This window comes from Aeribacillus sp. FSL K6-3256 (genome assembly GCF_037965805.1).
GTDB classification, from domain to species: domain Bacteria; phylum Bacillota; class Bacilli; order Bacillales; family Aeribacillaceae; genus Aeribacillus; species Aeribacillus composti.
In genome coordinates, this window is sequence record NZ_CP150188.1 from 736,028 (window position 1) to 793,698 (window position 57,671).

Here is a 57,671-nt window from a genome sequence, read left to right on the forward strand (position 1 = left end):
TGGCGGAACAGATCAAGCTGAGAATACTGCATCTGCAGAAGATCTGATAAAACAAAATTGTACAAGCTGCCATGGACAAAATCTTGAAGGTGCTTCCGGTCCGAGTTTACAGAAAGTTGGAAGCAAATATAGCAAAGATGAAATAAAAGATATTATTTTAAACGGCAAAGGCGCTATGCCAAAAGGTTTATTGAACGATAGTGAAGCAGATGTTGTTGCTGAGTGGCTTGCAGGACAAAAGTAACATAAGAAGCGAGGGGACATGATCACCCTCGCTTTTTTATGCTATAGAAAAAAATAGCAGATAATAGAAAATTTTGTAGTTTTTTTTACAAGAATTTTAAAAATTTTCCCTCGAAATATGATATTGAAACAAAAATGTAATATGAAAAAGTCTATTTTTGACGAAAAATGATGTTATAATGTTTTTTGTGGGAAGGATGTTAGATTTGTTTTCTGCTTCATAATTAATAGACGAATAGAAAATAACATTAGTTTCAAGTTATAAAAATTTTTTTGACTAAGTACTGAAATAATTCAATGACTTCAGGTGATAGCATGATCGAAATGAAGGATGTTTATAAAACCTATTCGAATGGTGTTTTGGCCATTAACGGTATTTCAATAAAAATCAATCAAGGCGAATTTGTATACATCGTAGGTCCTAGCGGTGCTGGAAAATCGACATTTATCAAATTGATGTATCGGGAAGAAAAGCCTACAAAAGGCAGTATTGTCATAAACGGTATACAACTAGAAAACCTAAAAGAAAAAGAAGTGCCGTATTTGCGGAGAAATATCGGGGTTGTCTTTCAAGATTTTAAATTATTGCCGAAATTGACTGTTTATGAGAATGTTGCCTTCGCTTTGGAAGTGATCGGGGAAAATCCGAAGAACATTAAAAAGAAAGTATTAAATGTGCTTGATCTTGTGCAATTGAAGCATAAGGCCCGTTCCTTCCCTGACGAATTGTCTGGCGGTGAACAGCAGCGCGTATCAATTGCTAGATCCATAGTAAACAATCCGCCTGTTATAATAGCAGACGAGCCGACAGGGAATTTGGACCCTGAAACCTCTTGGGAGATTATGAGATTGCTAGAGGAAATCAACAATCGGGGCACAACGGTGTTAATGGCCACCCACAATAAAGTGATCGTGAACACGATTCGAAAGCGGGTTATCACGATTGAGGACGGCAAAATTGTACGCGATGAGGCGAGAGGGGAGTATGGTCTTTATGAATAAAACTCTCGGTCGTCATTTGCGGGAGGCGGTAAAAAGTCTTGGGCGAAACGCTTGGATGTCCGTAGCCTCTATATCAGCCGTAACAGTGACCCTTCTTTTGGTCGGCACGTTTTTGGTTATTATGATGAATTTAAATAATATTGCCAGCAATATTGAAGAAGATGTTGAAATAACCGTGCTAATTGACAGGACAGCAGATCAAAACGCTCAAAACCAACTTGAATCGAAATTGAAAAATCTAGAAAAAGTAGAGAATGTCCAATTTTCTTCCAAAGACCAGGAGCTGGAAAAATTAATTAAAAGCTTCGGTGAAAAAGGAGAGTCATTCAAGCTATTTGAACAGGATAATCCTTTAAACGATGTTTTCATCGTCAAAACGAAAGTTCCCGAAGATACTCCAGTGGTAGCGGAAGAAATTAAAAAAATGCGCTATGTCGAAAATGTTCAATATGCAGAAGAAACTGTGAAAAAATTGTTTGAAGTTGTCAACGTTTCAAGAAATATCGGTATAGTCTTGATTATCGGACTTGTGTTTACTGCGATGTTTTTAATCTCAAACACTATAAAAATCACTATATTTGCCCGCAGACGAGAAATAGAAATTATGAAACTTGTTGGTGCAACAAACTGGTTTATACGCTGGCCGTTCTTTTTAGAAGGTTTGTTTTTAGGAGCGCTGGGAGCTGTCATACCAATTACAGTTTTAGTTGTCAGCTACAATAGCTTAGTAAATATTGCCGTTCCTTATATTCAAGGTTCTTTTGTTGAGTTGTTGCCATTTTCTCCTTTTGTTTTTCAAATATCGGCTATCTTATTGTTAATCGGCGTCTTAATCGGCATATGGGGAAGCTTAATGTCTGTTCGAAAGTTTTTGAAAGTGTAGTTTATCTTAGGCAGCTCTTGCCATACCAGATCGAATTGATTGAAAACATGAATTAAGAGGAGGAACCGGATTGTGAAAAAGAGAATAGTGACATTAAGTCTTACAGCTATATTGGGGACAAGCGGGGTATTTGTACCGCTGAGCAAAAGCGCTTATGCGTCATCCTTTGAGGAGAAAAAAGCAAGAATTCAAAATGAGCGGTCCAATGTTCAGTCGAATATAGAAAGCAAGAAAAGTGAAGTAAAAGAATTAGAGACAAAACAAAATCAACTTAATCAAGAGATTAAAAAGTTAGATGAAAAATTGCTGGATACTGGTGAAAAAATCGAAGAGAAAGAGAATGAAATCAAGAAAACTAAAGCTGAAATTGAACAGTTGAAAAAACAAATTGCTGAAGTAAAAAAACGGATTGAAAAGCGGAATGAACTGTTAAAAGAACGGGCAAAATCCTTGCAGGAAGCCGGAGGTACAATCAGCTATCTCGACGTTATCTTAGGTGCGAAAAGCTTCAATGATTTTGTAACTCGTATAAGCGCTGTTACAACGATCGTTGATGCGGATCAAAAAATTATTGAAGAGCATGAAAGAGATATGAAACTGAAAGAGGAAGCGGAGGCTAAATTAAACAAGCAGCTGTCCTCTTTGGAAGAAGCTTTATCTGAATTGGCTTCATTGAAACAAGAGCTAGATAAGCAAATTGATGAAAAAGATAAATTGTTGGCGCAATTGGAAGCGGAACATGGCCAGGCAATGGATCAATTAGAAGATTTGGTACATCAAGATGCTATGCTGGCAAAGCAGCAAAAAATGATTGAACAACAGCAGCAAGAATATTTAAAAAGACTAGAAGAAGAAAAGGCTAGACAGGCTCAAGCTTCACAATCTGCTTCTAAATCAAGTGATAAAACTGTTGCTTCAAGCGATAAAGCTGCTGCTTCAAGCGATGGCGGATCTTCACCAGAACCATCTGTATCATCAGCTGCAGGAAGCGGATCTTTTATCTGGCCGGCTTCAGGTGTTCTTACCTCTAAAATGGGTATGAGATGGGGCAGATTCCATGCAGGAATTGATATTGCAAAACGGGGAACGGTTCCAGTTTACGCTTCTGCTGGCGGCACGGTTAGTTATGCTGGACAAATGAGCGGCTACGGCAATGTTATTATGATCATCCATAATATTAACGGTAAAACGTATACTACACTTTACGGGCATTTGAGAAGCATTAACGTTTCAAGTGGTCAAAAAGTGAGCCAAGGTCAGTTTATTGGATATATGGGAAATACAGGAAGATCAACAGGGCAGCACTTGCATTTTGAAGTACATAACGGAACATGGCGAGGCAAATCCAGCGCGATCAATCCTTTAAGCGTTCTTCCATAAAAATTTATTAACAATGCACAATAAGCTCTTAAGGGAAGAAGAGTTTGTTGTGCATTGTTATTTTTTTTATAAATTGCAAAACAGTTTTCTTCTGATCGTGTTTCATCGATGCAAAAAATAGAGGAAACGGGAGATTACATCAAGCTTCAATGGATTGATTTTCACAATAATTCTTTTTCATGTAGTGATAGATAATTACAAAAAATATAGTTACTCCTCCCGTATGATTATGCCGGTGTAGGCAGTTTGCTTGACTAAAAGAAAAGGAAAGCGTTTCATGAGAACAAAACACCTTACCCATTTTCAAAGCAAAGATGATCGTTGGATGATTTTTCTATTTTCTTGATGGAACCTGGCTAGAAGCGGTCAAATTCTTGTCAAAGGGCGGTATATTAAGTTTTTTTGAATTGCTTTTCCTTTTCCTGTAATCCGCACATGATTTGTACAAGCTTTGCATACGCTATAAATAATTCGGATTGTTGGAAAGGAAGGCAAAAACATATGAAACAAATAATAAAATTGATTACAGTGTTTTGGATAGTGACCAGTTCCATCGTCGTTTTGGATGTGCACGGTCATGCTGAAAATAATGAATCGCTGGAAAATAAAACAATTGCTGCATCTGCGCAAAGTGCAGATGAAACCATTCCAGGATTGGAGAAATTTATAAAAACGTATGAATTAATTTCTAAAAAATATGTCCATCCAGTCGACAAAAAACGTCTCCTAGAAGGTGCCATTCAAGGGATGTTATCTTCTTTAGGCGATCCATACTCAGTCTATATGGATAAAGAAACTGTTAGACAATTTACAGAGTCCCTTGATTCTTCATTTGAAGGAATCGGTGCCGAAATCGGGATGAACAACGGCAAAATAACCATTATTTCACCATTTAAAAATTCGCCGGCGGAAAAAGCGGGCTTAAAGCCAAATGATGAAATTGTGAAAATTGATGGTAAAACAGTTTCCAGTTCAGATCTTCATGATGCAGTACTGAAAATCAGAGGAGAAAAAGGAACAACCGTCAAACTTACGATACGCCGCCCTGGAAGTAAAGATTTATTGTTTTTTGAAGTAAAGCGGGATGAGATTCCGATTGAAACAGTGTTCAGCTCCGAAATCAATAAAAATGGCAAGCGGTTAGGCGTCTTGCATATTACTTCATTTTCTGAAAGGACAGCTGATGACTTTAAACAAAAACTAAAAATGTTAGAAAAAAAGAAAATTAACGGTCTAGTCATCGATGTTCGCGGCAATCCGGGGGGATATTTGCAGGCTGTAGAGCAAATTTTGCAGCAGCTCGTCCCTAATCATGCACCATATATTCAAATAGAAAAGAGAGACGGAAAAAGGGAGATGTATTATTCAACATTAAAAGAAAAGAAGCATTATCCTATTGCAGTCTTAATTGACAACGGCAGCGCATCTGCTTCGGAAATTTTGGCAGCTGCGTTGAAAGAAGCAGGAGGGTATGCCATTGTCGGCGAAAAATCCTTTGGAAAGGGAACAGTTCAGCAAACAATACCGCTGGATGATGGAAGCAACATAAAGCTGACGTTATACAAATGGTTGACTCCTAAAGGAAATTGGATTCATGAAAAAGGTGTGGAACCAACGGTAAAAATATCGCAGCCGGATTATTTTAAAGCTGGACCGCTCGATATTTTACAGCCACTAAAGAAAGAGATGAATAATGAACAAGTTCGCATTGCACAAATATTATTATCAGGACTAGGTTATGATCCTGGGAGAAAAGACGGTTATTTCAGTTTAGAAACCGAGCTGGCTGTAAAGGCTTTTCAAAAAATGAACGGTTTATCCGTGACGGGGAAAGTGGATCAAAAAACAGCTATAAAAATGAATGAATTGATCACAAAAGAAACTCGTTCAAAACAAAATGACTTGCAGCTGCAAACTGCCATTTCACTATTAGCACGATCTTCTTAAGTATTGAAAAAATACGGCAGCTTTTCTTTTGCATTTTGTTTAAGGGGCTGTCTATTAAGTCGTTTTTACGGCTTATTGACGCCCCCTTTAATGTTTTAGAAACGTTGATATATCGATGTTTATGATTTTTTGTTTTCAATAGGGATTTCACTTTATGGACAGCCTCTAAATGAGATTTCGCTTCCTTGTGCAGGCTTTTCAGTTGAGAAAATTTCTGCTTTCATATCGTAGTGAAATTTACAATTATACAGAGGATGGACGCAGCTTTATGACAATATGGCTGCGTTTTCTTTTAAATCATCGGGAAGTGACAGAGCGGCATTGTTAAGTGGCTGTTTCCTTACTCAATTTTTTGATCAATTTGCTGCAAGTCTGATTCATTCAGCTTTTTAGAAAAAAGCGGTATGAAGCCAAAAAAGCCGCTGCTCCATGAATTTGGTCAATCGGCCTTTTTACCTATTTCCAGTTTTTTATATGACGTTCTAGCTTCTTTTTTAAAAGATTTGATAAAATAGAGGAAAGTCTCATATGATTCGTAAAAGGGGTGGGCCGTTTGGTTGGACAATGGCTTTTAGAATTGCTTTTCAGCATAGGCCGTTTTTTCTTGCATCCGCTTTTGTATTTCTTTCTCATTTTTTCCTTTTTAAATGGATATTGGCGGGTTAGAAGAGAACGAAAATCTTTTCATGTGCGCGTATATGATGTGTTTGACGATATTCGTTTTACTTATACGAAGGGAATTATCGCTGGCCTTATCCTTTCTGTTCTTTTCATGCTTCTAGGACTGTGGATTCCATTCGGAACACTCGTTTTATTGACTATTTGGCTGCTGGCTGTTAGTTTAACTTTTCAGCCGCGTTTTTTGTCATCAAGTATCTCATTGGGCGGAACGATTTTTTTAACAGCTTTATTAAATGGAGTGGCAGATCAATCTCCTTGGATCGATGAATTTTTTGTGAGCCTTGATAAAACAAACTACAGCGTCTTGTCGCTATTTTTGAGCTTTTTGCTTATTTGTGAAGGGATTCTCATCTATCGAACAGCACATTACCATACATCCCCATTTATCATAAAAAGCAAGAGAGGAATGCCGATTGGGAATCATGTAGCGAACAGAACATGGATGATTCCGTTAATGCTTTTAGTTCCAGGCGGTTCATTGGAATCTCCTTTTTCTTGGTGGCCAATTATTTCTTTAAATGGTGAACCATTTATGCTCGTGATGATTCCGTATTTTGTCGGTTTTTATCAAAGAATTCAAGGGTCTTTGCCAAAGGAAAGCATTCAAGTAACAGGCCGGCGCATTTCGATTCTTGGAATTATTTCTCTTGTTGTTGCTGCTGCTTCGTTGTGGGCTCCATTTCTGTCGTTTGTTGCCGCGGCTCTAGCATTGATAGGAAAGGGATTAATAACTGTAAAACAAAGGATGAATGATAATTCGGCCGCTTTTTATTTCTCGAAACAAGATTATGGACTGGTCGTATTAGGCACGCTTCCTCAATCCCCGGGAGAGAAAATGGGAATAAAAGCGGGAGAAGTTATAACAAAGGTGAATGGAAAAAATGTAAAAACAACGTACGAATTTTACGAAGCGCTGCAGATAAGCAGGACGCATTGTAAGTTGGAGGTACTAGGACATAACAAAGAAATCCGTTTCGTCCAACGCGCCTTATACGAAGGGGAGCATCATGAACTCGGCTTGCTCTTTGTGCAAGATGAGAAGTGGAAGTCAGAAGCCTCTTAACCGGTATGAATGGTTCATAATCAACCGGAATAGCGACATAATTTTTAGGAATAGGCCATAATTCTTCGGAATGAGTTTTATTTTTTTTCCGGAACGATAAAGGTATATTTTCTCTATCACATCAAACCACTTAGTCAATGATTGGCTAAGTGGTTTTTTACGTCAAAAAATGTTATAGCTAGCAGAATTAGGCTCGAGAAATTATTGTACAAAGGAACTGACATTGTTCAATAATATTTGAAGCCTTTCAGTAAATATGTCTAATCATGAAAATAGCCGCGGCTAGAAAAACTTTAGCTAAACATTGCAAGCACCTTCAATGGTTTAAAATATCATTTATCAAGTACTCTGCATCGGCGCCCACCCCTCCGATAAGAGCGGAGCCTCTCCGATATTGCCAAGGCAATCCTAAGAAGTACAATCCTTTCACAGGAGTAACCCCTCGTTGGTGAACGGGCTTTCCTCTATGATCTAAAACATTAGGAATTTGTATCCAGCTGTAATCAAAATAAAATCCGGTTGCCCAAATGACATTTTGAACTTGAATTTGACTGTTATCTGCAAAAGAGATAACATCTCCTGAAACACTCTCTGTTTTAGGCTTCATTTTTATTTTGCCTTCTTGTAATAAATGTTTCAGCTCTTTACCGAAAATAGGATCGCTTTGTTTACTGATCAACCTGCCTAACGGGCTGTTGATATGGACGTCTAATAAACCTATTTTTTGAAACCACCAGAAAATACTTTTCCCCATAATTTCAAGTGGGAGAAATCTCATTTTATGACCTACTGATAAATAAACTTCTCTGTCTTCGGACAATTCAACTGCAATTTGCGCTCCAGAATTTCCTGCACCGACTACTAAAACAGAGCCATCTTGCAATTGAGATGGATTCAAATAGCCGGATGTATGCACTTGATACACTTGATCGTATAAGCTTTCGGCAAATGGTGGAAGATAAGGCTTTTGAAAAGGCCCTGTTGCTATAACCACTTTATTTGCCATATATCTCCTATGGTTGGTTGTCACTTTAAAAATCTCATTTTCTTTTTGAAGAGAAATGACTTCTGTATTCAGATGAATAGGCAATTCGAATTTTTGAGCATAATCCTCTAAATAATCGGCTATTTCATCCTTAGTTGGATATCCGTTCGGGTCACCCATTAAGACCATTCCTGGCAAGGAGCTAAACGATCGAGGGGTAAAAAGCACTAAAGAATCGTAACGATTTCTCCAAACATCTCCGATTCGATTTTCCTTGCCGACAATGGCAAATAATATATCGTGTTGCTTTAGATAATACCCCATCGCTAATCCTGCTTGGCCAGCACCGATTACAAGAACATCAACATTTTGTCTCATTTCAATCAACTCCGAAAAAAGCTAGACTTTCATTTTTCCATGATGGATTTGAGAGGTTTCAATTTGAATGGTTGTATGCAAAATCTTAAATTTTTCTTCAATCATGTGAATGGCAGCTTGTAACACCTTTTGACTGTCTTGATGATCTTCAATTAAAATATGGCAGCTTAGTGAGTCTAAACCTGATGTAATCGTCCAAATATGCAGGTCGTGAACATCCTTCACACCTTCAATACTTTTTAAGGCTTTCTTCACTTCATTTTGATCAATGGTAACGGGCGTTCCTTCCATCAAAATGTGTATGCTATGCTTCAAAACTCCCCAAGCGCCTTTTAATATTAATAAAGCAACTAAAATGGAAATAATAGGGTCTGCTATATACCAGTCAAAGAGCCACATGATGAATCCTGCAGCAATGGCTCCGACAGAGCCTAATGCATCGCCGATAACGTGAAGATAAGCGCTGCGAACATTGACATTATGTTTCACATCACCTTTTCTCATTAACACCCAGGCACTTAAAAGATTAGCAAAAAGACCAATAGACGCAATCAACATCATCGAGCCGCTTGCTACAGTCGGCGGATTGAAAAAACGCTGAACAGCTTCCCAAATGATAAATCCAGCGATAACAAACAAGGTAACTCCATTAAACAAAGCGGCTAAAATTTCAAAACGATAAAAGCCATACGTTTTATTTGGGGAGGCTGGTTTGGCCGCAAACCATATAGCAATTAGGCTAAGAGCAAGCGAACTGGCGTCACTAAGCATATGTCCAGAGTCAGAAAGAAGGGCCAGACTGTTTGTAATTAACCCCCCGAAAAACTCTAACAGCAAAATTCCAACAGTAATGAGCAATGCAATTATAAGTCCTTTTTTATTGTTTTCCCTGTTAAAGTCGTGATGGTCGTGAGAGTGGTGATGGCTGTTCATGGCCAAATGCCTCCTTACTGATGTTCAGAATGATCAATGGCTTGTTTTAATAATGAAAAAACGTGTTCGTCATTACAGGAGTAAATCAGTGTTTTTCCTTCACGGCGATACTTAATAAGTCTAAGATTTCGCAATATACTAAGCTGATGGGAAACTGCTGATTGAGACATTTCCAACACTTCGGCAATATGATTTACGCTGCACTCTTCTTGTGATAACAAATAAAGAATTTTAATTCGAGTAGGATCGGCTAACACCTTAAATATTTGCGATATATGTTCAATTGTTTCAGGTTTTAAGAAAGAATGATCTTCCGTCTTCATTCATAATTCCCTCGTTCTTTTATTATATATGAGCATATGTTCATATTTTATTGTATTTTGCATTCTGTCTTTTGTCAAGTTTAGGAAATCTGTTTAACAGTACATAATGAGGAGGGAACCTTTCAGATTGGAAATACGGTCAACTAGTTCTGAGGCATTTTCAGTGGGCTTAAGAAATCTAAGAGCTCTTTAAAAGTGACATTAGCAATGAGATAAATGAAGCAGTTTTTAAAAGATGATTGCTTCAAAGTAGATTGCAGCTGGAGAGAATGTTCTAAATTGATCGTATAAAGACATTTCAGGGTACTTGCGAGCAATCATTGAGAAGTCGATTCAGTTATCTTTTTGAGAAGCTGCCAAGCATGGAAATTGAGCATTTCAATATGTTTATTTTAATCATTGACTAGCAGAAGATAACCTCTCGTTCTTGAACAGCCTTGCCTAAACGTTAACTTGGTTAATTCACGCTGTCGGCTAGCCTTCATACAGGAACAGGTGAAGCCGGGCATGAATAGCAGCTTCTGCCAGATCAAAAAATGTCGGAAAAGGGCATACTTTGTCCGGTTTAGCCGTAAAGGAATCCCTCTTATGGTAGACAGGTCTACATAAGAGGGATCATATCAAATGAAACCTGAAGGATCTTTGTGTCAGCAGATCTAATTTTACAAGAACAAGCCGCCAATGGCGCCCGTTAAGACGATGATCCATGGAGCTATCTTCCAATAAGCGAGCATACTGAATAAAATTGCAGCAAAAGCAAAATCAATCGGACGATTAATGGAGCTTATCCAGATCGGATCATAAAAAGCGGCAATTAAAATTCCGACGACAGCAGCTTGTATGCCCATTAACGCACCATTAATCTTTGAATTGCTTCGAAGCTTTCCCCAAAACGGTAATGTACCAAAAATGAGCAGAATTGCCGGAAGAAAGATGGCGCAAGTTGCAACGAATCCCCCAGCCCATCCATTCATGACCGCTCCAATATAAGAAGCAAATGTAAACAAAGGACCAGGAACTGCCTGTGCTGCTCCGTAACCAGCCAAAAATTCTTTTTCTGTTAACATTCCTGTTGGAACAAATTCCTGTTCAAGCAGCGGGAGCACCACATGTCCTCCCCCAAATACGAGAGATCCAGAGCGGTAAAAGCTGTCGAACAAGCCGATCCAGTAAGAAGAAGTCCACACTTTTAATAAAGGAAGGAAAAGGAGAAGCCCGAAAAATAAAAATAAACAGCTTGCGGCAAATCGTGTTGAAATCGGCACCTGCAACGAAGTCTGGGTGTCTTCTTCTACTTTTTTATATAATAAAAATCCAATAAAAGCCGCTAGCAACATGACGACAACTTGGGAAAAAGCATGTTGCCATAATAAAGTAACGACTAGCGCGCCTAATGCGATGGCTTTTCTCCCTAGGTCAGGGGCAAGTTTTTGTGCCATTCCAATAACAGCATGGGCGACTACAACAGCAGCAACAATCTTTAAGCCGTGAATCCAGCCGGCATCGACAATATGTAACTCTTTAAGAATAAGAGCAAAGATCATCAGTGCGATTGCAGACGGAAACGTAAAGCCGATAAAGGCGCAAAGTCCGCCTAATATTCCTCCCCGCATGAGACCGATGCCGATCCCGGCTTGGCTGCTGGCAGGTCCGGGTAAAAAATGGCATAAAGCAACCAAATCTGCATAGCTCTTTTCATCCAACCATTTTCTTCTCCGAATATATTCTTCATGAAAATATCCTAAATGGGCGATTGGCCCCCCAAATGAGGTCAATCCAAGCTTTGTGGAAATGGCAAATATCTCGAACAGCGTTTTCCATTTTGATTCCTTCATGTTATCCCCCACCTTCATTATGTATTTCTTTAAAAAGCTCGTACGCTTTCGTCCGGGCTTCTTTCAGAACGGCTTTCCCTTTCTGTGTAGTTGTATAATATTTTCGTATTTTTCCTTCTACATTTTGTTCTGTTTTTTCTAACAGTCCGTCCTTTTCCATTGCGTGGAGAATCGGATAAAGAGTCCCTGCACTTATGTTGTAGCCATGACTTTTCAGTTCCTCAAGCATCCACAAGCCGAATATAGGATGTTCGCTTGCATGATGTAAAATATGAATATGTATAAAACCGAGAAAAAGCTTGCGCAACACTTTATCTTCCATTTTTACCCCCCATTTTGAGAATCGATATCGAATTTCGATAACATTAATATTGTAAGGTTATTCATATGTACATGTCAAAATTATATTTACGAAAATATTTGACAATTGAATTGCCTTTTCATAAAATGGACATATAAAATATGAACACTTATTCATATAAACACATATACTGTATACTGCAATGTGTACTCTATTTCATTGGAGGATTAGAGAATGATTCAGTATCGGGTAAAGGGATTGTCTTGTGCAAATTGCGCAAAGAATCTGGAAGAGGAAATCCAAAAGCTTGAATATGGGGAAAATGCAAAATTAAATTTTCAATCTAGCAAACTGTATGTCAATGAAGAAATTAATATTGCTAAAGTCAAAAAAATTTTAGCATCGGATGGGGCCTATATTGAGGAAGAAAATAAACATGAAGATACACATTCTTATTTATTGTGGCTCGTTTTGCTCTCGGTTTTAGCTTTTATAGCTGCTGTTGTGTTCGAAAAAACATTATCACCATCCGCCTCTGTTACAATGTATATAATTGCTACGGTGATCAGCGGATATAAAACATTTTTGAAAGGGGCCAAAAACCTCGTTCGATTGAAATTTAACATTGACACCCTTATGACAATTGCTTTGATTGGGGCTTTTGGCATTGGAGAGTGGAAGGAAGGTGCTGTTGTTGCCATTTTATTTGGAGTGAACGAATATTTAGAGGGCTTGGGAATGGAAAAGGCCCGTCGTTCTATCGAATCGCTTTTAGAAGTTGCGCCGAATGAAGCTACGATTGTTATAAATGGCCAGGAAAAGAAAGTTTCCATTCATGACATCAAGGCAGGGGATATTGTTCTTGTCAAAGCCGGTGAAAAAATTCCATCGGATGGGATAGTGGTGGAAGGGAAAAGCTCAGTTAATGAAGCGGCCATTACTGGAGAATCTCTCCCTGTTGAAAAGGAAGCAAAAGATGAAGTGTTTGGCGGAAGCATTAATAATGAAGGAATTTTGAAAGTTCGGATAACAAAGCCTTATGAAGAATCGTCTCTAGCGAAAATTTTGCATTTAGTTGAAGAAGCGCAGGAAACAAAAACGCCGACTGAGCAATTCATTAATAAGTTTGCGAAATATTATACTCCTTTGATCATGCTTATCTCTCTTGTCGTTATTTTTATTCCGCCGCTTTTCTTAGGAGTTGATTGGAGAACATCTTTATATCAAGGATTGGCAGTGTTAATTGTAGGCTGTCCATGTGCATTAGTTTTATCCTCTCCCATTGCTATCGTTTCAGGAATCACGAGAAATGCACGCAAAGGCATTCTTGTAAAAGGCGGGGTTTATTTAGAGCAATTAGGGAAAATTGGAATAATAGCTTTTGATAAAACAGGAACACTGACAAAAGGGGAGCCTTATGTAGAGAAGTTTGTAGAATATGATCCTTCTTTTTGGAGCATCATCGGATCAATTGAAAAATCCTCTACTCATCCGATCGCTAAAGCCATTATGAAAAAAATAGATGAGTTAAACGTTTCCCTTTTGGAGGCTCGCTCCGTTGTTGTATCATCAGGTGAGGGAATAAAAGCGGAGATAGACGGGAAGGAATACCGTGTCGGCAATGAAAAAACGATTCAACATCTTTCGCTCAGCGAAAATGTAAAGGAAGATATAAAGGCCTTTAAACAGGAAGGACTAACAATCGTTTTGGTTTCAGATGACAAAAACGTTCTCGGTATGGTCGGTATAGCGGATGAAATTCGACAGGAAAGCAGCCAGGTGATCCGCATGCTTCACCGAACAGGTGTGAAGAGGACTGTCATGTTGACAGGAGACCACGAAAAAACTGCTGAAAAAGTGGCGAAAAAGGTTGGTTTAAGCGAATATTTTGCAAACCTTCTGCCGGAAGAAAAGGTGGAAAAGGTAAAAGAACTGTCTCTCTCAGGAAAAACGGCAATGATCGGAGATGGTATCAATGATGCGCCTGCGCTCGCAGCTGCTGATTTAGGCATTGCAATGGGAAAAGGAACAGACAGCGCAATTGAAACGGCTGATATCGTTTTATTGCAAGATCATTTAGGAAAGCTGCCTGAAGCTATTTCAACCGCCAAAAAGGTGAACAGAATCATCAAGTTAAACATCGGGATTGCTCTAGGTTTAAAAGCCGCTGCACTGCTGCTGACGATTCCAGGCTGGCTTACGCTTTGGATAGCCATTCTGTCTGATATGGGGGCGACTGTTTTAGTGACCCTCATTAGTTTAACGATTTTATGGGAACGAAATAAAAAACTTCTAAATATGAGGCTTTCAGCTAATGGCTGATCGCCTTTTTTTCTTGTATTTTTTAATATTTCTCTTCCATAAACATATGACATTTATTATAATCTTATTAATTTGACAACCTGCCGCTAATGAAAAATTGGACATAACATTTTGGACAAAATCATGGGAGGAATTGTGCATGCTTTTAGGTGCAATTGAAGCGGGCGGAACAAAATTTGTCTGTGGAATTGGAGATGAAAACGGAAATATCATCGAGCGGACTTCTTTTCCGACGACAACGCCTGATGAAGTGCTTGAACAAGTGGTCAAATTTTTTCGGGATAAAGATATTAAAGCGCTTGGAATTGGCTCATTCGGTCCGATTGATTTAGATCGCACAAGCGAAACATTCGGATACATAACATCTACTCCGAAGCTACAGTGGGCGAATATAAATCTTGTCGGAGCGATAAAAAAAGAATTTCCTATTCCAATTGGCTTTGATACCGACGTCAATGCAGCAGCGCTGGGGGAAATGAAATGGGGGGCTGCGAAAGGTCTGAATAGCTGCATTTATATGACGATCGGTACCGGGATCGGAGTCGGTGCCATCTCTGAAGGACATCTAGTACACGGGCTAATCCATCCGGAAATGGGGCATATGCTTGTTCGGCGCCATCCTGAAGATTCGTTTGCCGGCAATTGTCCGTATCACAAAGATTGTTTGGAAGGAATGGCATCCGGTCCTGCTATAGAAAAACGCTGGGGAAAAAAGGGGCAAGAGTTAGAAAAAAATGAGAAAGTATGGGATTTGGAAGCGTACTATATTGCACAAGGAATTGCCAATCTTATACTCGTTTTATCGCCTAAAAAAATAATAATTGGCGGCGGAGTCGCCAAACAAAAGCAATTGTTCCCCCTTATACATCAAAATGTTCAAGCTTTATTAAACGGTTATGTTCGCCATGAAGTGGTGCTAGAAAACATTGCAGATTATATTGTTCCGCCCGGATTAGGGGATAATGCGGGACTTTGCGGAGCAATCGGTTTAGCATATGAGGCGTTTTTGGAGCATAATCAAAAATAAAGCTCAAGAACATTTATCGGCAAATAATCGTTACAGATAACCCAAGCCATAAAATAAAATCAGGCATACAAAAATGTGTACAAGAAAAGGAAACTTTCAAGAATGCAGTTAAGAACCAAAAAGAATTAGATAAAGCTAAAACTAATGCTAAAGAGAATTGATCCAAGATATTGCTCGGTGACCTAACAGCTCTTTATGTTACAGCTGAGCTGATTAAGTTTAGGTGGCTGGAATCATTCATTTTTTGATAAGTGGAGTTCAGGAGTATTGCAATGTATATGCTGAAACAAAACGAATATTGAAAAATATTTTTTAATCTTTAAACAATTATTAAACATCTCTACATTTAGAGGAAGAATCAATTAAATTATATATCTTAAAAAAGACAAATTAGACTCAGGGATTTAGAAATTTATTTATTATTTAAAAACAGTATGTCTATGGGATATCTTATTATCGGGGATTAAGAAGACCTTTATGAATACATGAATGAAGAAGATATTCAACAATTTCAAAATGTAATAAAAATCTATGTATTGTCAGATGAACAGTTAAATGAAGAAGATGCAGATATTTTTAGAGAGTTTGCAATGGATTTAGTTGATGGTAAAGATTTTTGTGCATTAATACTGGATTTTCATGTAAATGGAGAATTGTTTGAAAATCTACCACTAGATCTTAAGGTGGAAGATTATCAAAAAATATTACATGCAGTAAATTCTGAATACGATATTTCATATGTAAATTTAGATCATTGGTTTTATCTATCTCAAGATTAAGAAAGAGTATCCAATAGTGAAAAAAGGCGACTATTGGATGCTTTTTTATATGCTTAGGGGGTGACCGTAAGAAAAAAGTAAATATAGTATAAAAGTTGCTTTCATAAAGGCGAATTTTTTAGCCTATGAGCTTCATTATTGCATTTAAATATAATCATAAAGCTATTTCTATTCGTTTATTTTGACTTCATCGATTTCAACTATTTCCCCTGTATCCTAGGTTTTCTGACCGCTCTGCATCGCATCATTTTTTATTCTTTGCATTGGCTTATTTTTCCCTTCTCTTTTGTGGTTTTGCTTGAAAGCTTTTTGAGGGCTTCAATATAATAAATGTATAACCGTTGACGAAAAGAGGTTTTTTTATGATCAAGCTTGTGTTTGCCGCATTCGCCCCTTTTTTGCTTGTCTTATTTTTCACAAGAGTTACATATAGTCATGTCGTTGGGACATTGTTGACGGCTGGTTTATTAATTGCCTCTTATTTTGCAGGTCATATGGATACTATTTATATCGCCATTTTGGATGTAGCCAGCTTAGCAGCTGGTTTTATCGCTGCCAGAAGCATGAAAAAGGATAAGAAAACATCTACTTAAACCTGTTCAACACGATTGACAGGTTTTTATTGTCTATGAAAATCAAACGTCAGTTCGTATTTTTGGTGATTCAGCCTGATTATATGTTAAAATAAAATATAAGTTTCTGAATTGGAGGATGTTCCATGGATCGGTTTGAATTAGTTTCAAATTACCAGCCTCAAGGAGATCAGCCGAAAGCTATCAAAGAGCTGGTGGAGGGAATCAGGCAAGGAAAAAAACATCAGACATTGTTAGGTGCAACTGGAACTGGCAAAACGTTTACGATATCCAATGTGATTAAAGAAGTGAACAAACCGACGCTGGTCATTGCCCATAATAAAACGCTTGCCGGACAGCTGTATAGCGAGTTTAAAGAATTTTTCCCGAACAATGCAGTTGAATATTTTGTCAGCTATTATGACTATTATCAGCCGGAAGCGTATGTTCCGCAAACAGATACGTATATTGAAAAAGATGCGAGCATTAATGATGAAATTGATAAATTAAGACATTCGGCCACCTCTGCATTGTTTGAACGGAAAGATGTTATTATTATCGCAAGCGTTTCTTGCATATATGGTTTAGGTTCGCCAGAAGAATATCGTGAGCTGGTCGTAAGTCTTCGTACAGGAATGGAAATCGAGCGCAATGACTTGCTGCGCCGTTTAGTGGATGTGCAGTATGAAAGAAATGATGTAGATTTTCGCAGGGGAACTTTTCGCGTGCGCGGGGATGTAGTGGAAATTTTCCCTGCTTCGCGCGATGAACATTGTATCCGCGTGGAATTTTTCGGAGATGAAATCGACCGCATCCGTGAAGTTGATGCGCTGACAGGCGAAATTATTGGAGAGCGGGAGCATGTAGCGATTTTCCCGGCATCACACTTTGTGACAAGAGAAGAAAAAATGAAAATTGCCATTGCTAATATTGAAAAGGAGCTTGAGGAACGGCTGCATGAACTGCGGGAGAATGGAAAGCTTTTGGAAGCGCAACGGCTCGAGCAACGGACAAGATATGATTTAGAAATGATGCGGGAGATGGGCTTTTGCTCTGGGATTGAAAACTACTCCCGTCATCTTACATTAAGACCGCCCGGTTCGACTCCTTATACGCTTTTAGATTATTTTGGAGATGATTTTTTGATCGTCATTGACGAGTCGCATGTGACGATTCCGCAAATCCGCGGGATGTACAACGGCGACCAGGCGAGAAAACAAGTGCTTGTCGATCATGGATTCCGTTTGCCTTCAGCACTTGACAACCGTCCGTTAAAATTTGAGGAATTTGAAAAGCATATGAAACATGTCATTTATGTTTCTGCCACCCCTGGGCCGTATGAGCTGGAGCATACGCCGGTTGTTGTTGAACAGATTATCCGCCCGACTGGACTTTTAGATCCAACCATTGACGTCCGACCTGTTGAAGGGCAAATAGACGATTTAATCGGCGAAATTCAAAAGCGGGTTAAACGGAATGAGCGGGTGCTTGTGACCACATTAACGAAAAAAATGGCGGAAGATTTAACGGATTATTTGCGGGAAATCGGGATTAAGGTGACATATCTCCATTCCGAAATTAAAACGCTCGAGCGCATTGAAATTATCCGCGACCTGCGCCTTGGCAAACATGAAGTGTTGGTCGGGATCAATTTGCTCAGGGAAGGGCTTGATATTCCGGAGGTCTCTCTCGTTGCAATTTTGGATGCAGATAAAGAAGGATTTCTCCGTTCGGAACGTTCTCTTATTCAAACAATCGGACGGGCGGCTCGGAACGCAAACGGGCATGTCATTATGTATGCTGATACAATCACAAAATCGATGGAAATCGCCATAAACGAAACAAAACGGCGTCGTGCGATTCAAGAGGAATATAACCGTCAACATGGCATTACGCCAAAAACGATTCAAAAAGATATTCGCGATGTAATTAGGGCGACATATGCAGCGGAAGATGAAGCAGAATATAAAACGGAAAAGGCTGTGAAGCTGAACAAAATGTCGAAAAAAGATCGAGAACAACTGATAGCCCGTATGGAAAAAGAAATGAAAGAAGCTGCAAAAGCATTAGATTTCGAAAGAGCTGCTGAATTGCGCGATCTAATTTTGGAGCTGAAAGCGGAAGGATGATTGGATATGGCAATGGATAAAATTGTTGTAAAAGGTGCACGCGCTCATAATTTAAAAAACATTGATGTCACGATTCCAAGAGACAAGCTTGTCGTTGTAACAGGTTTATCGGGATCGGGTAAATCTTCTTTAGCATTTGATACAATTTATGCAGAGGGACAGCGGCGATATGTGGAGTCTTTATCTGCCTATGCCCGCCAATTTTTAGGACAAATGGATAAACCTGATGTCGATGCGATCGAAGGCTTATCGCCGGCCATTTCGATTGATCAAAAAACGACAAGCAGAAATCCGCGTTCAACGGTCGGAACGGTGACAGAAATTTATGACTACCTACGGCTTCTTTTTGCCCGTGTCGGGCGGCCGACATGTCCGGTGCATGGGATAGAAATTTCTTCGCAAACAATCGAACAGATGGTTGACCGGATTATGGAATATCCGGAACGGACAAGACTGCAGGTTCTTGCGCCTGTTGTGTCTGGAAAAAAAGGAATGCATGTGAAAACATTGGAGGAAATAAAAAAGCAAGGGTTTGTCCGCGTGCGGATTGACGGAGAAATGATGGAGCTTACCGATGATATTTCTCTTGAAAAAAATAAAAAACATTCCATCGATGTCGTTGTGGATCGGCTGATCGTGAAAGAGGGGATTATAAGCCGGTTGACCGATTCAATTGAAACAGCTTTAAAATTAGGTGATGGAAAAGTCATAATTGACATCATCGATGGCGAAGAGCTGCTTTTCAGTGAACATCATGCCTGCCCGATTTGCGGTTTTTCGATTGGAGAGCTTGAACCGCGGATGTTTTCCTTTAACAGCCCGTACGGAGCTTGTCATGCTTGTGACGGCTTAGGTTCAAAACTAGAGGTGGATTTGGATCTCGTTATTCCAAATAAAAACTTGACATTAAAGGAACACGCAATTGCACCGTGGGAGCCGACAAGCTCTCAATATTATCCGCAGCTTCTTCAAGCGGTTTGCAACCATTACGGTATTGATATGGACATTCCAGTTAAAGATATACCGAAACATCTGCTCGATAAAATTTTATTTGGAAGCGGCGGGGAAAAAATTTATTTTCGCTATGAGAACGATTTCGGACAAATCCGGGAAGGCTATGTAGAATTTGAAGGTGTGGTCCGCAATATAGAACGGCGCTATAAAGAAACGACATCTGATTTCATACGTGAACAAATGGAAAAATATATGACGAATCAGCCGTGTCCGACATGCAAAGGGCATCGACTGAAAAAGGAAAGTCTGGCTGTTCTTATTAACGGACGCCATATCGGACAAGTCACTCAATTATCTATTCGTGAAGCCTATCAGTTTTTTGACCAATTGGCATTGACAGAAAAAGAAATGAAAATTGCCAATTTGATTTTAAGAGAAATAAAAGAACGGCTGAATTTTTTAATTGAGGTAGGTCTTGATTATTTAACATTAAGCAGATCAGCTGGTACGCTCTCTGGTGGAGAAGCGCAAAGAATCCGTCTTGCCACGCAAATCGGATCAAGACTGACAGGAGTACTTTATATATTGGACGAGCCGTCTATCGGTTTGCATCAACGGGACAATGACAGGCTGATCCGTGCTCTTCAAAATATGCGGGATATCGGCAATACGTTGATTGTAGTTGAACATGATGAAGATACGATGCTTGCAGCTGATTATTTGATCGATATTGGGCCGGGAGCTGGCGTGCACGGCGGTCAAGTTGTAGCTGCGGGTACACCAAAAGAAGTGATGAATGATGACCGTTCGCTTACAGGACAATATTTGTCAGGGAAAAAGTTCATTCCATTGCCGGTCGAAAGAAGAAAACCGGATGGTCGGTATATTGAAATAAAAGGAGCAAGCGAGAACAATTTAAAAAATGTAAATGTCAAATTTCCTTTAGGTGTATTTTTGGCAGTAACAGGTGTATCTGGTTCGGGGAAAAGTACGTTAGTCAATGAAATATTGCAAAAAGGCTTGGCGCAAAAGCTGAATAACAGTAAAACAAAACCTGGTGCCTATAAAGAAATGAAAGGGATTGAACATCTCGATAAGGTCATCAGCATTGACCAATCTCCGATTGGAAGAACGCCGCGTTCAAATCCAGCTACGTATACCGGCGTATTTGACGATATTCGTGATGTGTTTGCAGCAACGAATGAAGCGAAAGTAAGAGGCTATAAAAAAGGACGCTTCAGTTTTAATGTGAAGGGCGGCCGCTGTGAAGCATGCCGAGGCGATGGAATCATTAAAATTGAAATGCATTTTCTTCCAGATGTATATGTTCCGTGTGAAGTATGCCACGGAAAAAGATATAACCGGGAAACTCTTGAAGTCACATATAAAGGAAAAAATATTGCGGATATTTTAGAAATGACTGTGGAAGACGCACTTCAGTTCTTTGAAAATATTCCAAAAATCAAACGGAAGCTGCAAACCATTTACGATGTAGGACTTGGTTATATGAAACTTGGTCAGCCGGCTACGACAATGTCCGGTGGGGAAGCACAACGGATAAAGCTTGCTTCAGAGCTGCATCGCAGATCTACTGGAAGATCGCTGTATATTTTAGATGAACCGACAACAGGGCTGCATGTTGACGATATTGCTAGACTCTTGAAGGTTTTGCATCGGCTTGTTGAAAACGGAGATACAGTTCTTGTAATTGAGCATAACTTAGATGTGATTAAATCAGCTGACTATATCATCGACCTTGGACCAGAAGGCGGGGACGGCGGAGGAACAATCATTGCAACGGGTACCCCTGAAGAAGTGGCAGAAGCGAAACAGTCTTATACAGGAAAATATTTAAAACCGATTTTGGATCGGGATCGGGAGAGAATGAAAAATTTCATTTTGAAAAAAGAGGCAGCGGCAAACAGTTAAATAGGCTGTTGCCAGTCTCTTTTAAATGACGAAGAATGTTCCTGAAATTCCTGAAACGGATGGTTTTATTCCATCGGTTTTCAGGAGATGAGTTGTAGATTTTTACTAGCCCTTTCAGCGAAAAATCGAGGAAATACTGATTTTCTTTGATATATGAACATTTCGCATAAAAACAGAGCTTGGGGCTGTCCGATAAGTCCCTAAAATGAAGCAAGTGGAGAAAAACAATGCGTTTCTCTCCACTTGCTTTTATATTTTTTCGATTTTTATCTGAAAGTAGCTGGCGGATGCCGGCTACTTTCAGGAAGTTGTGGGCTAATGCCACAATCCCAAACTCAACATGTACTTTGTCGAGCCCCCGTAAAGAAAATCTGCGGAACGACCGATTGCCCTTGATGTGACCGAACACACTTTCTGCCTCGACTTTGCGTCGAGCGTAGATGGCGGCTTTCTCTTCACATTCAAGGGCTGTTTTGGCCTTTGCTTTCATTTCTTCGAAGATGGGATTCCAGTGAACTTGACGATTTCCCTTCGCTTTTGTGCATTTCGCTTTCAATGGGCAATCGGTACAATCTTCACATTCGTATATTTTGAAGCTTTGTTCATAGCCAGATGGATTCTTTTTGTTTTGGTATTTTTTAAACGTTACTCTCCTTCCATTCGGGCAAATAAAACAATCATCCTCTTCACAATAGGTCCAGTTTTTGGCATTTTTAATGTCTTTTTTGTATGTACGTGTTTGTTCTTTTACATAGCTCCCATAAGGAATTAGAAACTCAAACCGGGGCTCTTTCTCATCACCAACTGCATATACATAGTTTTCTTCACTACCATAGCCTGCATCCGCAATAACTGTTTGGGGCATCGGTAATGAAGTGGAGGCTAGCTTCTCCATATGTGGGATAAAGCAACGTGTATCGGTTGGTCGTTGATGAATGGTATAAAACAAGATAAACTGATTCTCTGTCCCGATTTGCACATTATACCCTGGCTTCAGTTGACCATTTTTCATATGATCTTCTTTCATTCGCATAAAAGTTGCGTCTTTATCCGTTTTTGAATAGCTGTTACGATCGCCAAAGATTTCATTCTGTTCCTTGTATTTGGCTAGTCGAGGTAAAAAATTTTCTCGAATCCGTTTTAAAGGTTTTTTCCATTTCTTGCGTTCTGTTCGTTTTTCCTTCCGAACTTTTGTATCAGATTCCTGTTCGATTTCCTCTGTTAGGATTTCGACTTTTTCTTCTAATTTTTGAGCGATGGCTTCCAAGTTCTGTTCCGTGATTTCTGGATCTTCTTTCGCCTCTTTTTGTGCTGTTCCTGCTTCTAATTGGGTTAATTCTTGAATGTACTGAAGTGTTTCTTGAATTTTTTCTCTTACCTTCGCTTCAAATTTCAAGGTTGATTTTTTCCACACGAAAGAATACTTATTGGCATTGGCTTCAATTTTAGTACCATCCAAAAAGTAGTTTTCCATCGTGATGTAATTTTCTTCAATCAGCTTCAGAATCATCGCTTCAAATAACTCATCCATTAGGACCTTCATCCGTCCGCCTCGGAATTCGTTGATTGTCCGGAAATCTGGTTGTTGCATCGCTGAAAGCCACATGGCAGGAATATTTTCTTTAACGAGTTTTTCGATTCCTCGACAAGAATAAACCTTTTGAGAATAAGCATACAGAATGATTTTCAGCATCATTTTGGGATGATAGGAGCTTCTGCCGCCGCCTTTATAATGAGAAAACAATTGTTCATCTGGTATCGCCTCCACCATTTCGTCCACGACACGTGCCACGTGATGTTCGGGTATGAGCGATTCAATATCATAAATCATTTGAACTTGACGGTTGTCATATGGTTTGAAAGTAGGGGCTAAATTTCTTTTAGCAGGAGTTTTTTCTTCTTTTCCATCTAGAGGAAGTGTCATTTGTGTGTTATAATTTTCAGGAGTAATCATTTGATTGCTCATAAAAAATCGTCCTTTCTGTAATGTTGTGTCGCAACTTCATTTTACTAGAAAGGACGATTTTTTTGTGCATTTTTTTTAAAAGTGAAAAAATGAGGGGCTCCAAAAAGTCAGTTACCCTGACTTTTTGGACAGCCCCTTTTTTTATAAACTGATGTTTCTCCTATCATTCATTCAAATTCATAATTTTGAAGACTCGATGAATCGGATTCTCCGGCGTCTTAGTTATTGTGCTCACGATGTCTACAATTACCGAATGTATTGAATATCTTTGATGCATTGCTAATTCATAAAAAAGCTGACCCAAAAAAAATATTTGACGGCCTTGGATCAGCTTTTTTAAAATCAGTCCCTGTGAAAAGAAGGCATTATATAAATTATTTATTTTCCATTTCTTGAATGGCTGTTTGAGCCAATTTAGAAATCGTCATATCATCCATTGGCGGATTGTGAAGCCCTGCTCTCACATCACGATAATACCGCTGCAGCGGATTTGACAGTTGAAGGCTTTTTGCTCCAACTAGTCTCATCGCCTTATCGACAATGTTGATGGCTGAGTTCGTCACAATATGCTTCGCAACACTAAGCTCGTTTGTAATGTATGGACGGCGTGCTTCATCATCATAAATTTCTGCTACGCTATACAAGAAATGTCTAGCTTTCATTAATTCTAAGTCAATCTGACCGATTAAATTTTGTACATTTGGCAATTGGCTAATGGTTCCATTTATACTATTTGGAGAATATTCTGTCGCAAATTTCACTGCATAATCACGCGCCGCCTGTGCAATACCTAAATAACAAGCGGGAATATGCAGAATCCAACCATTTATTGTATTTCCTCTCGGTCCATGGTTTAGCTCTACAAAATTTTCTTCTGCTACTTCAACGTTATCTAACACAAGATCGTGACTTTCTGTTCCTCTCATGGCGATAACGTCCCAATTTTTTTCAATTGATAATCCCTTTGCTTCTCGTTCAATTAAGAAAAATCCAATTCCTTCCTTTTCTTCAACCCATGCAGATACAAGAAAATGTGTCAGCACAGGTGACATAGTAGTATATGTCTTTCTGCCCGAAATAATCCACTTGCCATCTCTTTTCACTGCTTCCGTTTCAGGGCGCCCGCCGCGGGTTGGACTGCCTGTTTTTGCTTCACTAACTGCTCTGTTCACCAAAGCGCCGTTTAAAATTTCTTTTGCAAAAGAGGCAAGCTTTTCTTCCCTCCAAAGTTTTTTCTCATACAACTCCCCAACGACGCCCAGATGCCAACCGATGGCTAGGCCTGTAGCACCATCAAAGCTAGCAATGGTTTCTTGGAATAGAACTAGATCTGTAACACCAATGCCGCCGCCTCCATATTCTTTTGGCAGCGAGAGCTTCGTATACCCCATATTGACAAGCGCTTGGATATTTTCTTTTGGAAACTTTGTCTTTTCATCGCTTTCCCTAGAATGACTTTTAAACGACTCTTCATGCTTTAACAGCTTTTCGATCCACAATCTTTGCGCATCCGTTTTCACAAATAATTTTTTTGACACGTTCCACACTTCCTTAAGCAAACTCTGTTCAGATTAATATTTTAATAGGTTCAATGAACTATTAAATTTACGAACATTTTCCATTATAACAATTTAATTCATACTTTACAACTAGGAATAGTTGTGTTATAGTTTAGATTATTCAATTAACCCAATGTTTTGATATTTTTGATAATAAAGAGAGGTGATTCGTATAATCGAATTAAAGGACATTCAAAAAAGCTTTAAAAAAATTCAATTCTTAAAGGAATTGATTTAAAAGTAAACAAAGGGGATGTCCTAGTTATTATCGATTCAAGCGGATCTGGGAGAATCACCCTTCTTCGATGTATGAATGATTTAGAAAGACCTGACGGAGGTACTATTACTATTGATGTGTTTTCCGTGGAAGGAAAACATGCGTCAAAAAAAGTCATTTTAACGCTAAGACGAAAGACCGCAATGGTTTTTCAGCATAATAATTTATTTAAAAAATAAGACGGTGCTGGAAAACGTAATGGAAAGTCTTATCGTTGCAAAGAAAATGAAAGCTGCCAAAGCGCGTAAAATTGGCATTGATTTACTTAAAAAAGTTGGCCTGAAAGAGAAAATGAATGACTATCTTGGCCAGCTGTCCGGCGGTCAACAGCAGCGTGTTGGTATAGCGCGAGCACTTGCTTTAAACCCTTCCGTCATTTTATTTGATGAACCTACTTCCGCGCTCGATCCTGAGATGGTTGGAGAGGTTTTGTCGATTATTAAAAAAATTGCTGATGAAGGCAAAACAATGGTGATCGTAACTCATGAGATTCACTTTGCAAGAGAAGTAGTGAATCGTGCTGTGTTCATGGCAGACGGCGCCATTATTGAACAGGGACCGCCTGAAGAAATATTAGTTCATCCAAAGCATGAGCGAACAAAACAAATTTAAAAAAGGCTTCTAATAGAGCCTGAATATACTATTTTAAAATTTACATGGGGGGAAAATTACTGCATGAATCGTAAACGTATTTGGACAAAATTCTTTTTATTCATTTTATCTATTTTCGTCATCGCTGGTTGTTCGAACAGTGAAAGTAAAGAAACTGATGACGGCAAAAAAGTGATTAAAGTGGCATTAAGTGATGAAGTAAATCCACCATTTTTATATACGGATGATCAAAATAAACCTATCGGTTATGATATGGATTATTTAGCGGAAATTGAAAAGAAATTGCCAGAATACAAGTTTGAGTATACGTTTGGAGAAGAAGAATCGAATTTAATCGGGGTTGACACAGGAAAATTCGATTTTGCGATTAACTGGTTTTTCAAAAATCCGGAAAGAGAACAGAAATTCCTTTATCCAGAACATGAGTATGGATACTCTTTAACTGTATTAGTGACGAAATCAGATCGAAATGATATTAAATCGTTAGATGATATGGTTGATAAAAAACTCGCTCCAATGGCGCCAAGCGGTGGACTTCGTGCTATTTTAAACGGGTACAACGAAAAGAATCCAGATAATCCGATCGAGATTGAAAGTATGGAAAATCCGTCAGCAGCAGATAACTTAAAACGTGTTGCTGAAGGAAAAGCAGATGCTGTCTTTTTGAACAAAACTACATTTGATGCTCTTCAAAAAGAGCTTAAATTGGATTTGAAAATAGGTGGTATCGTTTCGAAAGAGCCAGTTTATATTGTTTATAACAAAAAACATAAAGAACTAGCTGAGAAAATTGACAAAGCAACTGCTGAATTAATTGAAGACGGTACGCTTCCGAAACTTGCTGAGAAATGGTTTGGTGTAGACTTTTTCAAAGACCTTGACTATATTAAAAAAGAAGGATTCCAATACGAGAAATAATCAAAAACCGTATTGAATGATTAATTAATCATTCAATACGGTATATTTAAATTCGTATATATTTCTTAATGAAGGTGGTGAGCAAAATTAACACGAGTTTACAAGATTGGGCAGATTTATTTTTGAAAGTGTTAGATAAGCTCCCTCTAACATTGTTCATGCTGGTCACATCTTTATTTTTCGCTTTAATTTTAGGTGTTATTATCGCGATTATTCGAATCCAAAAACCGCCTATCCTTTATGGAATTGCAACATTTTACTTGTCATTCACACGTTGTACTCCGTTATTAGTTCAGCTGTTTCTTGTCTATTTCGGACTGCCTCAATTATTGCTAGTTTTTAATATTGATATTAATAGTTGGAACAGACTTGTTTTTGTTATTATTACATTCTCATTTCATACAGCAGCTTATTTATCAGAAGTTATCCGTTCAGCTTACTTAGCTGTCGGCACGGAGCAATTAGAAGCAGCATACAGCGTTGGCATGACGTATACACAAGCTCTAAGGAGAATTATTTTGCCTCAAGCTTTTGTCATTTCATTGCCTAATTTAGGCAATAATATTATTGAATTGTTAAAAGATACATCACTTGCCTTTTCGATCGGTATTATTGATATTATGGGGCAAGTTCGAATTATTTTAGGGAATAATCATGGTATGGGAATGTTTGAGATTTATGTCGTGATCTCTCTTGTATATTGGGGTACTTGTATCCTCATTGAAGGTATTATCGGCTATGCCGAAAAAGTGTTTAAAAAAGGTCGAGTTAGTTTATCTAAGTAATTTTTTGCTAAGGATCGTGATAACTCGTGGCAACAACTATTGATTTTAAATTTGCTTTAGAGCAAGTGCCTGAAGTGTTAAAAGGTGTGCCAGTGACATTGTCGATTGCCATTGTTGCGATGGTGCTTGGACTTGTATTCGGGCTGCTTATTGCTCTTTGCAGAATATATAAAGTTCCTGTACTAAATCAATTGTCCATCGTTTATATTTCTTTTATTCGGGGAACACCGTTAGTTGTCCAATTGTACGTCTTTTTCTACGGTGTTCCGGTATTGTTTGATTTTCTTAATCATCATTTCGGATTGAATTTAAATGCGGATGAAGTTCCGACGATGATTTATGCATTAATTGCTTATACAATCAATACAGCTGCTTATGAGGCAGAAATATTCCGCGCATCGATCAATGCAGTAAACGCTGGACAAATGGAAGCTGCGTACTCAGTCGGCATGACAACTGCACAAGGATTATATCGAATCGTCCTGCCTCAAGCATTCGTTGTGGCTTTTCCGAATTTAGGCAATACGTTTATTGGACTGATCAAAGCAACATCTTTAGCTTTTGCTGTAAAAGTCGTAGAAATTTTAGCCATTACAAGAATTATAGCAAATAATGGATATAAATTTTTAGAAATGTATTTAGTTGCATCGATCATCTACTGGATTATTTGTTGGGTATGTGAAGTCATATTTGCCAAACTCGAAAAGAAAATGAGCCGTTATGAAAAACGGATGGATCTAAAAACAACTGCATAATCGGATGAAATTTTCCTAATTTACGGAAATATTAAAAAAACACCAAATGACATTGAACCAATTGAAAAAAAGAAGCCCCACATGTGTAAACATTGCACGTTGTGGGGTCTTTTTACAAAAAAATTAGGTCGAGATAATTAATTGTTTTAAATTTATCCCTTGATCGCTTCATGGCTTTTCGGACTAGTTGCTGCACTATTTAAATTTTCGGTTGTCCTTCAGTTTCTTTTATAGATGAAGATACGATTTGGTGAAATTTTTCCTATATAAAGTATGAATTGTGCTGCGAACAAAGTGTGGACTAATATGATACCGCAGTGCGCGTTTCGTGATAATTGCTTGGTGGACAAATGAAAAATTCGCAGCTTTTGTACAAAAGCTGCGTTCATTGTAAATGCCAGTTTCCAACTAATTGCACACAATTTGTGCTAATAAATAAATGAAAACATATTTCTCTAGCAAAAAATTAAATTTATTTAGCATGAAAAAATGCCCTGACATCGTTCGAGAAAGGAGAACGGCCTTTTTCTTACATTGTGTCATAACGTATGCAGGGCTGTCCATAAGTCAGTTTTCTGCTTATGTAACAACCCCTTTCAGAAAAAATTATATAAACGATCATGAAACATCCATTCCAATTCAAGAAAAATTCATTTTACAAAATAACGAAAAAATGGTATAATTTTCTCCGTGAGTTTAATTTTATTGTACATTTATGTTAGGAGAGGAAAGGACAATTCCTCTTCTAACAATTTCTTCTTCTAATAAAACGATAAACTCTTCACTAGCCTCGATTTGAATGGCTTCATAATAGGCTTTCATTAACAGGTAATCAGATAAAAGATACAATGAGTTCATTTGAACTGCTGCCCCTCCTTTCTGTTAAAATAAACAAACGTTTACGTCAGGACAGAAAGACGAGTCGTCTAGGGCGAGCAAAATATGAAAATTCAGAAAATATAAAGCCTATCAACTCCTTTCCCATTTGTGTAAAGAATGTTACCAAAATAGTGAAAAAATGTCAATCTGTTTCATACTTTCACATAGAAAGTGTTATAATAATTTGTAAATAGAAAGTGAAAAGGACGAATTTCGATGTTTATTAGATGGTTGACAAGCATTTTATTAAATGCACTGATTTTGATTGTTGTAGCTGGGTTCTTTGATTCGTTTTATTTAAGCGGAGTTGGAGCGGCTATTGTAGCCAGTATGATTTTGTCAGTGTTAAATGTTTTTGTGAAGCCGTTTCTAATATTATTGACATTGCCGATTACGGTTTTTACTCTCGGAACATTTTTATTTGTCATCAATGCAGTTACGTTGATGATTGCCCAGGCAATAATGGGAGATGCCTTTAATATTGATGGCTTTGGAACTGCCCTCCTCGCCTCCATCTTCATTTCGTTTTTGAATCTGCTCATTCAATTGGTGTTTATGAACCGTTTTAAAGACTAATGAAAAAGATTTTTTCATTCATATCTCCTATCGTTTCGGGAATGATACGAATAGGTGATATAAATGAAAAAAATCTTTCCTCTTATTATTTTTGTTTTCATGATTTTATCTCCCGCATTTCCTAACTTTGAGCTTGCAGCTTCGCCAAATGATTCAAACGTCTACACGATCGTATGGCTTTCAGACACTCAATACTATTCGGAAAAATACCCTCATATTTTTCGTAATCAAATGGACTGGATTGTGCAAAATCGCGATAATTGGAATATAAAATATGTTGTTCATACCGGTGATATTGTCAACCGTGCGGAAAAGAAACAGCAGTGGGTTCAAGCAGACCGCATGTTCCGAAAACTGGAACAGGTGTCTATTCCTTATGGAGTGCTTGCGGGCAATCACGATTTAGTAAACGGAAAATCATATAAAATGTTTCATCAATATTTTGGTAAAGATCGTTTTTTCACAAAGCCTTATTATGGTGGGGGATATCGGAATAATCGAGGGCATTACGATTTAATTACGCTCGGACATCAACATTTTCTTTTTTTGTATATCGGCTGGCATGTTGACAAAGACAGCATCAGCTGGATGAACGAAGTCTTAAAACGTCATTCAGACCGAACAGCAATCATAGCTGTCCATAAATATTTGCATAAAAATGGAAAACGAACGCTGGTTGGAAATCGTATATTTCGCAATATCGTCAAAAAGAATCCGAATGTAAAAATCGTTTTGAGCGGCCATTATGATGACAGTGAGTTATTAAAAACAAAAATTGATGATGATCATGATGGGACTCCTGATCGGATTGTTTATGAATTATTGGCGGACTATCAGGGGGCTCCTGAAGGAGGAGAAGGCTTTTTACGCTTGCTCCATTATTTTCCGAGTCGCTCCAAATTTTATGTCCGTGCATATTCACCTTATTCCAACAAGCATTTTTTTTTCTCTCCTAAAAAAGAAGAGTTTTGGATTGAATAGCCTTTATCTTTCGCTCCGATGCCCTTGTCTCTGCTTTTAAGCAATGAATGTCCTTGATGAAAGATGTTTGTTGCCAAAAAGAAAAGTGCTACAATAAAAAGATGAAAAAAGTTTTTTAAGTCTAAGGAGGAAAGACTTCGTGTCGAAAGTACGTACAAAAGATATTATCGAAAAATTCCAACTTGAATTGATCAGCGGAGAAGAGGGAATCAGCCGGCCCATTATTACAAGTGATCTTTCCAGACCTGGTCTTGAAATGGCTGGTTATTTTACATATTATCCAAAAGAGCGTATACAGCTGCTGGGAAGAACGGAGCTTACGTTTTTTGCCAAATTGACGCCTGAAGAAAAGAAAAGCCGGATGGAGCAGCTATGTACAGATGTAACACCGGCAATCATTGTGTCAAGAGAGATGGAGGCTCCGCCGGAATTAATTGAGGCATCTGAAAAATCAAATGTTCCAGTGCTGCGCTCACCATTGAAAACGACCCGCTTGTCAAGCCGCTTAACCAATTTTTTGGAAAGCAAGCTTGCTCCAACGACAGCTGTACATGGAGTGCTTGTTGATATTTACGGGGTGGGTGTTTTAATTACAGGAAAAAGCGGGGTAGGCAAAAGTGAAACTGCTCTTGAACTGGTGAAAAGAGGGCATCGCTTGATTGCAGATGATTGTGTTGAAATTCGTCAGGAGGATCGGGATACATTAGTCGGCAGTGCGCCGGAATTGATCCGCCATCTTTTAGAGATCCGCGGTCTTGGAATCATTGATGTGATGACATTGTTTGGTGCAGGAGCCGTCCGCAGTCATAAGCGAATTTCCCTTGTCATCGATTTGGAATTATGGGATCCGAACAAACAATACGACCGTTTAGGACTCGATGAAGAGAAAATGAAAATTTTGGATGCAGAACTGACAAAATTAACAATTCCTGTACGTCCTGGAAGAAACTTGGCTGTTATTATTGAAGTTGCGGCAATGAATTTCCGGTTAAAAAGAATGGGATTCAATGCGGCGGAACAATTTACAAATAAATTGGCGGATGTTATCGAAGATGGAGATCACGAAGATTTTTAATTGATGAAATAGGAGAGATGAGAGAATGAAAGAGGCAATTCAGCCCATTGATCCAATCGCATTTCAGCTAGGACCATTACAAGTTCATTGGTACGGGATCATTATAGGAATCGGCGCATTGCTCGGCCTATATTTGGCGATGCGTGAAGGGGAGAGAAGAGGTCTTCATAAAGATATATTTATCGATCTTGCATTGTTTGCTATTCCTATTGCGATTATATGTGCCAGAACTTATTATGTCATTTTTCAATGGGAATATTATTCTGAAAATCTTTCGGAAATCCCTAAAATTTGGCATGGTGGCCTTGCCATTCACGGCGGGTTAATCGGTGCTGTGGCAACCGGGATTGTGTATGCAAAAGTAAAAAAACTATCTTTCTGGCAACTGGCTGATATAGCTGCGCCGAGTATTATTTTAGGGCAGGCGATCGGCAGATGGGGGAATTTTATTAACCAGGAAGCTCATGGAGGACCTGTTTCAAGAGAATTTTTGGAAAATCTCCACTTGCCTGAATTTATCATTAATCAAATGTATATAAATGGACAATATTATCACCCGACTTTTTTATATGAATCCATTTGGAATCTCGCTGGGTTCGTCATCTTAATTTTGCTAAGAAGGTTTAATTTGCGGCGTGGAGAGCTGTTTTTATCATATGTTATTTGGTATTCGATCGGGCGATTTTTTATCGAGGGCATGAGAACTGATAGTTTGATGCTGACGGAAACGGTAAAAATGGCACAGGTCATTTCGATTTTACTTATTCTTAGTGCAATTGCTCTTATAATTTACCGGAGACTAAAAAAAGTAGAAAGATATTTAGATGAATATTGATAAATTGCTGGAATGAAGGTGAAACTTTGAAACAAACATTGAAAAAAGGATTACAAACAGGATTGGAAACAACGTGGACTCTCGGTAAAGTCATTTTCCCTGTAACGTTGATTGTTTCATTTTTACAACATACTCCTTTGATTGATTGGATGGTTCATTTTATAACGCCGGTCATGAAGGTGATCGGGTTGAATGGAGATGCTGCAATCCCCCTTGTGATTGGGAATTTTCTTAACTTGTATGCGGCGATTGGAGCCATTTTGTCCATTGATTTTACGGTAAAAGAAGTCTTTATTTTGGCAGTCATGCTGTCATTTTCCCACAACTTATTAATCGAAACGACTGTAGCAAGCAAAGTCGGTGTGAAACTGTGGATCATCTTGTCCGTCCGGCTCGGACTGGCATTTTTTTCGGCTTTTATCATCAATCTTTTTTGGGACGGTGGTGGAGAAAAAGCTCAATACGGATTTATATCTCAACAAGATGCCGTGCCTTCAGACTGGGGAATGATCTTACTTGAAGGGCTTGAAAAAGCGGCAATGGGAGTCATTCAGCTTGCGACCATCGTCATCCCGCTAATGATTGCCATTCAATTTATGAAAGATTTAGGCTGGGTCGACGCTTTCTCAAAAAAGATGGAGCCGGTAACCGAAATGCTGGGAATGAAGAGGAACACTTCAACAACGCTTGCGGCAGGATTAATTTTCGGGCTTGCCTACGGGGCTGGCGTGATGCTGCAAGCAGTAAAAGAAGATGGAGTGGAGCATCGCGATTTAACGTTGGCGTTTATATTCCTCGTTGCCTGCCATGCTGTGATAGAAGACACATTGATTTTTGTTCCGATCGTCGGTTCAGTTTGGCCGCTTTTACTCATCCGGCTGTTCGCAGCCATTCTTTTAACGATGATTATCGGTTTTGTCTGGAAAAAACAAGCACATATCGGGAAAAGGGGAACGGTTTATGAACATTGACACCGTATTGTTTGACTTGGACGGCACGTTAATAAACACAAATGAATTAATTATTGAATCGTTTTTACATACGCTGAACTATTATTATCCGGGCAAATATCAACGGGAAGATATACTTCCTTTCATCGGGCCTCCGCTTATTGACACATTTCAACGTATTAACCCTGAAAAAGCGGAGGAAATGGTCCGAAGATATCGGGAGTTTAATCATGCCCAGCATGATCTGCTTGTGAAGGAATATGATCATGTGCACGAAACGGTTCGAGCTTTAAAAGAAAAGGGATTGAAACTGGGCATTGTGACAACGAAAATTCGCGACACTGTTATGATGGGGCTGAAATTAACGGAAATGGATTCATTTTTTGACGCAATTATCACACTGGATGATGTACAGCATGCGAAGCCTCATCCTGAGCCTGTCTTGTCCGCTCTTAAATTGCTCGGTTCCGAGCCGTCTAATGCATTAATGGTGGGAGATAACCTTCATGATATAGAGGCGGGAAAAAATGCAGGAACATTAACGGCAGGAGTTGCTTGGAGCATAAAAGGGAGAGAGTATATAGAATCGTTAAAGCCAGATTTTGTGCTGGACAAAATGAGTGATTTATTGAACATTGTGATGGAGTGAAGATTGTGAGAAGAACGGATAAATTTCCTGTTGAAGGAGCAAACTCCCTTTGGCAGGTGTACAAGACGGTTTCTTTTTGGAAAGTTGTCAAAAATGTCATCGTGATTCTTATCGCGCGCTACACTCCATTTATGCCTATCAAAAACTGGCTTTACCGCACATTTCTTGGCATGAAAATCGGACAGCAAACATCGTTTGCATTTATGGTTATGGTGGATATTTTGTTCCCGGAAAAAATTAAAGTTGGGCGCAATTCTATTATCGGATACAACACGACGATTTTAGCACATGAATATTTAATCGATGAATATCGCATCGGCGAAGTGGAAATTGGAGATGAAGTCATGATCGGAGCAAACACGACTATTTTGCCTGGTGTGAAAATTGGAAATCGAGCTATCGTTTCTGCCGGCACTGTAGTTCATAAAGATGTTCCGGAAGGCTCTTTTGCAGGAGGAAATCCAATGCAAATCATCTACACAAAAGAAGAAATGGAAAAAAGAAAGCGGTAAGCGTCATCAATTTTTGTCGCTTACCGCTTTTTGATTAAGCAGGATTGAGAGAAAGTGAAATAAAGGCGCTTTGTGAAAGAAGTTTACATCAAAAACTTATTGATTATAAATCTTTATTTTGGTAGTATGGTAACATATTAGCGGATTAAAGTAAATGCGCCATGGAGGTGTCAGTGAGTGTTTATGTTTGAAAAGCCCTTGGGAATGCGGGATACATTGCCAGGCTTATATGTCATAAAAGAAAGCGTTCGTAAAAAAATGATGAATGTGATTGAAAGCTGGGGTTATCAATTTTTGGAGACTCCAACGTTGGAATTTTATGAAACAGTAGGAGTTCAGTCGGCGATACAAGAGCAGCAATTATTTAAACTTCTTGACAGGCAGGGGCATACGCTCGTTTTAAGACCAGATATGACAGCTCCCATTGCACGAATTGCGGCTTCCAAGCTGATGAAAGAAAGCTTGCCGTTAAGGCTCGCTTATTCTGCAAATGTGTTTCGTGCACAGCAGCATGAAGGCGGCAGACCGGCAGAATTTGAACAAATTGGCATTGAGCTGATTGGTGATGGAACGATTAGCGCTGATGCGGAAGCGATCGCTCTAATGATATATGCCTTAAAAAATACTGGCCTTAAAGATTTTAAAATTTCCATTGGGCATATCGGATTTATCAATGCTTTGTTCGGAGAAATTTTAGGGAAGGAAGAACGGGCGGAGAAGCTGCGCCGCTATTTATATGAAAAGAACTTTGTCGGATACCGCGAGCATGTGAAAAGATTATCTCTCTCTACCATTGACAAAGAACGCCTTTTAAGAGTCATTGATTTAAAAGGAGGAATTGAGAAGGCTGATGAAGCTTCAAGCCTTGTTGCTTGTGACAGCGGGAAGAAAGCGCTGGAAGATTTAAAACAGCTCCTTATCCAATTAAGAGCTTATGAAGTGGATCAATATATCAAATTGGAACTGAATATCGTCAGCCACATGAGTTATTACACAAGCGTGATTTTTGAATTATATGCGAACGGTGTTGGACTTCCGATTGGAAACGGCGGGCGCTATGACCATCTTTTAGAAAAATTTGAACGTCCTGCCCCGGCGACAGGCTTTGGCATACGGTTAGATAATTTGCTGGAAGCTCTGGGGGATTTAAAATTGAATAAAGATCGCTATTGCATCATATTCAGCAGAGAGAATCGACAAGAAGCTTTTCGGTATGCCAATAAGCTGCGAAAAGAAGGAAAACAGGTTGTCATGCAAGATATTTCCGGTATCGATCAAATCGACAGGTTTACTGGTCAATTTACAGATATTTATTATTTCCTCGGAAAACCAGGAAAGGTGAGAGAGTGATGAGCATGTTAACGATTGCGATGCCGAAAGGACGAATTTTTTCAGAAGCTGTCGAACTATTAAGAAAATCAGGCTACAAGCTGCCAGACGAATTTGATGAATCAAGAAAACTAATTTTGACCGTGCCGGAAGAAAATATTCGCTTTATTTTAGCGAAGCCGATGGATGTCGGAACATATGTAGAGCATGGTGTTGCAGATGTTGGGATCGCCGGAAAGGATGTCATGATGGAAGAAGAGCGGGATGTTTTTGAAGTGCTTGATTTGAAAATTAGCAAATGTCATCTGGCTGTAGCCGGACTGCCTGATACGAAAATGAATGACATCGCTCCAAAGGTGGCGACAAAATATCCAAATGTGGCTTCTAAATATTTTCGAGAGCAAGGGGAGCAGGTCGAAATCATTCATTTGAATGGATCGATCGAGCTGGCGCCATTGATTGGACTGGCTGACAGAATTGTCGATATTGTTTCGACGGGAAGAACGTTAAAAGAAAACGGATTAGTAGAATTTGAACATATTGCTGATATCACTTCAAGACTCATTGTCAATCCCGTCAGCTATCGGATGAAGGACAAGCCGATCGACATGCTTGTGGAGCGGCTTGCCAAAACAGTGGAAGAAGGAAAGGAGGATTCGGATTGAAAATTATTCACATCACTAAGGATCAAAAGCTTTCCTTGAAAAGATCGATTGACGCTGGAACAGAGGAGCAGCGTAAAATTGTGAAGGAAATTATTGAACGAGTCAAAAAGGAAGGCGATCAGGCGCTATACGAATATACGAAACGTTTTGATGGGGTAGATCTTCAATCTTTGCACGTATCAAAAGAAGAAATTAGTCGAGCGTACGAAGCGGTAGATAAAGAATTCATTGACATTGTTCAAGAAGCAGCAGAAAATATCTTTCATTTTCATGAAAAACAAAAGAAAGAATCATGGTTTTATTTCGATGAAAAAGGAACAATGCTCGGTCAGAAATTAACGCCGCTAGATGCTGTCGGCGTTTATGTTCCCGGGGGCACAGCTGCCTATCCTTCTTCTGTTTTAATGAATATCATGCCGGCTAAAGTGGCTGGTGTAGGCAGAATCGTGCTCGTTTCTCCTCCAGATCAAAATGGGAGCCTGCCGGCGGAAGTGCTGGTGGCAGCCAATGAAGCTGGGGTATCGGAAATATATAAAGCTGGCGGCGCCCAAGCAATTGCCGCTCTAGCTTACGGTACAGAAACAATCGAACCGGTCGACAAAATTGTCGGTCCTGGCAATATATTCGTCGCTCTTGCAAAGCGGGAGGTGTTTGGAACAGTTGATATCGATATGATCGCCGGGCCAAGTGAAATTGTCGTCTTAGCTGATGATACGGCTGTTCCGCATGAAGTTGCGGCCGATTTATTGTCGCAAGCAGAGCATGACAGGCTGGCAACCAGCATTCTTGTTACACCTTCTATAAAATTAGCAAAGGAAGTTCAAAAGGAAGTTGCGGCACAATTGGCCGATTTGCCGCGAAAAGATATCGCCGCTGCTTCGATCGAACAGTTCGGTGCTATTTATGTAACGGATTCAATCGAGGAAGCGGTTGGGATAGTCAACCAACTGGCACCTGAGCATTTGGAGGTATTAACGGAAAACCCGACGGGTGTTCTGCCAAAAATTAAACATGCAGGAGCCATCTTTTTAGGGAGATATAGCAGTGAACCTGTAGGCGATTATTTCGCAGGTCCCAATCACGTTTTGCCGACAAACGGAACAGCGCGTTTTTCCAGCCCGCTTAACGTGGATGACTTTATGAAAAAGTCAAGCATCATTTCATACAGTGAAGAAGCATTCCGTGCACATGCTTCAAAAATTGCAAAGTTTGCAAGATATGAAGGATTAGAGGCGCATGCAAGAGCAATTGAAGCTCGACTAGAAAAAAGAGGAAGTGATCGAAATGAATAGAACCGCCACAATATCTCGAAAAACGAACGAAACGAATATTCAGCTGTCATTTTCAATAGATGGTGAAGGCCGTGCAGATCTAAAAACTGGAGTTCCTTTTTTAACTCATATGCTTGATCTGTTCACAAGGCATGGCCATTTTGATTTAAAGATTGAGGCAGAAGGCGACATTGACATTGATGATCACCATACGACAGAGGATATTGGCATTTGTTTGGGACAGGCGATTCAACAAGCACTAGGCGATAAAAAAGGAATTAAACGGTACGGTCATGCCTTTGTCCCAATGGATGACTCTTTAGCGCAGGTTGTTATTGATTTAAGCAACCGACCGCATTTTGAAATGCGTGGAGAATTGCCGAAGGGGAAAGTAGGAACATTTGATACGGAGCTTGTTCATGAATTTTTATGGAAGCTGGCGCTTGAAGCACGGATGAACCTGCATGTAATCATTCACTATGGAATGAATACCCATCATATGATTGAAGCTGTATTTAAAGCGTTGGGGAGAGCTCTTGATGAAGCGACTATGATCGACCCCAGAGTCAAAGGGGTCCCATCAACGAAGGGGATGTTGTAAAAATGATTGGCGTGATCGACTATGGCATGGGGAATTTATACAGCGTCTCGAAAGCCTTGGAACGCATGAATGCGGAATATTTTGTATCAAGTGATTTAAACGAGCTTGAAAAGGCAACAGCTTATATATTGCCAGGAGTAGGCGCATTCAAAGACGCGATGGCTATTTTAACGGAAACAAAAACAGATAAATTTTTGAAGGACGAAGTGCAAAAGGGAAAGGCTTTATTAGGTATTTGTCTTGGCATGCAGCTTTTGTTCAACGAAAGCGAAGAACACGGCTGGACTGAAGGACTCGGCTTTTTAAACGGCCAAGTAAAAAGAATTCCAGGAGAAAATGTAAAAGTCCCGCATATGGGATGGAATAAGCTGGCTTTTCAACGAGATCATCCTCTTATAACTGGTCTTCAAGAAGATTACGTATACTTTGTCCATTCTTATTATGCGGTCGTAAACGATCCGGACGTTGTGGTCGCCAGCGCTTCATACGGCGTGACGGTTCCGGCTATTGTAGGAAGTGGAAATGTATTCGGCTGCCAGTTTCATCCGGAAAAAAGCGGCAAGCTGGGACTAGCCATCTTGAAAAACTATTTAACTTTTGTATCAAGGATGTGAGCTAATGATGAGTTTTACTATTTTTCCCGCCATTGATTTGCGCGGAGGGAAATGTGTCCGGCTGCTTCAAGGCGATTACAATAAAGAAACGGTTTACGGAGATTCACCGTTTGCTGTCGCCGAGTCGTTTGTAAAGGAAGGTGCTGACTGGATTCATATGGTAGATTTGGATGGGGCAAAAGACGGAGTCCGCGTGAACCATCAACATGTTTTGAAAGTGGCAAAAGAGCTAAAAGTAAAGGTACAAGTTGGCGGCGGCATTCGCACAGAAAAAGATGTATACGAATATTTGGAAAACGGCATTTCTAGGGTTATTTTAGGCAGTTCTGCCGTTTCAAACAGGTCATTTGTTGAAAAAATGCTGGCTGAATACGGCGGCCGAATCGCAATCGGTATCGATGCGAAAAATGGCTATGTATCAACAGAAGGCTGGCTGAATACGTCCGAAGTTAAAGCGGTTGATCTTGGAAAAGAACTGGCGAAAAGCGGTGCAGAAACATTTATTTTTACTGATATTGCAACAGATGGAATGCTCTCGGGACCAAATGTCAAGGCGATTGTGGAAATGGCAAAAGCAACTGGAAAAACAGTCATCGCTTCCGGAGGGGTAAGCTCCATTGATGATTTGAAAAAGTTAAAGCAATATGAACAGGATGGAGTGAAAGGCGCTATTGTCGGAAAAGCGCTTTATACGAAAAAGTTCAGCCTCCGCGATGCTATCCATGAGGTGAATGGGCTATGATTACGAAACGCATCATTCCTTGTCTAGATGTTAAGGACGGACGTGTCGTCAAAGGCGTGCAATTTGTCCAGTTGAAAGATGCGGGCGATCCAGTGGAGCTAGCGAAATTTTATGATGAAGAAGGAGCAGATGAGCTTGTCTTCTTAGATATTTCCGCATCTCATGAAGGCAGAAAAACGATGATTGATGTTGTCGAACGAGTAGCAGCAACATTAGCCATTCCCTTTACGGTCGGAGGCGGAATCAACTCTTTGGAAGATATGAAAAAAATTTTGCGTGCTGGTGCGGATAAAGTTTCCATTAACACTTCTGCTGTATTAAACCCTTCGCTGATTATGGAGGGAGCTGATTACTTTGGCAGCCAGTGCATTGTGGTAGCGATTGACGCAAAATACGATCCGCAGCTCGGAAGCCACCGCGTCTATACGCACGGGGGACGAAAAGCGACCGAATGGGAAGTCGTGGCGTGGGCAAAGGAAGCTGTAAAAAGAGGTGCTGGCGAGATTTTGCTGACTAGCATGGATCAGGATGGAGAAAAATCCGGCTTTGATATTGACTTAACCAAAAAAGTAAGCGAGGCAGTTCCCGTCCCAGTCATTGCATCCGGCGGCGCCGGTAATGCTGAGCATTTTCTTGAAGTTTTTCGCGATGCCCGAGCGGATGCAGCGCTGGCAGCTTCCATTTTCCATTACAAAGAAACATCAGTCAAAGAAGTAAAAAGATTTTTGCAAAAAGTAGGGGTGAATATACGGTGAACATAGCAGAACTCAAATTCGATGAAAATGGACTTATTCCTGCGGTTGTTCAAGATGCTGTTAGCAAAGAAGTGTTAACAGTAGCTTATATGAACGAAGAGTCGCTAAAAAAAACGTTGGAAACGAAGGAAACATGGTTTTACAGCCGTTCTCGCCAAAAACTTTGGCATAAAGGAGAAACGTCCGGCAATACACAAACTGTTCAAGAGATACGCTATGACTGTGACAAGGACGCGCTTGTCGTGCTGGTAATCCCGAATGGTCCGGCCTGCCATACAGGGCAATACAGCTGTTTTTCAAAAGAAAGTGGCGGCCAGGTGGACGGTAGCCGTTTTGATATTATTAACAAGCTGGAGGCCGTCATTGCTGAGCGTGAAGCTGAGCGTCCGGAAGATTCTTATACTACCTATTTGTTTGAAAAAGGCTTGGACAAAATTTTAAAAAAGGTTGGAGAAGAAGCTTCAGAGGTCATTATTGCAGCAAAAAACCGCAGCCATGATGAGCTGAAATGGGAAGCCGCGGATTTATTATTTCATTTGCTTGTTCTGCTGCGCGAGCAAAAGCTTCCGCTCGATGAAGTATTGACAGTTTTAAAAGAAAGACATGAAAAATAATCGCGAGTAAAAATAGGTTTTTCCTATTTATAAGATATGGTATACTATCCCTCGGCAAATAAAGTGAAATGGAGGGTTTGAGTGGGAAACCGTAAAGTAAAAAAAGACGAAGATTCAAAAATTGTTTCGTTTTTCCAAGACAGTGCAACGTTTTATCGCTGGGGATTAAAGGCTTATCAAAAAGGCGATTTGCAGTCGGCTTCAAAATTCGTCAAGCGGGCAGTAGATCTGGATCCGTATAACGAAGAAATGATTTGCAGGCTGGCCAGCATTTATACCGAATTAGGAAAGTTTCAAAAATCAAACGAACTATTAACATATATTATTGAACATATTCACCCTCATTCGGTAGAATGCTATTATTTTCTTGCAAATAATTATGCTCATCTCGGCTTGTTTCACGAAGCTTATAAACATGCAATGATATATAAGGAAAAGGCGCCGCAAGGCATATTTTCCGTAGAAAACAGCGATCTTCTTGAAATGATCGAAATGGAAGAAGAGGCTGAGCATTCGGATGATCTAATCGTGATGCAAGAAAAAGCGCGCTCTTTGCTTGAGAATGGACAGTTTCAAGAATCTATTTCCATTTTAAAAGAGATTATAGCTGATTACCCAGAGTTTTGGTCCGCTTATAATAATTTGGCGCTTGCCTATTTTTACCTTGGGGAAGTGGAAAAAGCGAAGGACATGATTTCCCTTGTGCTCCGGAAAAATCCAGGGAATTTGCATGCTTTATGCAATTTGCTTGTATTTTTTTATTATGAAGGTGATGAAGCGAGCATAAGCATGCTAGTTGAAAAACTAAAAAGAGTTTATCCGCTTGTTTCAGAGCACCAATATAAACTGGGGGCGACGTTTGCACTCATCGGCTTTTATCCTCATGCATTCAAGAGGCTCCATGCCTTGTATCGAAAAGGATTTGAGGGGGATGACACGTTTTATTATTGGCTCGCATACTCTTCTTATTTTATAGGACACTATGACTTTGCTAAAAAAATATGGAAGAAGGTTCTGTATTTAAATCCGCGGAAGGAAGGCTCTGAACCGTGGAATATGAAAGGGCTAAACGAAATGGAAAATCAAGTCCCGGAGCGGCTGCTCTCTATCTATTTCGCAATGAAAATGGATGAACGAGCGTATTTAGTAAATGAGCAGGAGTTTGAAACTCGTCTTGAAAGAGAAGCTGTTCAATATGCTTTAAGCGTTTTAAATGGCAAAAGGCCGACAGGTTTTCATGCTGTTCATTTCGCTTTCCATGTGGCCGATAGTTTAATGGACAAAACGTCAGAAGGAAAAGAATTGGTTTTATTTTGGTTTCGGCTTTTCAAAAATGCCTTTAAGTTCGACATAAAATTTCGCAATGTCAACGCATGGTCAGCAGCTGTCTATTATTTATGGATGAAGCAGATAGGAAAAAACATCACACAAGATGGTGCGGCAAATCATTTTAACATCAGCAAAGCTACGCTGTCTAAATACGTGCGCGTCGCAAAAAAATTGAAAATGTGAGCAAATAAATAGCACGAGACATTTATTTTATATAGGATATGTTGTAGGGAATAATAATTTTGTATTATTTATTGGATCATATGATGAGGAGTGAGTCTCGTGTCTGAAGAAAAAATTTATGATTGTATCATTGCCGGAGCAGGACCTGCAGGATTGACAGCTGCTGTTTACACATCCCGCGCCAACCTTTCTACTTTAATGATAGAAAGAGGCGTGCCTGGAGGACAAATGGCCAATACGGAAGATGTTGAAAACTATCCTGGATTTGATCATATTTTAGGTCCAGAGCTATCAAATAAAATGTTTGAACATGCTAAAAAGTTTGGTGCTGAATACGAATATGGAGATGTGAAGGAAATTGTCGATGAAGGCGAATATAAAATCGTCAAAACAGGCAACAAAGAATATAAAGCGAGAGCAGTGATTATCGCTACAGGGGCCGAATATAAAAAGCTCGGCGTGCCTGGAGAGAAAGAACTGGGCGGACGAGGCGTCTCTTATTGTGCTGTATGCGACGGAGCATTCTTTAAAGGAAAAGATTTGATTGTTGTCGGCGGCGGAGACTCTGCTGTCGAGGAAGGAGTTTATTTAACCCGCTTTGCGAACAGTGTGACAATCGTTCATCGCCGCGATCAATTGCGCGCCCAAAAAATATTGCAGCAGCGCGCCTTTGATAATGAAAAGATTGATTTTATTTGGAATCATACAGTAAAAGAAATTCATGAAGTCGACGGGAAGGTTGGCAAAGTCACGCTCGTAAATACGATAACAAATGAAGAAACAGAAAAAGAGATAGACGGTGTATTTGTATACATTGGCATGGTGCCGCTGTCCAAACCTTTTGAAAATCTCGGAATTACGAATGAAGCAGGATATATTGAAACAAATGAAAACATGGAAACGAAAATTCCCGGCATCTTTGCGGCAGGAGATATTCGGGAAAAATCTTTGCGGCAAATTGTAACTGCAACTGGTGACGGAAGCATTGCTGCCCAAAGTGCTCAACATTATATTGAAGAATTAAAAGAGAAATTAAAAAATGCCTAAAATTGTTAACAAAATCGTAACTATGATTTAATTGTGCTGTAACATCAATGAAATAAAATTCAGTTACTATAAAAGTAGTAATTGACCCCCTTTTATAATATATACTTTTGAGCATGGGCAACCCTTCCCATGCTCCTTTTTTTGTTACACCTTTTCTTTTGAAACCTTTAAAAGAGAAAAAACGTATGATAAAGTAGGAAAGCATGCGCATTGAGACACTATAGCATTTAATTGTATAATAAAAGGAATAAATATTTTTTATGTACCGCAACCTAGGGGTGAACTTGCTTTGCAAAGGGTTACAAATTGTGTTCTTGTTCATGAAGGTCAGCTGCTCTTGCTTCAAAAACCGCGCCGGAATTGGTGGGTAGCCCCTGGAGGGAAAATGGAGCAAGGGGAATCGATAAAAGAATCTGTTGTAAGAGAATTTAGAGAAGAAACTGGAATTTATTTAATAAATCCAAAAATTAAAGGGATTTTCACGATCATTGTCAAAGATGGAGATAAGGTTGTTCAAGAATGGATGATGTTTACATTTTTCGCAACACAATTTAACGGGGAAAATGTTTTGGAAACTGAGGAAGGAAAGCTGAAATGGCACTCGATTGATGAAATTAAACAGTTGCCGATGGCTGCGGGCGACTACCACATTATTGAATATATGATTAAAGGGTCAGGAATCATGTATGGAACATTCATCTATACACCTGATTATGAGCTTTTGTCTTATCGGCTCGATCCACAATAAAGAAAACTTCAGCTGCAAGAAAATCGAAGCCAAGGTTCAGAGAAGAGGAATGCCAGTTTCAAAATTTCCGCTAAATAAATTTATGATTTGACTCTTCTCATCCTTGATCAAATAGCTATCAGATCAAAAAAATAAATCCCGATATTTCCTATTCAACATCTGTTACTGAATATTTTTCTTTTGAAAAAACGGGGGGCTTTGAATGATGAGTGAAACTTCAAATATTAAGATGGTTATTATTACGGGGATGTCCGGGGCAGGTAAGACGGTTGCGATTCAAAGCTTTGAAGATCTAGGATATTTTTGCGTCGATAATCTTCCACCTACTCTTTTGTCCAAGTTTCTAGAGCTTATGAAAGAATCGAGAACGAAAATGAACAAAGTAGCTGTAGTTATGGATTTGAGGGGAAGGGAATTTTTTGAATCTTTCCATCAGGCAATTGAAGAAATCAATTATATCCCGTGGATCGCACCGCAAATTTTGTTTCTTGATGCACATGATCAAGTATTAGTTAACCGGTATAAAGAGACGAGAAGAACCCATCCATTAGCTCCAAAAGGTCTTCCGCTTGAGGGGATCCGCCTTGAACGGGAAATGCTGGAGGAATTAAAGGGACGTGCGCAAATTGTATATGATACATCCAACTTAAAGCCAAGAGAATTAAGAGAAAAAATTTTAAAACAGTTCGCAGAAAATGGCGATCAAACCTTTACGTTGAACGTTTTATCATTTGGATTTAAATATGGTTTGCCGATCGACGCGGACTTAGTGTTTGACGTGAGATTTTTGCCCAACCCGTATTATATTGATCATATGCGCCCTAAGACGGGGCTTGACGAAGAAGTTTCATCATATGTTTTAAAATGGACAGAGACATCTAAATTTTTAGAGAAGCTGACAGATTTACTCTCATTTATGATCCCTCATTTTCAAAGAGAAGGAAAAAGTCAAGTGGTCATTGCAATCGGTTGCACTGGCGGACAGCATCGCTCGGTGACTCTGGCTGAATATTTAGGGGATTTTTTCCGCAAAAACTACAAAGTGCATGTATCCCATCGTGATATTGAAAGGAGAAACTATCGATAACTATGGATAAAAAGAAAATCGTCATTATTGGAGGAGGAACCGGATTATCTGTTCTGCTTCGAGGCTTAAAGCTGCTCCCTTTTGATATCACGGCCATTGTAACAGTTGCAGATGATGGCGGCAGCTCCGGTAGACTTCGTGATGAACTGAACATTCCCCCGCCGGGCGACATTCGCAACGTGTTAGCTGCTCTTTCCGATGTGGAACCGCTAATCGAGGAACTTTTCCAGCATCGTTTTAAAAAAGGGAACGATTTGACTGGCCATTCTCTCGGCAATTTAATACTTGCAGCGATGACCAATATCACCGGCGACTTTATGCACGCCATTCGGGAAATGAGTAAAGTATTAAATGTTCGCGGTACTGTTTTGCCTGCAGCGAACCAGAGCGTTGTATTAAATGCGGAGATGGAAGATGGATCTGTTGTGAAAGGGGAATCGAAAATCCCTTTTTCAGGAAAAAAAATTAAAAAGGTGTTTTTAACCCCGAAAAATGTAAAACCTCTTCAAGAAACGATCGATGTCATCAGACAGGCACATATGATCATTTTAGGGCCTGGAAGTCTTTATACAAGCATTTTACCGAATTTGCTCGTTCCGAAAATTGGCGAGGAGGTTTGCAAGTCCTCGGCCAAAAAAATATATATATGCAATGTCATGACTCAGCCAGGGGAGACGCTAAACTATACAGCGAGCGATCATGTGAAGGCTCTTTACGATCATTTAAACTGTCCGTTTATTGATGTGATCCTCGTGAACAACGGATCTATTCCCGAATACATACAAAAACGCTACGCGAAAGAATCAGCTTTTCCTGTCCAAGTCGATGCAGAGGCGCTAAAAGATATGGGACTTCGAGTAGTGCAGGACAACATGGTCTCCTTCGATCAACATGTTATTCGACATGATACGAATAAAGTGGCAAACATCTTAAAAAATTTGCTTCTGGAAGAAACGTAATCGGAAAGGGCGGTAATGGAAACATGTCGTTTGCTTCAGAGACGAAAAAAGAATTGACAACACTGGAAGTAAAACAATGTTGTTTAAAAGCAGAGTTGTCCGCGCTCATCCGAATGAACGGAACTGTGTCATTTTCCAACCGGGAATTGCTTTTGGATGTGCAGACGGAAAACGCAGCGATTGCAAGACGCATTTACATGCTGATCAAAAAAAAATATGACGTTCCGATCAAGCTGCTTGTACGAAAAAAGATGCGATTAAAAAAGAATAACGTCTATATTGTTAGAATGAATGAACAAGTAAAAGAGATTTTGGAGGATTTGCGAATTTTAGGCAAGGATTTTATGTATAACCATCAAATCTCTTTAGACCTTGTGAAAAAAAAGTGCTGCAAGCGGTCGTATATGCGTGGTGCGTTTTTAGCGGGCGGATCTGTCAACAACCCGGAAACTTCTTCATACCATTTGGAAATCTCGTCGTTATATAAGGAACATAACGATTCGCTATGCAGTTTGATGAATACGTTTTATTTAAATGCAAAAACACTGGAACGGAAAAAAGGATATATTACATACTTAAAGGAAGCTGAAAAAATTGGGGAATTTTTGACATTGATCGGTGCCCATCAAGCTCTACTGCGTTTTGAAGATGTCCGAATCGTTCGTGATATGAGAAATTCAGTGAACCGCCTTGTCAATTGCGAAACAGCAAATTTAAATAAAACCATTGGAGCTGCTTTACGGCAGGTAGAAAATATAAAATTCATTGATGAAAAGATCGGATTAAGCGCCTTACCTGAAAAGCTGAGGGAAATTGCAGAATTACGGGTTATGTATCAAGATGTGACATTGAAGGAACTAGGTGAAATGGTGTCCAGCGGGAAAATCAGCAAATCGGGAATCAACCACCGATTAAGAAAAATCGATGAAATCGCTGAAAAATTGCGGGCTGGCAAAACGATTTCATTTAAATAAATTTTTAAGAAGAGAGGGATTAATATGGTTGAGAAAAAAGTGGAAGTTCGGTTAAAAACCGGTTTGCAGGCACGACCGGCTGCATTGTTTGTTCAGGAAGCCAACAGGTTTTCATCTGACATTTTTATCGAAAAAGACGGAAAGAAAGTAAACGCCAAAAGCATCATGGGGTTGATGAGCTTAGCTATTAACAGCGGCTCTGAGATCACATTGATCGCAGAAGGAAACGATGAGGAAGAAGCATTAGAAGCGCTTATCAACTACATTCAAAACGAAAATTAATGTGAACACACAAAAAAATTGCCACAAAATTCATCAATGGATGGATATTGCCTCTCTTGTGGGAGAAAGCAGGAAACAACCGCTGTCAGCCACAAGAGGGCTTTATTTTTGCTAAAACTGATATGAAGACGAAATGGCTTCGGGTGCTGATCCATTCGTTCATAGAAAAGTTATGATAAATCTTATGTTGGGAGAGAGCTTCGTGAAGGTTCTTAACTGGAACTTTTGGATTTCAAATTATTGCGAAAGAGCGGGGCGAATCCGAGCAATATATTTGGTGTAAATACTATTTTTTCATAAATCTGCGATCAACATTCAAGAAAAAACAAACGTGCTTTGATATGGTTCGAATGACTTACAGCTGAATGGATAAAGAGAGATTCTAGCCCTTTTATAACATGAAAAAATCGATTATAACACTTGTTTTTGCCAGCAGGTGTCCAGAAAAAAACTTCAGCAAAATACGGTTTACACAGGCTCTCCGAAAGCATATTTAATCCTTCATCCGGCTCGATCCGCATTTTGGGCTTAGATTAAAGCAATATCGGCAGTTAACGGCTTTTCGAAAACGTAAAGCTGACGATTCCGGCCAAAAAGTTGAATGAGGAGCTGCTGTCAAGATCATTCTTGACATTTGCTCCTCATTCAAATGTGTGAAGGTATGAAGCAGCGGTTTATTTTTATACTGTCTGCTTGATATGTTTAATTTTTTATTGTCTTCCTATTTGAGGCAGCTTTTATTTTGTTAAAACTTTGTCAATCAACCCATATTCTTTTGCACGTTCAGCTGACATGAAATTGTCGCGGTCCGTATCACGTTCAATTACTTCAAGAGGCTGGCCAGTGTTTTCAGATAAAATTCTGTTCAATTTATCTCTTAAAGAGAGAATTCGTCTAGCTGCAATATCAATGTCAGTTGCCTGACCTTGCGCGCCTCCTAATGGTTGATGAATCATTACTTCACTATTCGGAAGGGCAAAACGTTTTCCTTTTGCACCTGCCGCCAATAAGAATGCTCCCATGGAAGCAGCCATTCCTATACACATCGTGGATACATCAGGTTTAATAAATTGCATCGTATCATAAATCGCCATGCCAGCAGTAATTGATCCGCCCGGGCTGTTAATATAAAGGGAAATATCTTTTTCAGGATCCTCCGCTGCCAAGAAAAGAAGCTGAGCAACGATGGAGTTTGCAACATGATCATCAATTGGCGTACCAAGGATAATAATGCGGTCTTTTAACAATCTTGAATAAATATCGTAAGCACGTTCACCACGGTTTGTCTGTTCAATAACAGTCGGTATTAAATTCATTATGTTTCCTCCCTCGCATCAAAGTTAAAGTCATTTCTATTCCATCATACATAAAAGGTCAATAAAGGTCAAACAAAAAACTTTTATATATAATTATTTATAAGATCAATACATGTACCATCATACCCTCATTTTTCATTTTTCAAACAACGATGAAAAATGAATTTTTCAAAACAATTTTGACACGATGGATAATTAAGCAAAATTTATTCTTGCATATACTGTTCGGTTCGATTATAATATAATTCGTGACATTTGAAAAATGCGCTCGTAGCTCAGTTGGATAGAGCGGTGGTTTCCGGTACCACGTCCGTCGGGGGTTCGAGTCCCTCCGAGCGCGTAAGCCTAGAGCAACAAGGGTTTAGAAGTCGTTCAACGGACGGGAACTACCGAAAAACGGACAACGTATTTTCGTAAGGTTTCCGTCCTACTGAATCAAAGAGACAAAGAGACCGCGTGCCTCCAAAATGAAAAATTTTGGAGGTTTTTATTATGCGAAAAAGGCTAGAAAGGTAGTTTCAAGACATCTGATTGTAGATGTAATCTCGGTTATATGACGGTTGCAGAAGGATTAAAATACGCTAAGATCATTTACAAAACGGAAGCTATCCAGGACGAACGAGTACCGATTATTGAAGTTCTTGAAAAAATTTTATAGATGTTGTCGGTTTTAGAGATCTTACTACTGACCAAATTAGACGTTACATTAATACGTCATCTGTAACCGTGGATATTCTTTTCGGTGCTATTAAATCGATTTTTAGAAAGCTACATAAATACGGTATTATTTGAAGAAAGTCTCGTCAAAAAAATGCCAAAACTAATAAGGATAAACAACGAATCTTTGTGCTTACAGACACGCAAGTAAAGAGGCTATGAAACGTCAAAGATATAGGTATTTACGGGATTTCGTGACTATGGTGCTATTAAACTAGTGGTAGAGTGAGAACAAAGGGCAAACTAAGTTGAATAGTCAGAAATTTCTGGTATTTTAGATGACGGTATTATTATGTTACTGGGGCCAAAAACAATAGCCGTAAAAGCCGGATTGTTCCAATGACTAAAGAAGTATGTAAACTACTTGATAGAAGAAATTCGAGGATACTTCGGTAACATTTCATATGTATTCGTTAATCAATATGGTGAAAAGTTAAAAAGAAGGAAACATCAGGAAAATATTCAAACTAAAAGACGAATGTTGCGTAAGTCTTACACTGTTTAAGACATACATTTATCGTAAACTATTTGAAAAAGGTGACGATATTTGTTCGCTACAAATGATTCTTGATCACGCGGATATATCTACTGTGTAAATATACCTAGAATATACACCAAGCAATAATACGAAAAAATAGTCGAAAAGTCATGGGATATGTTGAAAAATAGCAGATAAATAAATATAATGAAGATGTCGAAATTTTGGAAAGTGAGGTAAATGTTAGTGAAAAAACGAAAATGGGGGTTTGTATTTTCAGTTTTCGCACTTAGCCTCGCGACTTTAGTCGGATGCGGAGGCGAAGAAGGTGCACAAAAAGTAGGAACATCGGAAGGGGCGCAAGAACAGAAAGAAGAAGCTAAACCGGAAATATTCAAAGTTGGCGATGTCGTTAAGTTAGGCGACTTACAATTAACTCTAAAAAGTGCTAAATACGTAGATGATGCCGAATATACGCCAGCAGAAAAAGGTAAAGTATTGGCGATAGAATTTGAAACGGTCAATAACGGAAAAGAGCAGTTATATTTTGGCGCGGAAGAGTTTGCAATCTCGACACAAGACGGAACACAACACGAAGAGTATTTCGGTCATGATGACGGCTTTATGAATGAAAATATTGGCGCAGGTAAGAAAATTACCGGTAAAATTTACTTCGATGTTCCTGAGGATTCAAAATACGAATTAGTCTACACACCATCATTCAGTTGGGACAACGAAAATATAACGTTTGAAATAACTCCTCAATAAGGCGGCGCATTTTGCGCCATCTTTTTTATTTTTGCGGAAGAAAATGTCGCGATTTCGTTTTCAATTTTAGTTAATGGAGGCTAGCATTATCAAACAGTTGTATGTTGACAAGCAATCGTTTCCCCTTTTATTACGGCAAAATAGTTGAAAAAAGAAAACTTTAGATAGTTAGTGAAATTTCAATGCACGGCTGGCAGAAACAAGGCCATCCCTTCTCCGTTTCCTTGACTGTAAATCTCAGAATCTTCCTCTTTTTACTGTGAAAATATTCCTGGTTGGCGGTATCAAAAAATATGAATTGGCAAGAACTATTTTCATTCATGGCGAGGGCTGTAAATCCGAAAATTTGCTTGCACAAACTTCTATGCGTCATCTAATCATTCATCGCACTCGATAAGAACTATGCCAAAAAGGGTGAAAAAAGATGTAAAATATTAATATCTTGAAGATTTATAGATCACGAAGGGTGTTGAAGAATGGAACGTATTTCAGTAGTTTCCATTTTAGACGTTATTGGTGAATTGTTTTCTGATGAAGTTTCGATTGCTGTTTCCAATACTAAGGAATATATCTATTACCGGCCGAGCAAACGGATTGATTTGAAAATCAGACCGGGAGACTTGGTGAGAAAAGGAACGATTGCGTATAAAGCTTTGCACACCAAACAAAAGGTTTCTGAGTTTATTAACCGCGATGTGTTTGGCGTTCCTTATCACGGGATGGCTGTACCGTTTTTTTGGGAAGGAAAGCTTGAGGGATGCGTCACTGCGATTTTTCCTGCTTTGACGGATGGAAAATCTGTTGTGACCGTCAAAACTGATGACGGATGGGTTCCTATTCCTTTTTCAAAAGTTGCGTATTTAGAAGCAAAAGATAAAAAGACCTATGTGTACACTGAAGGATGCTCAGGAACGCATAAATACTCTCTCCAGGAATTTGAATACTTGCTTCCAAAGGACTATTTTATTCGCTGTCATCGGGCTTTTATTGTGAATGTCAACCATATTAAGGAGATCTACCCTGATGCGCATTCAACTTTTTTGCTGTTGATGAATAACGGTGATAAAATTCCTGTCAGTCAGTCTTACTCCAGTTATTTTCGAAAATTGCTTGGATTTTAAAAAATCGTTCTGTTTTAGTATGGAAATTGAGTTGTTTATCTGAATTTTCGGTCACTTATCCCCAAAACCTTGCCCCGTTAACTTTTATCGGTAAAATAAATTTTAAATTCATTAAAGGGGAGATGATGGGGAAATGGACAATAAATTGGAAAGGATTGAAGATTTGCGTTTGCGCGATCGAATAGTCACAGCTGATGAAGCCGCATCATGGATCAAAGACGGGATGACTTTAGGGTTAAGCGGATTTACACGCGCGGGTGATGCGAAAGCGGTTCCATATGCGTTGGTGAAACGCGCAGAGCGAGAATCGTTTAAAGTAAATGTGTATACAGGAGCCTCTTTAGGTTCTGATATCGATAAAATGTTCACTGAAGCTGGCATTTTAGGCAAGAGGCTTCCTTTTCAGGCAGATCCTACGATGAGAAAAGGAATCAATCGGGGAGAATTTTTATTTGTCGATCAGCATTTGTCCCATACTGCTGAATTAGTGCGCTCAAATGTTATGGGTCCAATCGATTTTGCAATTTTGGAAGCGGTTTCTATTACAAGAGATGGAATGGTTATTCCGACAACCTCCATTGGAAACTCGTTGACATTTGCCCAGCACGCAAAATCGATCATTATAGAGATTAATATGGCACAGCCTGCAGATTTAGTAGGAATGCATGATTTGTATGAACCGGAGAAACAAGGGGAAAGAAAACCGATTCCGCTGACAAAATCGAATGATCGAATTGGTACGATCGGAATACCGATTGATATCGAGAAGGTAAAAGGAATTGTATTTACCAATCAGCTGGATTCTCCGTCGACAATTGTGCCTCCGGATGAAGAAACAGTCATTATGGCGCAGCATTTGATAGAGTTTTTGCGTAAAGAAATTAAAGCCGGCCGGTTAACGGAACGTTTGGCCCCGCTGCAGTCAGGCATCGGTTCCGTCGCCAATGCAGTTCTTCATGGCTTGCTGGATTCAGAATTTGAGGATTTAGAGGTGTATTCTGAAGTATTGCAGGATGCAGTCTTTGATTTGATAGATGCTGGCAAAGTCCGTTTTGCCTCTTGTTGTTCGATTACCCTTTCAGAGCCGAAAATGAAGGAGGTTTTCTCGAATTTTAAGAAATACCGCGACCGTTTAGTGCTGAGACCGCAGGAAATTTCCAACCATCCTGAAATTATTCGTCGGCTCGGTTTGATTTCCATTAACACAGCATTGGAAGTGGACATCTACGGCAATGTCAATTCAACCCACGTACTTGGAACGAAAATGATGAACGGCATTGGCGGATCCGGTGATTTTGCAAGAAATGCCCGCCTGGCGATTTTTGTGACAAAATCAATAGCGAAAGACGGAAACATATCAAGCATTGTTCCTTTTGTCTCCCATGTTGACCATACGGAGCATGACGTCGATGTCATCGTCACCGAACAAGGGTATGCGGATCTCCGGGGCTTGGCGCCAAGAGAGCGTGTGGAACTGATTATCGAACGCTGCGCCCATCCGATGTATCGCGACCAGCTTCGTGAATATTATCAGGAAGCTCTTGCAAGAGGAGGGCATACACCACATGTTTTAGAAAAAGCTCTTTCATGGCATATAAATTTTGCTAAAAACGGAACGATGCGTGAAGAGATTGCACATAGCGTTTAATCGGATGACAATTTATTCGTGCATTTTCTAGACATGCGAAGAGATCGGCACAGCTAGATCAAAGAAGGAATTTATCCCTAGAAATCAATTTTGTGGATATCACACAACAAATGTTTTCACCCCCTTAGTGTTAAAAGCACTAAACGAATGGACTTATTAATTGATACTGTACTGAAAAATTTAATAAAAAATAAATTCGAGTTGAAGGCAGAAAACGATTGTTTTTGCGAAAATCATCATACAGAACGGATAGTGAGCGCTTTGATCAACTGTTTTCTGAGAATAAGGACGGATTTGCAATGGTTATTGATTACAGCGTCAACTGGTATCTAATGTTAATTGATCATTTTTCTGACGCAAATTGCTGTATCAGCCGATAAACTCGATACTGAAGTCGATATTCCGGAAGTCGTCAATCTCGTGTTTTTTCAAGAAAGGACGTTCGACATCAAAGTTTTGGCAAATAATTCGGTTCAGAACACGCTTATATAAAGACTTACTAGGATTGGAGAAGTTAATACGCATTCACCTTTTTGGCAATTTTGGTAATTTTGAGTTTTTCTGTGAAAATCCAAAAGGAATGGAAGGAAATAGTTTAACGGAACGGTTGTTTAACATCGAAGTCGAAATCATTAAAGAACTTTAGCATTTGCAGTACCAAGAAGAAAAGTATATGGGTTAAAAACGGAGTTATGGAATAAAAGTTGAAAGAACCGTTTAAAAGTGCAGGAAGCATTATAGACTTGTTTAAAGACAACATGGATGAACGTGAGGAAAATGATCTGCATTCGATAATTTAACACAAAATTGTGAAGATATTGTCGGTGCTTAATGGAATACATCAATTATTTCTTTTACCTTCATTACAAAAGAGGCATCTTAGATGTTGAACAAGATCTTAGATGCCTCTCTAACGTGGAATTTTGGAGATTTGCCGGTCAATCTTCTAGATAAAATTGAGATGGAATAAGGGGAAAGTTATTTTTGCAGTATTCAACATAAACATCTGAAAAAAAATTTCCCCATCTGGATTATAAAAGCGAAGACCTGGATCCGATTATATCTTCAAAGAGTGAATAAGATGCATCACTTGCTTCGTCTGGTTGTACAATAGCTGTTTTGCCTGATCCATACATTCCTCAATCGTCAATGGTTTAGTAATAATCGAAAAGCATCCGTGAAATTTGCTGCGGAGCACATCTAAATTGCCTGCAAGCGAGCCGGAAATTAATATCGTTGGAACTCCGTATATTTGAGCGAGATCAGCGATATAGCCTGGCGCTTTTCCGTATAATGTTTGTTCATCGCTTTGCCCTTCTCCTGTAATGACAAGATCCGCCTGCTCTATTGCTTTCTTCAAGTTCGAAGCTTCTGCTACAAGCTCAGCACCGGATATAAGCTTTGCGCCTAGTACAAGGAATGCAAATCCCAGGCCTCCTGCTGCCCCTGAACCTTTCACGTTATTGAAGACTTTTCCTTTCTGCTTCTCAATAAGAGCAGCAAATCGGGCCAATGCTTCGTCGTAAATCGGTATTTGTTTGCTGCTGGCACCTTTTTGCGGTCCGTAAACTGCGCTGGCACCTTTTTCACCACATAACGGATTGTCCACATCACAAGCAACCTTTATTGTAATATGTTCCAATCTCGGATCCAAACGGTCGAAACTTACTTGATTGACCTCCAATAAATCTTTTCCGAAAATCCCCGCTTCTTTTCCTTCTTTATCCCAAGCTTTCATGCCAAGCGCCTGTAAAAAGCCAAGGCCCCCATCATTTGTAGCACTGCCGCCAAGCCCGATAATAAACGATTTACAGCCTTTATCCAATGCATCTTTCATCACTTCGCCAAGTCCGAAAGTAGTGGTCACATCCGGGTTTCGTTGTGAAGGAGGCACTTGGACAAGCCCAGCGATATTGGCAACTTCAATAGCAGCCGTATTATTTTCGAGGATGGCATAATATGTTTTTATTTTTTTGCCCAAGGGGCCTGTACAGGTTACCTCAATGCGATCCCCGGCTGAAGAGACTAACAATGCATCGACTGTTCCTTCTCCGCCGTCAGCCATTGGCTTTGTTCTTACTGTATCACCATAATGAAGGTCAAGTATTGCTTGTTTCATAATATTTGCTGCTTGAGAAGAGGTCAGACTCCCTTTAAAAGAATCAGGTGCTACGACAATATTCATTTTAGCTGCCTCCTTTGTTTGCCTGATATCCTTCCGAATTTTTAAAAACGATGGAATAAACGAGATAGATGGAATTAATTACACTCAGCATATTGATTTCTTCCAAAATAGGTGATTTAAAGGATTCTAGTTTGCAGCTGCTCACTTTGATGATTTGTTTCGCATTCTGTGCTAAATAGCCTTTTTCATTGCCTGTAATCGCAACGATAGGAATGCCTCTCTTCTTTAATACCTTTACTAGCTGAACGATAAATCTTGTTTCTCCGGAAAAAGAAATGACAACGGCTAAATCTCTGGGCGTAAGTGATTCTGCTTCGGAAATTTGATTTTCATGGTTGCTGTACGCAGTAGCATATTTGCCCAGACGAATAAATTTGAATTGTGCATTTCTTGCAATGAGATGCGAAAATGTTACCCCAAAAAAAGCAACTTTTTTTGAGTGATGAATTTCGTGAACAACTTGAATGATTTCCTTTGAGCGGAGAAATTGCTCTGTTTGCTTCAGAGAAGCATGTAATTCATCATAATATTCGTTTATTTGTTTTATATTAAATTTCGTTTTAAGGTTTTGATAGTCTACTTCAGTATCATTAAATTCAATAAATGATCTGGCATATTCTTTAAGCTCTTTAAACGTAATATTTTCAAAGCGCTGGCAAAATCGGGTGATCGTTGCAGGTGATGTATGGCACGCTTCAGCTAATTCATAAATGGACATTTTCGGGATTTTTTCCACATTCCTCAAAATATATTCGGCAATAATGATTTCTGATTTTGTTTGGTCTGTTGAAGATTCAATGAAGTTTAATAATTTAGCCATAAAGTTGTACATCGAATCACTCCGGATTTCATATTTATTGTACGCTCTATTATAAATGACCATGAAAAAAGTTTCATAAAATGAAATTTTTCCTGTCTTTGTTTTTTCGTTCGTTAAGATATCGGTAGAAGCAGTTACATGAAAAATTACTACCAGGAGCTGAAACACAATGAAAAAATTCAATGTACTTATTGTTGGCGGGGGGAGTACTTGGACGCCAGGGCTTTTAAAAGCAATTTGCTCGCGTCAAGATACTTTCCCGATCAACCGATTGGTCATGTATGATATCAATTACGAACGCCAAAAAATAATTGGCGAATTTGCGAAAGTGCTCTTTAAAGAAGAGTACCCTGACATTCATTTTAGCTATACAACAGATAAAGAGGAAGCATTCACGGAAGATATCGATTTTGTTTTTGTGCA

General features: G+C 39.2%; 52 protein-coding genes, 1 tRNA gene and 1 pseudogene (2 of these 54 running past the window's edge). 43 read left to right on the forward strand and 11 right to left on the reverse strand.

The window, feature by feature from the left end; all coding sequences use genetic code 11:
- From cccB to NSQ84_RS03540, 6 genes are all read left to right on the forward strand, one after another.
- Positions 1-244: the 3' portion of a cytochrome c551 gene (gene cccB, locus NSQ84_RS03515; protein WP_063389198.1), read on the forward strand. 89 nt of this gene lie to the left of the window's left edge; only the last 244 of its 333 coding nucleotides appear in the window; its start codon lies off the left edge, out of view; the stop codon is at positions 242-244.
- A 314-nt stretch (positions 245-558) separates the two neighbouring features.
- A complete protein-coding gene (ftsE, locus tag NSQ84_RS03520; protein ID WP_063389197.1) occupies positions 559-1,245 on the forward strand; it encodes a cell division ATP-binding protein FtsE in 687 nt (228 codons plus the stop codon).
- Complete coding sequence (gene ftsX, locus NSQ84_RS03525) at positions 1,238-2,128, forward strand: permease-like cell division protein FtsX (protein ID WP_066249836.1); 891 nt, start codon at positions 1,238-1,240, stop codon at positions 2,126-2,128. The genes ftsE and ftsX overlap by 8 nt, the downstream gene beginning before the upstream one ends.
- 72 nt (positions 2,129-2,200) lie before the next feature.
- Positions 2,201-3,508 (forward strand): M23 family metallopeptidase, encoded by a 1,308-nt coding sequence (locus NSQ84_RS03530; RefSeq protein ID WP_066249834.1) that lies wholly within the window; start codon positions 2,201-2,203, stop codon positions 3,506-3,508.
- Between the two features lie 501 nt (positions 3,509-4,009).
- A complete protein-coding gene (locus tag NSQ84_RS03535) occupies positions 4,010-5,455 on the forward strand; it encodes a S41 family peptidase (RefSeq protein WP_339212220.1) in 1,446 nt (481 codons plus the stop codon).
- 553 nt (positions 5,456-6,008) lie between these two features.
- Positions 6,009-7,199: a PDZ domain-containing protein gene (locus NSQ84_RS03540; RefSeq protein WP_066249828.1), complete on the forward strand. Its 1,191-nt coding sequence runs from the start codon at positions 6,009-6,011 to the stop codon at positions 7,197-7,199.
- Positions 7,200-7,515: 316 nt separating this feature from the next.
- Here NSQ84_RS03540 and NSQ84_RS03545 read toward each other — a convergent pair whose 3' ends face one another.
- From NSQ84_RS03545 to NSQ84_RS03565, 5 genes are all read right to left on the reverse strand, one after another.
- Positions 7,516-8,562: an NAD(P)/FAD-dependent oxidoreductase gene (locus NSQ84_RS03545; protein ID WP_066249825.1), complete on the reverse strand. Its 1,047-nt coding sequence runs from the start codon at positions 8,560-8,562 to the stop codon at positions 7,516-7,518.
- Positions 8,563-8,583: 21 nt separating this feature from the next.
- The gene (locus tag NSQ84_RS03550) at positions 8,584-9,495 is read right to left on the reverse strand and encodes a cation diffusion facilitator family transporter (RefSeq protein ID WP_066249822.1); all 912 of its coding nucleotides are present in this window, start codon (positions 9,493-9,495) and stop codon (positions 8,584-8,586) included.
- 14 nt (positions 9,496-9,509) lie between these two features.
- Positions 9,510-9,818: a metalloregulator ArsR/SmtB family transcription factor gene (locus NSQ84_RS03555; protein ID WP_063389190.1), complete on the reverse strand. Its 309-nt coding sequence runs from the start codon at positions 9,816-9,818 to the stop codon at positions 9,510-9,512.
- A 662-nt stretch (positions 9,819-10,480) separates the two neighbouring features.
- A complete protein-coding gene (gene chrA / locus NSQ84_RS03560; protein ID WP_066249819.1) occupies positions 10,481-11,653 on the reverse strand; it encodes a chromate efflux transporter in 1,173 nt (390 codons plus the stop codon).
- A 1-nt stretch (position 11,654) separates the two neighbouring features.
- On the reverse strand, positions 11,655-11,975 hold the full coding sequence (locus NSQ84_RS03565) for a PadR family transcriptional regulator (protein ID WP_063389188.1): 321 nt from the start codon (positions 11,973-11,975) through the stop codon (positions 11,655-11,657).
- 213 nt (positions 11,976-12,188) lie between these two features.
- Between NSQ84_RS03565 and NSQ84_RS03570 the strand changes: the two genes are divergently transcribed.
- The 6 genes from NSQ84_RS03570 (at position 12,189) to uvrA (ending at position 21,666) form a co-directional block, all read left to right on the forward strand.
- Positions 12,189-14,276, forward strand: a complete 2,088-nt coding sequence (locus NSQ84_RS03570; RefSeq protein WP_066249817.1) for a heavy metal translocating P-type ATPase — start codon at positions 12,189-12,191, stop codon at positions 14,274-14,276.
- 139 nt (positions 14,277-14,415) lie between these two features.
- Positions 14,416-15,303, forward strand: coding sequence for an ROK family protein (locus NSQ84_RS03575; RefSeq protein ID WP_066249814.1), 888 nt, complete (start codon positions 14,416-14,418; stop codon positions 15,301-15,303).
- 485 nt (positions 15,304-15,788) lie between these two features.
- Complete coding sequence (locus NSQ84_RS03580) at positions 15,789-16,082, forward strand: hypothetical protein (RefSeq protein ID WP_082829535.1); 294 nt, start codon at positions 15,789-15,791, stop codon at positions 16,080-16,082.
- 362 nt (positions 16,083-16,444) lie between these two features.
- Positions 16,445-16,675, forward strand: coding sequence for a DUF2198 family protein (locus tag NSQ84_RS03585; RefSeq protein WP_063389185.1), 231 nt, complete (start codon positions 16,445-16,447; stop codon positions 16,673-16,675).
- A 125-nt stretch (positions 16,676-16,800) separates the two neighbouring features.
- Positions 16,801-18,783 (forward strand): excinuclease ABC subunit UvrB, encoded by a 1,983-nt coding sequence (gene uvrB, locus NSQ84_RS03590; protein WP_063389184.1) that lies wholly within the window; start codon positions 16,801-16,803, stop codon positions 18,781-18,783.
- 6 nt (positions 18,784-18,789) lie between these two features.
- Positions 18,790-21,666, forward strand: a complete 2,877-nt coding sequence (gene uvrA / locus NSQ84_RS03595; RefSeq protein ID WP_063389183.1) for an excinuclease ABC subunit UvrA — start codon at positions 18,790-18,792, stop codon at positions 21,664-21,666.
- On the opposite strand, the gene NSQ84_RS03600 is transcribed toward uvrA, so the two are convergent.
- Together NSQ84_RS03600 and NSQ84_RS03605 are read right to left on the reverse strand one after the other, a co-directional pair.
- Positions 21,632-23,632, reverse strand: a complete 2,001-nt coding sequence (locus NSQ84_RS03600) for an IS1182 family transposase (RefSeq protein WP_339212221.1) — start codon at positions 23,630-23,632, stop codon at positions 21,632-21,634. The two genes, uvrA and NSQ84_RS03600, sit on opposite strands and share 35 nt — an antisense overlap.
- Positions 23,633-24,006: 374 nt before the next feature.
- Positions 24,007-25,170 carry an acyl-CoA dehydrogenase family protein gene (locus tag NSQ84_RS03605; RefSeq protein WP_094245201.1) on the reverse strand — a complete coding sequence of 388 codons (1,164 nt, stop codon included), beginning with the start codon at positions 25,168-25,170 and terminating at the stop codon, positions 24,007-24,009.
- A gap of 193 nt (positions 25,171-25,363) precedes the next feature.
- Here NSQ84_RS03605 and NSQ84_RS03610 point away from each other — a divergent pair.
- The 4 genes and pseudogenes from NSQ84_RS03610 to NSQ84_RS03625 all read left to right on the forward strand — a co-directional run bounded on the left by NSQ84_RS03610 (position 25,364) and on the right by NSQ84_RS03625 (position 28,538).
- Positions 25,364-26,080 (forward strand): annotated as a pseudogene (locus tag NSQ84_RS03610) (amino acid ABC transporter ATP-binding protein).
- Between the two features lie 63 nt (positions 26,081-26,143).
- Complete coding sequence (locus NSQ84_RS03615) at positions 26,144-26,998, forward strand: amino acid ABC transporter substrate-binding protein (protein WP_063389181.1); 855 nt, start codon at positions 26,144-26,146, stop codon at positions 26,996-26,998.
- 86 nt (positions 26,999-27,084) lie between these two features.
- Complete coding sequence (locus NSQ84_RS03620) at positions 27,085-27,783, forward strand: amino acid ABC transporter permease (RefSeq protein ID WP_235600504.1); 699 nt, start codon at positions 27,085-27,087, stop codon at positions 27,781-27,783.
- A gap of 26 nt (positions 27,784-27,809) precedes the next feature.
- Positions 27,810-28,538: an amino acid ABC transporter permease gene (locus NSQ84_RS03625; protein WP_339212222.1), complete on the forward strand. Its 729-nt coding sequence runs from the start codon at positions 27,810-27,812 to the stop codon at positions 28,536-28,538.
- Positions 28,539-29,240: 702 nt separating this feature from the next.
- Here the strand turns inward: NSQ84_RS03625 and sda are convergent.
- Complete coding sequence (gene sda, locus NSQ84_RS03630; protein ID WP_094245206.1) at positions 29,241-29,396, reverse strand: sporulation histidine kinase inhibitor Sda; 156 nt, start codon at positions 29,394-29,396, stop codon at positions 29,241-29,243.
- Between the two features lie 237 nt (positions 29,397-29,633).
- Between sda and NSQ84_RS03635 the strand changes: the two genes are divergently transcribed.
- The 22 genes from NSQ84_RS03635 to NSQ84_RS03740 all read left to right on the forward strand — a co-directional run bounded on the left by NSQ84_RS03635 (position 29,634) and on the right by NSQ84_RS03740 (position 48,195).
- A complete protein-coding gene (locus tag NSQ84_RS03635) occupies positions 29,634-29,993 on the forward strand; it encodes a phage holin family protein (RefSeq protein ID WP_063389178.1) in 360 nt (119 codons plus the stop codon).
- A gap of 63 nt (positions 29,994-30,056) precedes the next feature.
- Complete coding sequence (locus NSQ84_RS03640; RefSeq protein ID WP_339212223.1) at positions 30,057-30,974, forward strand: metallophosphoesterase; 918 nt, start codon at positions 30,057-30,059, stop codon at positions 30,972-30,974.
- Positions 30,975-31,113: 139 nt separating this feature from the next.
- Positions 31,114-32,049, forward strand: a complete 936-nt coding sequence (gene hprK, locus NSQ84_RS03645) for an HPr(Ser) kinase/phosphatase (RefSeq protein ID WP_063389176.1) — start codon at positions 31,114-31,116, stop codon at positions 32,047-32,049.
- A 25-nt stretch (positions 32,050-32,074) separates the two neighbouring features.
- Positions 32,075-32,884, forward strand: coding sequence for a prolipoprotein diacylglyceryl transferase (gene lgt, locus NSQ84_RS03650; RefSeq protein ID WP_063389175.1), 810 nt, complete (start codon positions 32,075-32,077; stop codon positions 32,882-32,884).
- A gap of 26 nt (positions 32,885-32,910) precedes the next feature.
- A complete protein-coding gene (locus NSQ84_RS03655; RefSeq protein WP_327847913.1) occupies positions 32,911-33,855 on the forward strand; it encodes a nucleoside recognition domain-containing protein in 945 nt (314 codons plus the stop codon).
- The gene (gene ppaX / locus NSQ84_RS03660) at positions 33,845-34,483 is read left to right on the forward strand and encodes a pyrophosphatase PpaX (RefSeq protein WP_063389174.1); all 639 of its coding nucleotides are present in this window, start codon (positions 33,845-33,847) and stop codon (positions 34,481-34,483) included. Before NSQ84_RS03655 ends, ppaX begins: the two co-directional genes overlap by 11 nt.
- A gap of 5 nt (positions 34,484-34,488) precedes the next feature.
- A complete protein-coding gene (locus tag NSQ84_RS03665; RefSeq protein WP_063389173.1) occupies positions 34,489-34,995 on the forward strand; it encodes an acyltransferase in 507 nt (168 codons plus the stop codon).
- Positions 34,996-35,172: 177 nt separating this feature from the next.
- Positions 35,173-36,345 (forward strand): ATP phosphoribosyltransferase regulatory subunit, encoded by a 1,173-nt coding sequence (locus NSQ84_RS03670; protein ID WP_199757327.1) that lies wholly within the window; start codon positions 35,173-35,175, stop codon positions 36,343-36,345.
- The gene (gene hisG, locus NSQ84_RS03675) at positions 36,342-36,989 is read left to right on the forward strand and encodes an ATP phosphoribosyltransferase (RefSeq protein WP_186439300.1); all 648 of its coding nucleotides are present in this window, start codon (positions 36,342-36,344) and stop codon (positions 36,987-36,989) included. The genes NSQ84_RS03670 and hisG overlap by 4 nt, the downstream gene beginning before the upstream one ends.
- A complete protein-coding gene (gene hisD, locus NSQ84_RS03680) occupies positions 36,986-38,281 on the forward strand; it encodes a histidinol dehydrogenase (RefSeq protein ID WP_339212224.1) in 1,296 nt (431 codons plus the stop codon). The genes hisG and hisD overlap by 4 nt, the downstream gene beginning before the upstream one ends.
- A complete protein-coding gene (gene hisB / locus NSQ84_RS03685; protein ID WP_063389171.1) occupies positions 38,274-38,861 on the forward strand; it encodes an imidazoleglycerol-phosphate dehydratase HisB in 588 nt (195 codons plus the stop codon). Before hisD ends, hisB begins: the two co-directional genes overlap by 8 nt.
- A 2-nt stretch (positions 38,862-38,863) precedes the next feature.
- Positions 38,864-39,475 (forward strand): imidazole glycerol phosphate synthase subunit HisH, encoded by a 612-nt coding sequence (hisH, locus tag NSQ84_RS03690; RefSeq protein ID WP_063389170.1) that lies wholly within the window; start codon positions 38,864-38,866, stop codon positions 39,473-39,475.
- Between the two features lie 4 nt (positions 39,476-39,479).
- Positions 39,480-40,217, forward strand: coding sequence for a 1-(5-phosphoribosyl)-5-[(5-phosphoribosylamino)methylideneamino]imidazole-4-carboxamide isomerase (hisA, locus tag NSQ84_RS03695; protein ID WP_063389169.1), 738 nt, complete (start codon positions 39,480-39,482; stop codon positions 40,215-40,217).
- A complete protein-coding gene (gene hisF / locus NSQ84_RS03700) occupies positions 40,214-40,972 on the forward strand; it encodes an imidazole glycerol phosphate synthase subunit HisF (RefSeq protein WP_130158169.1) in 759 nt (252 codons plus the stop codon). Before hisA ends, hisF begins: the two co-directional genes overlap by 4 nt.
- Complete coding sequence (gene hisIE, locus NSQ84_RS03705) at positions 40,969-41,586, forward strand: bifunctional phosphoribosyl-AMP cyclohydrolase/phosphoribosyl-ATP diphosphatase HisIE (RefSeq protein ID WP_094245213.1); 618 nt, start codon at positions 40,969-40,971, stop codon at positions 41,584-41,586. The genes hisF and hisIE overlap by 4 nt, the downstream gene beginning before the upstream one ends.
- Before the next feature lie 81 nt (positions 41,587-41,667).
- A complete protein-coding gene (locus NSQ84_RS03710; protein WP_130158167.1) occupies positions 41,668-43,098 on the forward strand; it encodes a tetratricopeptide repeat protein in 1,431 nt (476 codons plus the stop codon).
- Between the two features lie 99 nt (positions 43,099-43,197).
- Positions 43,198-44,145, forward strand: a complete 948-nt coding sequence (gene trxB, locus NSQ84_RS03715) for a thioredoxin-disulfide reductase (RefSeq protein ID WP_063389165.1) — start codon at positions 43,198-43,200, stop codon at positions 44,143-44,145.
- A gap of 289 nt (positions 44,146-44,434) precedes the next feature.
- Positions 44,435-44,893, forward strand: coding sequence for an 8-oxo-dGTP diphosphatase (locus tag NSQ84_RS03720; protein ID WP_063389164.1), 459 nt, complete (start codon positions 44,435-44,437; stop codon positions 44,891-44,893).
- A 202-nt stretch (positions 44,894-45,095) separates the two neighbouring features.
- The gene (gene rapZ / locus NSQ84_RS03725) at positions 45,096-45,980 is read left to right on the forward strand and encodes an RNase adapter RapZ (RefSeq protein WP_339212225.1); all 885 of its coding nucleotides are present in this window, start codon (positions 45,096-45,098) and stop codon (positions 45,978-45,980) included.
- Between the two features lie 2 nt (positions 45,981-45,982).
- The gene (locus tag NSQ84_RS03730) at positions 45,983-46,939 is read left to right on the forward strand and encodes a YvcK family protein (protein ID WP_063389163.1); all 957 of its coding nucleotides are present in this window, start codon (positions 45,983-45,985) and stop codon (positions 46,937-46,939) included.
- A gap of 23 nt (positions 46,940-46,962) precedes the next feature.
- A complete protein-coding gene (gene whiA, locus NSQ84_RS03735) occupies positions 46,963-47,913 on the forward strand; it encodes a DNA-binding protein WhiA (RefSeq protein WP_063389162.1) in 951 nt (316 codons plus the stop codon).
- A gap of 24 nt (positions 47,914-47,937) precedes the next feature.
- Positions 47,938-48,195, forward strand: coding sequence for an HPr family phosphocarrier protein (locus NSQ84_RS03740; RefSeq protein ID WP_063389161.1), 258 nt, complete (start codon positions 47,938-47,940; stop codon positions 48,193-48,195).
- Between the two features lie 737 nt (positions 48,196-48,932).
- Here the strand turns inward: NSQ84_RS03740 and clpP are convergent.
- Positions 48,933-49,511: an ATP-dependent Clp endopeptidase proteolytic subunit ClpP gene (gene clpP, locus NSQ84_RS03745; RefSeq protein ID WP_063389160.1), complete on the reverse strand. Its 579-nt coding sequence runs from the start codon at positions 49,509-49,511 to the stop codon at positions 48,933-48,935.
- A gap of 264 nt (positions 49,512-49,775) precedes the next feature.
- On the opposite strand from clpP, the gene NSQ84_RS03750 reads away from it, so the two are divergent.
- From NSQ84_RS03750 to NSQ84_RS03765, 4 genes are all read left to right on the forward strand, one after another.
- Positions 49,776-49,851, forward strand: a tRNA-Arg gene (locus NSQ84_RS03750).
- Between the two features lie 1,101 nt (positions 49,852-50,952).
- On the forward strand, positions 50,953-51,474 hold the full coding sequence (locus tag NSQ84_RS03755; RefSeq protein ID WP_157727907.1) for a DUF4352 domain-containing protein: 522 nt from the start codon (positions 50,953-50,955) through the stop codon (positions 51,472-51,474).
- A gap of 476 nt (positions 51,475-51,950) precedes the next feature.
- Positions 51,951-52,595, forward strand: a complete 645-nt coding sequence (locus NSQ84_RS03760) for a LytTR family DNA-binding domain-containing protein (protein ID WP_066249117.1) — start codon at positions 51,951-51,953, stop codon at positions 52,593-52,595.
- A gap of 133 nt (positions 52,596-52,728) precedes the next feature.
- Positions 52,729-54,243: an acetyl-CoA hydrolase/transferase family protein gene (locus NSQ84_RS03765; protein ID WP_327847917.1), complete on the forward strand. Its 1,515-nt coding sequence runs from the start codon at positions 52,729-52,731 to the stop codon at positions 54,241-54,243.
- A 1,057-nt stretch (positions 54,244-55,300) separates the two neighbouring features.
- Here NSQ84_RS03765 and NSQ84_RS03770 read toward each other — a convergent pair.
- On the reverse strand, positions 55,301-56,428 hold the full coding sequence (locus NSQ84_RS03770) for a glycerate kinase (RefSeq protein ID WP_339212226.1): 1,128 nt from the start codon (positions 56,426-56,428) through the stop codon (positions 55,301-55,303).
- A 1-nt stretch (position 56,429) separates the two neighbouring features.
- Positions 56,430-57,260, reverse strand: a complete 831-nt coding sequence (locus tag NSQ84_RS03775) for a MurR/RpiR family transcriptional regulator (RefSeq protein ID WP_261308758.1) — start codon at positions 57,258-57,260, stop codon at positions 56,430-56,432.
- 157 nt (positions 57,261-57,417) lie between these two features.
- Between NSQ84_RS03775 and NSQ84_RS03780 the strand changes: the two genes are divergently transcribed.
- On the forward strand, positions 57,418-57,671 hold the beginning of the coding sequence (locus NSQ84_RS03780) for a 6-phospho-alpha-glucosidase (protein ID WP_063388732.1). The gene runs 1,072 nt beyond the window's last position; only the first 254 of its 1,326 coding nucleotides appear in the window; the start codon lies at positions 57,418-57,420; the stop codon falls past the right edge of the window.

What these genes read in the sequence shown, in the direction of transcription:
- NSQ84_RS03575 (WP_066249814.1), top strand. Translation starts at nt 14,416, where the DNA reads ATGCTTTTAGGTGCAATTGAAGCGGGCGGAACAAAATTTGTCTGTGGA.
- NSQ84_RS03740 (WP_063389161.1), top strand. Translation starts at nt 47,938, where the DNA reads ATGGTTGAGAAAAAAGTGGAAGTTCGGTTAAAAACCGGTTTGCAGGCA.
- uvrB (WP_063389184.1), top strand. Translation starts at nt 16,801, where the DNA reads ATGGATCGGTTTGAATTAGTTTCAAATTACCAGCCTCAAGGAGATCAG.
- NSQ84_RS03565 (WP_063389188.1), bottom strand. Translation starts at nt 11,975, where the DNA reads ATGGAAGATAAAGTGTTGCGCAAGCTTTTTCTCGGTTTTATACATATT.
- NSQ84_RS03550 (WP_066249822.1), bottom strand. Translation starts at nt 9,495, where the DNA reads ATGAACAGCCATCACCACTCTCACGACCATCACGACTTTAACAGGGAA.
- NSQ84_RS03640 (WP_339212223.1), top strand. Translation starts at nt 30,057, where the DNA reads ATGAAAAAAATCTTTCCTCTTATTATTTTTGTTTTCATGATTTTATCT.
- NSQ84_RS03580 (WP_082829535.1), top strand. Translation starts at nt 15,789, where the DNA reads ATGAATGAAGAAGATATTCAACAATTTCAAAATGTAATAAAAATCTAT.
- sda (WP_094245206.1), bottom strand. Translation starts at nt 29,396, where the DNA reads ATGAACTCATTGTATCTTTTATCTGATTACCTGTTAATGAAAGCCTAT.
- NSQ84_RS03535 (WP_339212220.1), top strand. Translation starts at nt 4,010, where the DNA reads ATGAAACAAATAATAAAATTGATTACAGTGTTTTGGATAGTGACCAGT.
- NSQ84_RS03730 (WP_063389163.1), top strand. Translation starts at nt 45,983, where the DNA reads ATGGATAAAAAGAAAATCGTCATTATTGGAGGAGGAACCGGATTATCT.
- clpP (WP_063389160.1), bottom strand. Translation starts at nt 49,511, where the DNA reads ATGAATTTAATACCGACTGTTATTGAACAGACAAACCGTGGTGAACGT.
- NSQ84_RS03545 (WP_066249825.1), bottom strand. Translation starts at nt 8,562, where the DNA reads ATGAGACAAAATGTTGATGTTCTTGTAATCGGTGCTGGCCAAGCAGGA.
- ftsX (WP_066249836.1), top strand. Translation starts at nt 1,238, where the DNA reads ATGAATAAAACTCTCGGTCGTCATTTGCGGGAGGCGGTAAAAAGTCTT.
- NSQ84_RS03555 (WP_063389190.1), bottom strand. Translation starts at nt 9,818, where the DNA reads ATGAAGACGGAAGATCATTCTTTCTTAAAACCTGAAACAATTGAACAT.
- ppaX (WP_063389174.1), top strand. Translation starts at nt 33,845, where the DNA reads ATGAACATTGACACCGTATTGTTTGACTTGGACGGCACGTTAATAAAC.
- NSQ84_RS03770 (WP_339212226.1), bottom strand. Translation starts at nt 56,428, where the DNA reads ATGAATATTGTCGTAGCACCTGATTCTTTTAAAGGGAGTCTGACCTCT.
- hisH (WP_063389170.1), top strand. Translation starts at nt 38,864, where the DNA reads ATGATTGGCGTGATCGACTATGGCATGGGGAATTTATACAGCGTCTCG.
- hisA (WP_063389169.1), top strand. Translation starts at nt 39,480, where the DNA reads ATGATGAGTTTTACTATTTTTCCCGCCATTGATTTGCGCGGAGGGAAA.
- NSQ84_RS03600 (WP_339212221.1), bottom strand. Translation starts at nt 23,632, where the DNA reads ATGAGCAATCAAATGATTACTCCTGAAAATTATAACACACAAATGACA.
- ftsE (WP_063389197.1), top strand. Translation starts at nt 559, where the DNA reads ATGATCGAAATGAAGGATGTTTATAAAACCTATTCGAATGGTGTTTTG.
- NSQ84_RS03570 (WP_066249817.1), top strand. Translation starts at nt 12,189, where the DNA reads ATGATTCAGTATCGGGTAAAGGGATTGTCTTGTGCAAATTGCGCAAAG.
- NSQ84_RS03615 (WP_063389181.1), top strand. Translation starts at nt 26,144, where the DNA reads ATGAATCGTAAACGTATTTGGACAAAATTCTTTTTATTCATTTTATCT.
- hisB (WP_063389171.1), top strand. Translation starts at nt 38,274, where the DNA reads ATGAATAGAACCGCCACAATATCTCGAAAAACGAACGAAACGAATATT.
- whiA (WP_063389162.1), top strand. Translation starts at nt 46,963, where the DNA reads ATGTCGTTTGCTTCAGAGACGAAAAAAGAATTGACAACACTGGAAGTA.
- chrA (WP_066249819.1), bottom strand. Translation starts at nt 11,653, where the DNA reads ATGAAGGAATCAAAATGGAAAACGCTGTTCGAGATATTTGCCATTTCC.
- NSQ84_RS03585 (WP_063389185.1), top strand. Translation starts at nt 16,445, where the DNA reads ATGATCAAGCTTGTGTTTGCCGCATTCGCCCCTTTTTTGCTTGTCTTA.
- lgt (WP_063389175.1), top strand. Translation starts at nt 32,075, where the DNA reads ATGAAAGAGGCAATTCAGCCCATTGATCCAATCGCATTTCAGCTAGGA.
- uvrA (WP_063389183.1), top strand. Translation starts at nt 18,790, where the DNA reads ATGGCAATGGATAAAATTGTTGTAAAAGGTGCACGCGCTCATAATTTA.
- hisF (WP_130158169.1), top strand. Translation starts at nt 40,214, where the DNA reads ATGATTACGAAACGCATCATTCCTTGTCTAGATGTTAAGGACGGACGT.
- rapZ (WP_339212225.1), top strand. Translation starts at nt 45,096, where the DNA reads ATGATGAGTGAAACTTCAAATATTAAGATGGTTATTATTACGGGGATG.
- NSQ84_RS03775 (WP_261308758.1), bottom strand. Translation starts at nt 57,260, where the DNA reads ATGTACAACTTTATGGCTAAATTATTAAACTTCATTGAATCTTCAACA.
- NSQ84_RS03635 (WP_063389178.1), top strand. Translation starts at nt 29,634, where the DNA reads ATGTTTATTAGATGGTTGACAAGCATTTTATTAAATGCACTGATTTTG.
- NSQ84_RS03760 (WP_066249117.1), top strand. Translation starts at nt 51,951, where the DNA reads ATGGAACGTATTTCAGTAGTTTCCATTTTAGACGTTATTGGTGAATTG.
- NSQ84_RS03765 (WP_327847917.1), top strand. Translation starts at nt 52,729, where the DNA reads ATGGACAATAAATTGGAAAGGATTGAAGATTTGCGTTTGCGCGATCGA.